This is a genomic window from Streptomyces sp. NPDC045022 (genome assembly GCF_056432605.1).
In genome coordinates this window covers 1-56519 of the sequence record NZ_JBWKIR010000012.1, presented here as the reverse complement: position 1 = coordinate 56519, position 56519 = coordinate 1, and the positions used below count along the sequence as shown (strand labels likewise).

Genomic DNA, 56519 nt, shown 5'->3' with positions numbered 1-56519 from the left:
CGCCGGACGTCTGGGCGTCGGCCAGGAGCAGCCGCGTGTCCTCGTCAGCGGTGCCGAAGTCGGTGAACGGTGCCACCCACTCCAGGTTGCGCCGAGTGCCGCCGCTGACGTACCCGTCCCGTACGGCCTCCCGGGCGCCGTCCAGGTACGGCACGGCGGCGGTGTCGAGGACGGCGCTCACACCGGAGGCCCGGGCGAGCTTGTGCAGGTGGCCGAGGAGGCCGAATCCGGTGACGTCGGTGGCGCAGGTGGCCCCGGCGGCCAGGGCGGCGGCGGACGCGTCCCGGTTCAGGGCCACCATCGTGGCGACAGCCTGCTCGAACCACTCCCCCGTGGCCTTGTGGCGGTTGTTGAGCACACCGAGGCCGAGCGGCTTCGTCAGCGACAGGGGCAACCCGGGGCGGCCGGCGTCGTTGCGCAACAGCCGCTCGGGATCGGCGAGCCCGGTGACGGCCATGCCGTACTTGGGTTCCGGGTCGTCGACGCTGTGTCCGCCGCCGACGTGGCAGCCCGCCTCCGTGGCGACCACCAGTCCCCCGCGCAGCACCTCGCGTGCCAGGTCGAACGGGAGCCGGTCGCGCGGCCAGGCCAGGAGGTTGACCGCGAGCACCGGCCGGCCGCCCATGGCGTACACGTCGGACAGGGCGTTGGCGGCGGCGACGCGCCCCCAGTCGTAGGGGTCGTCCACGACCGGGGTGAAGAAGTCGGCCGTGCAGACGAGCGCCGTTCCCCGGTGCGTGACCACGGCCGCGTCGTCACCGGTGGCGAGCCCGACGAGCAGCGGGGTGTCGCCCCCGGCGAGTGGTGGCACGGTCAGCCCGGCGACCACCTCCTCCAGCTCCCCCGGCGGGATCTTGCAGGCGCAGCCGCCACCGTGGGCGTACTGCGTGAGCCGTACGGACGCTTGGCGGGTCGGTGTCATGCCGGTCTCCTGGGGCAGTAGCCTGACGAGCGGTGGAGGCGTGTGGGTGCCTGGTGGCCCTCCCGGTCTTCAAAACCGAGGTGCCCGAGGATCTCGGGCAGGCAGGTTCGATTCCTGTCCGCCTCCGTTCACCGTGTGCGGACGGCAGCGTCGGCGCTGTTCGTCGACGCGCACGGTGTAACCCTGGGCGTCCAGGAACTCCAGCAGCGGTACGGCCACCCGGCGGGTGGTGTCGAGCGCGCGCCGCGCCTCGCTGAGCGTGAACGGTTGCGGCAGGGCGCGCAGCACCGCGGCGGCCTCGGCGTCCGCGCCGGGCAGCAGCACGACCCCGTCGGCGATGCGCAGCAGGGCGCCGGTGGTCACCGCTGCGGCCAGTGCCTTGCGGTCGAGGCCCAGTTCACCGAGCCGGCCGGCCTCGGGTGCGCGGAACGGTGCCCGTGCGAGGTCCTGGCGCACGGCGTCCACGGCCGCGCGGACGCTCGGGGGCAGGGCGGGCCGGAGGCTGTCGGCGAGGTGCACCCGGCCCTGCCGGGCGTGGAGTCGAGGCGTCGCCCGGACCAGCGCGTCGACCAGGGCGCGGTCGGGCAGGCCGAGCAGATGACGGGCCGCCTCGGCAGGCAGCCCGGGCTCGAGCGGATGTGCGCGGGCGTGCCGTTCGACCGCGGCGGCCAGCCGTTCCCTGAGGGTGTTCCAGTACTCCGCGTCGGCCAGCCAGTCCCCGGCCACGGGTCCGGCGGGCGCCGCCACGCCCATCGCCCGCAGGTCGGCGCTCCGGATCAGCTTGCGGCGGCGCAGCTCCGCGGCACCCTCGGGGCGGCCGGTCAGGCCGGTGAGTTCGGCCGCGCGGGCCCGGCCGGCGCCGCGCCGGGTCAGCCGGGGCGGCCGTACGTCGAGGACGGTGACCCCGCGGGGCATGCGGCTCCCGCCCGGTTCCCGCAGCACCGCGCGGTCGCCGGCCCGCAGGGGAAGTCCCCGGCGCAGGGTGAGCCGGGCGGTGTCCTCGCCGAGTGGACGGACGGCCACCGGTACGGCGGCGGTGCCGATGTGCAGGGTGACGGAGCGGGGCAGGCCGGCCACCGGTTCGCCGGTGACCCGGACGTCGATCAGCTCGGTGGACAGCCAGCGGTCCGGGGTCAGCAGCACCTGGCCGCGGCGCAGGCTGTCGTGCCCGTGACCGTGCACGTTGACGGCCACCCGGGCCACCCCGCTGACGGCGGTCCGCTCCTCGTGCAGGCTCTGCAGCCCGCGCACCCGCAGCACGGCCCCGCCGTCCCCGGTGACCAGCCGGTCGCCGACCCGGAGGGTGCCCGCGCCGAGGGTGCCGGTCACCACGGTGCCGTGTCCACGGACGGTGAAGGCCCGGTCGAGCCACAGGCGGACATCGGCATCGGCGTCGGGCACGGGCAACTCGTCCGCCAGCCGGGCCAGTTCACGGCGCAGCTGGTCCAGGCCCGCGCCGGTGACCGCGCTGACCGCGACCGACGGCACCTTGCCGAGGGAGGTCCCGGCCAGGCGCTCGACGGCGTCGGCGCGTACGGGCTCGGGGTCCGCGAGGTCGGTGCGGGTCACCGCGAGTACGGCGTGCCGGACGCCGAGCGCGTCGAGGATCGCCAGGTGCTCCTGCGACTGGGGCTGCCAGCCCTGGTCGGCGGCGACCACGAACAGCACGGCGGGCACGGGTCCGACACCGGCCAGCATGGTCGCGACGAACCGCTCGTGTCCGGGTACGTCCACGAAGGCGAGGTGTTCTCCGTCCGGTCCCAGCCTGGTCCACACGAAGCCCAGATCCAGGGTGAGGCCCCGGCGGCGCTCCTCCTCGTAACGGTCGGGCTCCATGCCGGTGAGGGCGCGGACCAGAGCCGACTTGCCGTGGTCGACGTGTCCGGCGGTGGCCAGGACCCGCATGGCGCCTACCTCTCCGCGCCGGCCGGGGCCGGCCGCTCGCCGTCTGCCGGCCCCGCTGTGCGCACGGCCTGCGCGAGCCGTTCGTCGTCCTCCTCCGGCACCGCCCGCAGGTCCAGCAGGCAGCGGCCCGCCTCCAGGCGTCCGACGACCGGGATGCGGCCGGTGCGCAGCGCGGCGGCGTACGGCTCGGGCAGCGAGAGTGCCGCGCTGGGCAGGGTGACCCCGGGGGCGCCTCCGCCGCCGACCGTGGCGGCGCACTCCACGGCCCGCACGTCGATGCCGTCGGCGGCGAGGCCGGCGGCGAGCCGGCCGGCGCGGGTCATCAGGCGGGCCGGGTCGGTGGTGAGGGCGAGGGCGGTCGGGGTGGGCGGGCCGGTGAGCGTGGCCTCGAGTGCGGCCAGGGTCAGTTTGTCGACACGCAGGGCGCGGGCCAGCGGGTGCCGGGCGAGGGTGCTGACCAGGTCCTGGTCGCCGAGCAGGAGTCCGCACTGGGGTCCGCCGAGCAGTTTGTCGCCGCTCGCGGTGACGAGCGCGGCGCCCGCGCGGAGCTGGGTGTCGGCGTCGGGTTCGTCGGGCAGGGCGGGGTGCGGCGCGAGCAGTCCGGAGCCGATGTCGACGACGACCGGGACGCCGAGGCCGGTGAGTTCGGAGATTTCGGCCGCCCGAGTGAAACCGGTGATGCGGAAGTTGGACGGGTGGACCTTGAGTACGAACCCGGTGTCCTGGCCGATCACGTCGGCGTAGTCGGTGGCGGTGGTGCGGTTCGTCGTGCCGACCTCGCGGAGCCGCGCGCCGGTGGAGACGAGCAGGTCGGGCAGCCGGAAACCGTCGCCGATCTCCACCATCTCGCCGCGGCTGACGACGATCTCCTTGCCTGCCGCGAGTGCGGTGGCGGCGAGCACCAGCGCGGCGGCGCCGTTGTTGACGACGTGCACGGCACCGGCCGAGGGCACCCGCTCGTGCAGGGCGGCCAGGGCGGAGCGTCCCCGGCGGGCCCGTACGCCGCTGTCCAGGTCGAGTTCGACGTCCGTGGGTCCGGCGGCCTCCTGGACGGCCTGCCGGGCGGCGGCCGACAGCGGGGCCCGGCCGAGGTTGGTGTGCAGCAGCACCCCGGTGGCGTTGATCACCGGACGTAGGACGCCGGCGGTGCCGGGCAGCAGGGCGAGGGCCGTCTCGGGCACCCGTTCGGGTGCGATGCCGCCCTCCCGGGCCTGCTGCTGCGCCCGCCGGACGGCGGCCTTCACCACACGCGCGCCCAGCCGCTCGACGGCCGCGGACAGGCGGGGGTCGCGCAGGAGCAGATCGGTGCGCGGGATGCGGCGGCGCACGTCGGTGTCGTCGTGCGGGGGCCGTAGGGTCCCGTCGCCCGGGCCGCTCCCCGGGTCACCGGGGCCGGGGCCGGCCGCCCCGGTCCTGTCGTCCGCCGCGCCCGCCGTCCGCGGTGCCACCCGCTGCTCCATGCCGCCGCTGTCCCTCCGGTCCAGCCCTTGCCCGTACGGGCTGCCCCATCGTCTCCCAGTGCCCCGGGCCGGCCGTTCGACACGCCGGGACGGACGTTGGCCCCGGCCGCCGCCCGGGTACTCGGCGCCGCATGGACGACCGCAACCGAAACGACCATGGTCACGAGAGCGCCACGGACGCCGAGCGGGCCGCGCGACGGCGGCTCGCGGCCGAGCGCGAGCGTGCCGTCGCCGAGCCGTTCGAGTACCCGTACCCGGAGCGCCGGGCGGGGGTCCGCGCCCGGCGCCGCATCGGCGAGGCGGCGGCTGCCGCGGACACACCACCGGGCATCCCCGGGGGCTACGGCACGACCGGCGGCGGTCGGCCCGGCGCCACCGGCTCCGCCCACCCGCCCGTCCGCTGGGACCAGGACACCACGGCGGATACGGGGGCTGCCGAGCCGGGCAGTGACGACGAGGGACCGGTGAACCGGTCCGGCCGGTGACAGGGGACCAAGGGGCGAATCGGCCGATGATGCGGTGATCCGGCAGAGCGGATACCGCGGGGGCCGGGGCCTCCGGGGCCTCCGGGGTGTCCGGGGTCCGGGGTGTCCGGGGTCCGGGGTGTCCGGGGTGTCCGGGGTGTCCGGGCAGCCAGGATGCCGGATCGGTGGGCCGGTGCGGCGGATCTCGGTCGCTCCCCGGCCCTGAAGTCCCGCCGGGTCCCGCGCCGGCGATCTCACCAGCGGGACTGGATCAGCCGCCGCAGGCCGGGCGGACTGGCCGGCCGCACGCTGACCGTTGGACCACTGCGCGGGTTGGTCGGCCGCCTGATCGCAGGGCCGCCGGGCCGCTGAGCGGACTGGTCGGCCCCCTGGCCACAGGACCGCCGAGCCGCTGAGCGGACTGGTCGGCCCCCTGGCCACAGGACCGCCGAGCCGCTGAGCGGACTGGTCGGCCCCCTGGCCACAGGACCGCTGGGCGGATTCGTCGGCCCCCTGGCCGCACGCTCACACGGCGGGATCCCTGCCGCCGCCTTACGGCGTTTCGCCGGGCCACGGCTGGTCGTCGTCGGTCGTCGCCTGCGGCCGGGGCGGCGGGGCGTCGCCCGTGGTGAGGTGTTCCAGCACCTCGACCAGCTCCTGGCAGGCCTTCGCCACCGAGCGCCGGGTATTGCGCTGCTCGGTGATCACGGCGGACAGCAGCAGCGCGGTCAGGGCCATCGCGCCGTTGAACGCCTGAAGTTTCACCATGACCTCGATCCGGCCCAGCCCGGCGAAGGCCCCGACGTCGTCGGTCGCGGCGACGGTGGCCACGACGGACGTCAGCAGCGCGCACAGGACACTGCCCACGAGCTGGAAGCGCAGAGCGGCCCAGATGATCAGCGGATAGACGAGGAAGAGCAGGCTGAGCGAGCTGTAGACGGCCAGCGGTACGAGAAGGCAGGCGACGACGGCCAGCGCGGTCGCCTCCTTCCAGCGGCCCAGCAGTGGTGGCCGGCGGGCCCCGTGGAGCAACAGCAGCAGCGGGGTGACGATCAGGACGCCCATCGCGTCCCCGACCCACCAGGCCAGCCAGACGGGCCAGAAGCCGTGTGCGGCCAGCCTGCCCGTGACGAACAGCAGGCCGGCGCCGACCGTGGCACTGATCAGCATGGTGGTCAGGGCGCCCAGGAACACCAGCGCGAGGCCGTCCCGCAATCGGCTGAGGTCATTGCGAAAGCCGGCCCGGCGCAGCAACACCGCCGAGCACACCGGTGCGGCGGTGTTGCCGGCGAGGATACCGAGCACGTCGAGGCGGGGGCTGGTGAGCGACAGCACGGCGAAGAAGGCGCCGAGCGTGATGCCGGGCCAGCAGCGCAGACCGAAGATGAGCAGGGCGGCGACGGCGACGCCGGTCGGCGGCCAGATGGGCGTGACGACGGCGCCCTCGATGGACAGTTGCCGCAGCAGGCCCAGTCGGCTCGCCGCGTAGTAGCAGGCCGCGACGGCCAGCACCTGGACGATGTAGCCGCCCGGCCGGCGCAGATCCTCGTAACCCACCACAGCAGCCATCTCACACCGAGGACCCCTGGTCGGCGAGGCGGGGACGCCGCCGTCCGGCCCTATGGCTGACCACGGGTCACGGCCGGACGCCCAGGCCGTCGAGACCCACGACGAGGACGGCGGCGTCGTCCTCGTGCCCGACGCTCTCGGCGCCCCTGATCACGGCGGCGGCCAGGGCGTGGGCCTCCAGGCCGGCGACCGCGGCGACGCCCGCCAGGCGCACCACCTGGTCGAGCCCGTCCTCGATGTTCAGCGACGGCCCCTCCACCACGCCGTCGGTGAGCAGCACGAAGACTCCGCCGGTGGTCAGCCGGTGCCGGGTCACCGGGTAGTCCATGCCCTTGTCGATGCCGAGCGGCGGGCCTCCCTCGTCGTCGGCGACGCCGGACTTCCCGTCCGCCGTGGCCCACACGAAGGGGATGTGGCCGGCCCGTGCGCTCTCCAGTATTCCGGTGGCCGGGTCGAGCCGCATGAAGGTGCAGGTGGCGAACAGGTCACTGCCGAGGGAGAGCAGCAGGTCGTTGGTGCGGGCGAGGAGTTCGCCGGGCTCGCTGGTGACGGAGGCGAGGGCGCGCAGCCCGGCCCGGACCTGCCCCATGAAGGCGGCGGCCTCGATGTTGTGCCCCTGGACGTCGCCGACGGTCAGCCCGATCCGGCCGTCGGGCATGGCGAAGGCGTCGTACCAGTCGCCGCCCACGTTGAGACCGAGGTTGGCCGGCGTGTAGCGCACCGCCAGGTGCAGACCGGGCGCGGCGGGCAGGTCCCGGGGCAGCATGCCCCGCTGCAGGGCGACGGCCAGTTCGACCTGGGTGCGCTGCAGCTCCGCGCGCCGGCGCGCCTGGGCGATGAGCGAACCGAGTCTGGCCAGCAGCTCGTCGCCTTCGTCCGGGGAGCGCTTGCGGGGCATCGATCACTTCCGGCGGCGGTGGCCCGTGGTGGGCCGGATGCCTGGACTTTCGGCAAACGCCTAGATTTTACCTATATAGGGTGATCTCGCCCCACCGAGAGGCCGCAGCACGGTTCTCCCGGTCACCGGACCTCGGAGTCGATACCGGTGATCACGGCGGGCCCCAGAGGTGCGTTGCCCTCATCGAGTCCGGCGTCCCGCAGAGCGGAGTCCGCGAGGCGGCGGGCCTCCTCCTCGGCGTGCGGGCCGGTGTCCGCCTCGACGGTCAGACGGAGGGTGAACGTGTTGTCCTCGTTGACGCTGAGCACGTCCAGATCCTCGGCGCTGCCCATCCGCGTGCCGTGGGGATCGGCGGGCCGGAGCGCGCGGGCCAGACGTGTTCGGGTGTCCGCCTCGATCCCCGCGGTGAAGGTGCCGGGGACGCTGATCACATAGGTCGTCATGACGATCCTTTCCTCAGGCCCCCTCACCTACCCGGATTCGCGGCCTTCGCACAGGGGCTCGCGCATCCGGGCCCCTCCTCACAGCGGGGAGTGGGCCACCGCCAGCACATACGCGCCGAACAGCAGGGAGACCACGGTGAGGGCGCCGTAGACGAGCAGCGCCTGGGCCGGTCGTGCGCGCCAGGTGCGGGCGAGTGCGCACGCCATCGGGATGAGCAGGGGGAAGGCCGGCAGGAGGAAACGCGGTTTGGAGGAGAAGGAACCCGATCCGCCGACCACGAGCAGGATCAGGACCCCCGTGAAGACCACCAGGGCCAGCGGGGCCCGGTCCAGGCACAGCAGCGCGAACAGCAGGACGCCCACCGCGATGATCACCAGGGCCGCCGGGTAGACGAAGCCGCCGCCGTGCAGGAGCAGCGCCCGCAGGAAGCGCAGCGAGCCCGCGCCGAAGTCGAAGCGGGAGTCCCAGGCGCTCTGCACCTTGAGGTAGCCGCCGAGCAGGTCGCCCGTCCGGCTGCCCACCCACAGCACATAGCCGAGCCAGCCGAGCGGTGCCAGGACCGCCCCGGCCCACAGGCTCGCCGGTACCCGGCCGCGCCGGCGCAGCGCCTCGTGTGCGGCCGCGAGGGCGACGGCGACGGCCACCGCGAATCCGCTGGGCCGGGCCAGGCCCGCCGCCGCGGCCAGCGGACCCGCCCACAGCCAGCGGCCCTTGAGCACGCAGTACAGGGACCAGGCGGCGAGCGCGGCGAACAGTGACTCGGTGTACGCGATGGTGAGTTCGACGGCATGGGGCAGGACGGCCCACAGGGCGACCAGCGCGGTGGCGCCGCCCCTTCCGTGCAGATGGTGGCCGATGGCGTAGATGCCGTACGCCGCCGCGCCCGCCGCGGCCCAGGCGATGAGCATCGCGGCCTGGCCGGGGGTGGCCGGCAGGGCGGCGGTCAGCGCCCTGATGAGCGCCGGGTACAGCGGAAAGAACGCCCAGTCGGTCTGGATCCCGCCGTTCGGGGTGATCCAGATCAGGTGACCGTAGCCGTGGGTGGCGATGTGCAGGTACCAGCGGGAGTCCCAGGAGTGCGCCAGGTTCCTGACGAGCGGGCGCCCCCGGAGGTCGTTCGCGAGGATCACCGTGAGGAGCCCGGTGAGCCGGACGGCAGCGAACAGGGCGAGGGCCGGCAACGCACCCCCGGGGGCCCCGGGCCGGGCGAGCCGTGGCAGGGCCGGGCGGCGGAGGAGACCGGACGGGGCGGCCGGCTCGGGCCGGGGGACGGAAGAGGTGCTCACGCCCCTGACCTTGGGCAGGCCCGTTCGGACATGCAATCCGCGACCCGGGTTTCTCCCGCACTTCCACCCTGATTCAGGAACGGGCCCGGGAATCGGGGCGAACCCCCGCTCACGGCACCCCCCTGACGGACCACTCGGATGATCACAGTAGGGTGTGACTAGCATATGAGCGCTGCCTAGCTCGAAAGATAGATCTGTGACTGTCAACGACGACTCGTTCACCAACTGGAAGATCCGCGAGGAGATCGCGGAGTCGATGATCCCGCTCATCGGGAAGCTGCACCGCGAGCAGGACGTGACCGTCCTGCTGCACAGCCGCTCCTTGGTGAACAAGTCGGTGGTCAGCATCCTGAAGACGCACCGCTTCGCCCGGCAGATCGCCGGTGCGGAGCTGTCGGTCACCGAGACCATGCCGTACCTGAAGGCCCTGACCACCCTCGACCTCGGGCCCTCCCAGATCGACCTCGGCATGCTGGCCACCCTGCACAAGGCCGATGACCGCGGCCTGAGCGTGGAGGAGTTCACCGCCGAGGCCGTCGCCGGTGCCACGGGTGCCAACAAGATCGAACGCCGCGAGCCGCGCGACGTCGTCCTGTACGGCTTCGGCCGCATCGGCCGGCTGGTCGCCCGCCTGCTGATCGAGAAGGCCGGCTCCGGCAACGGCCTCAGGCTCCGCGCCATCGTCGTCCGCGGCGGCGGCGGCCGGGCCGCCGGGGACCTCGTCAAGCGCGCCTCGCTGCTGCGCCGCGACTCCATCCACGGCCAGTTCCAGGGCACGATCACCGTGGACGAGGACAGCAGCACGATCGTCGCCAACGGCAACGAGATCAGGGTGATCTACGCCGACGACCCGTCGCACGTCGACTACACCGAGTACGGCATCCGGGACGCCATCCTCATCGACAACACCGGCAAGTGGCGCGACCGCGAGGGGCTGTCGAACCACCTGCGTCCCGGCATCGCGAAGGTCGTGCTGACCGCGCCGGGCAAGGGCGACGTCCCGAACATCGTGCACGGCGTCAACCACGACACCATCAAGCCGGACGAGCAGATCCTGTCCTGCGCCTCCTGCACCACCAACGCCATCGTCCCGCCGCTGAAGGCGATGGACGACGAGTACGGCGTGCTGCGCGGCCACGTGGAGACCGTCCACTCGTTCACCAACGACCAGAACCTGCTGGACAACTACCACAAGTCCGAGCGCCGTGGCCGCTCCGCGCCGCTCAACATGGTGATCACCGAGACCGGTGCCGCCTCCGCCGTCGCGAAGGCGCTGCCCGACCTCAAGGCGAAGATCAGCGGCAGCTCGATCCGTGTCCCGGTGCCGGACGTCTCGATCGCGATCCTCAACCTCCAGCTGGCCCGCGAGGCCACCCGCGAGGAGGTGCACGACTACCTGCGCGAGGTGTCGCTGACCTCGCCGCTCAAGCGCCAGATCGACTTCATCACGGCGCCCGACGCGGTCTCCAGCGACTTCATCGGCTCGCGCCACGCCTCGATCGTGGACGCCGGCGCGCTCAAGGTCGACGGGGACAACGCGATCCTCTACCTCTGGTACGACAACGAGTTCGGCTACTCCTGCCAGGTCGTCCGGGTCGTCCAGCACGTCTCGGGCGTCGAGTACCCGACGTTCCCGGCGACGGCGGTCTGACACCTTTCGCCGACGCGCGTACGGCCGCCGACCGGGGTTCCGGCCGGCGGCCGTTCCGCTGGGGCGCGTGCGGTCAGGCCGAGGCCGGCCTGGCACACGCGCCCGCGGCGCACGCCGTGAGCCACTGGTCGAAATCGGCGTCATAGCGGGTGCCGATGCCGTCGTGGTAGACGGCGTATCCGCCGGCGTAGTCACCGACGCGGAAGCGTGCCAGCATGCGCTGGACGTCGTCGGGGTGCTTCTCGGTCATGTAGCGCACGGCGAGGTAGCCCCACGGGTAGGTGCGGGTCACGTCGCTGTTGTCGTAGGTGTTCTCGAACAAGGTGCTCAGCTTGTACGTGTGCCTCCCGGCCTCCTGGACCGCCTGGTCGTCGGCGAGGCCCCGGTAGCTGTAGGAGACGTACTCGGCGAGGCCCTCGATCCACCACACGTCCGGCACGGAGATCTGCTGGGGGAAGTCGCCCTTCATGTCGTCACGGGCGTCCAGGAAGTGCGTGTACTCGTGGTTGAGGTTCCAGATCCGGGCCACGAACCCGTCGTCGTAGTCCTTCTGGTACATGATCGAGGTGGCCTGGTTGGCCGGGTCCGACGGGTCGCCCTCGAGGGTCATGCCGCCGTTGTCGGTGCTGATGCCGTAGATGGCGCCGGCGTAGGTCTGGTAGTCGGCGCGGCCGGCGAAGACCACGAGCTGGATGGCCGAGACGTACTGGCCGGGTATCGGGCCGTCGGCCTTCACCAGCGAGCGGAAGGAGGCGTCCTGGCGAAGGACGCTCGCGCAGGCCGCGTCGAGGTCGGCGGCGGTCAGGGACTGGGCGCGGATGGTGACGTTCGCATCGCAGCGGTGGGTGGTGGGCAGGACGGCCCGGGTGAGCTTGTCCGGCAGGTCACAGACGTCGTAGTACGAGCAGTTGGCGCTGTCGTAGTAGTTCGCCTGGGTCGCCACGGCCACCCAGAGCCCGGCCGTCGGGCCGTCGATCTCCGTCCGGTCCAGCAGGTCCCGGGCCAACGGCCGTACGGTGTCGCGCAGTTCCGGGTGTTCGACGTAACGGGCCACGTTCATCCCGGCGTTGGAGTCGAGAAAGGCCAGGCTCGTGCCGAGCTGGTCCGTGTTGGCCAGCGCGAAGTCGTACAGGGTGTCGATGACGCGCGGGTCGGCCTCGACCGCCTTCACGTACTCCGGGTTCCAGTTCCCGCGCCACAGAGGCGTGTAGACGTCGTTGACGGCCCTGATCATGCTGTCGACAGAGTCGTAGGAGCTGTCGTAGTCGTTGAGCAGCCGCCGGTAGACGTACAGGTAGCGGCCCTGCCGGTCGGCGCTGTCGGTGAGGATGACCGTCTCGCCGAGGATGTCGCCGTTGGCGGCGCTGACGTCACGCGAGTGGGAGCGGCCGAAGAAGGTGTCGAGGCCGGCGGTGACGGCGGTGGTGAGCCGGGAGGTGTACGCGCCCACGTCACCGGAGTGGTTGAACTGCACGTAGTAGCCGGCGCGCAGGAACAGGACCAGCTGTTCGAGGCTGCCGGAGTTGTCGCCGCGGTACTGGCCGGCCGTGCTCCGGAACGCGTTCGCCACGGTCAGCATCTGGGTCTCGCGGAAGACATCGCGCGCGTTGCTGCCGGTGACCGGGAAGAGGCTGTTGACGCAGTCGGTGGAGGAGGCCTTCACGAAGGAGACGAGGGCTGTTCCGGTGCGGCTGCCGAAGTCCGCCGGGGTGCAGGAGGCCGCCTTGGCGTCCCGCTCGACTCTGTGCGTGCGGGTCGGTGTCGGCGCCTGGGGCGGAAGTTGGGCAGGGCTGAGGCGCCGGGGCCGGGTCGCGGGGCGCTCCGTGGCCGTGGTGGTCGCGCCGGTGGGCGACGGCGGGGGAACGGCCCTTCGGGCCGCGGCGGTGGCGATGCCGGTGTGCGGGCGGCTCGCCGCCATGGCCGTGCCGGGGTGGGGCCGGGGTACTGCCAGTGCCGGTGTGGACAGCAGGCCGGCCATGGTGACGCAGACGGCGGCGGCGCCCGCCGTGCGTCTGACGGTCCGACCGGACCCGCGCCCGGGCAGCGCGAAGCGATAGCGCATCTGGGATCCTCCACGAAGGGATGCGCCTCTGTGGGGTGTTGAGGCGTCGAGGCACTGTCTCAGCGGGCCACCGGCCCCAACAATGGTGTGTGACATAGCACATGACACACACCGCTCATAACATCGCGGTGCGCCTTCGCCGTGGCTCTACGCCCCGGCGACGCTCCAGGTCCGTGAGGCCCATGTCCGCAGGTGCGGAGCCTGGGCGACGAGATCGCGGTAGGCGGCCGTGGCGGACTGGAACACCGTCTCCACCACGTCGTCGGTGGCGCTCCCGGGCCGCCAGGCCAGCACATAACGGCACCACAGCGGAGATCCGACCAGGGGCTTCACGACGACGTGCGGGATGGGGCGCAGCGTCGGCTGCACGAGCGACACGCCGAGACCGTCGGCGATCATGCTCTGCAGCTGGGTCTGGTCGCCGAGGAACTCGTGCACGGTGACGGGGGCGAACCCGGCCGTCGCGCAGGCGTCGTAGAACACCCCGGGCCAGCCCGCGCCGTCGTCCGGGGTCACGAACCACTCGTCCTCGGCCAGATCGGCGAGCTGGACCTGGGCGCACTGCCGGAGCCGGTGCCGGGAGGGCAGGGCGACGAACGTCGGTTCGGTGACGATGCCCCGGTGCCGCACGGCGCTCGAGTGGCGCAGCTCCATGCCCGGGTAGTCGGCGGCGATGGCGATGTCCGCCGCGCCCTCCTCCAGCAGTTCCACGATCCGCGAGGAGGCGTAGACGCTGTTGACGGCGAGGGACAGTTCCGGCAGCCGGGTGCGGACGCGGGAAACCGTGCCGGAGAGCATGGGCGAGTTGGTCGCGGCCACGCGCAGCGTACGGCGGGGTCGCTCAGCCACCGGGCGGTGACCGATGGCGTCGGCCCGGGCCAGGACGTCGCGGGCCTGGGCGACCACCTCTGCGCCGTAGCGGGTCGGGCGAACCCCGCTCGCGCCGCGTTCGAAGAGCGGCTCGCCCAGGTGGCGCTCGATGCGCCGCAGTTGCGTACTGACGGCCGGCTGCGAGTACCCCAGCTGCGTGGCGGCGCGGCCCACACTGCCGGCGTCGGCGATCGCGCACAGTACCCGCAGGTGCCGAAGCTCCAGCTCCATCCGCCCACTCCCCGTCTCGTCCCACGGCCGGTCGGCCGAGAGCGCGCACCACTCGCGGAACCGGTGCTCACCGCCGCCGCCGGCCGTGGCCGCGACCGGCGGACCGAAGCGTTCCATTGTCCCCTCGCCCACACAAGTCACGGTCCAAGGTCCGCACCTGTCCGGTTTCCGTCCGCGTGTGGGTGGGCGGGCGCCTGTGGGCGGGTGCAGGGGGGATGTCTGGGTGCGGGGATGTGTGGGTGCGCGGAGGTGTGGCTTGCGGGGAGGCGTGAGTTGCCGGGTGCTGGGTGGACCGGTGGGGAGTGCGGGGTGGACCGGTGGGGGGCGCGGCTGCGCGGTCTGTCGGGCCCGGGTGCGCGGATACGGGGTGCGCCGGTGCGGAGAGTGCGGATGCGCAGTCCGTCGGCGGGGGGGCACGCGGATACGGGGTCCGCCGGTGCGGAGAGCACGGCCACGCGGTCCGCCGCCGGCGGTGCGCGGATACGGGGAGCCCCTCCGCCGGGGGCGCATGCGCAGTCCGTCGGCGGCGGGGGTGGGCAGCTGCGCGGTGCGCCGGCGGGTGCGCGGATGCGCAGTCCGTCGGCGGGGTGCGCGGGCTGCCGGGGGTGCATTGGTGGGCCGGTACACGGAGGTACACGGATGCGCCGGTGCGTGGGTACGCCGGGTGGCCGGAGGTGAGCGCGGGCGCCGGCTCGCCGCCAACCGACGTGGTACACCTCGGCGATGCCCCGGCAAGCCCACCCGCCTCTTCAGCAGCGGCCCCCGGCCGCCCTCCCTCAGGGTGGCCGGTGAGCCGGCTGGTGCCGTCAGTGGCGGGTCAGGATCTCCGCGACGCGGATGAAGCCGTCCGTGCCGTGGCCGAGGCCGATCACCCGGCGGGCCATGCCCTCCACCGCCCGCATCACGCCCGCGTCGATGCCGTGGGCCTCGGAGACGGCGACGACATGGGCCATGGTCGAGGCGGCCGAGGTGATGGGGTTGATCTCCCCGGAGTAGCTGCCGCTGTCGGCGTCCTCGGCGAACTTCGCGAAGAGCGGCGGCAGGATCGCGCCGATGCCCTGGGCGAACGGTGCCAGTTCCCGGGCGGTGACACCCTCGGCCCGGGCGATCGCCACGGCGTGCGCGTAGCCCGCCATCGCGGTCCAGAAGATGTCGAGCAGGGCGATGTCGAACGTGGCGGCACGCCCGATCTCCTCACCCAGGTGGGTGTGTGTTCCGCCCAGTGCCTCCAGTACGGACCGGTACTCCTCGTACAGGGCCCTGGGTCCGCTGTGCAGGAAGACGGCCTCCGGTGTGCCGATGCCGGGGGCCGGTGTCATGATCGCGCCGTCCAGGTAGCCGATGCCGTGCGCGGTCGCCCACTCCCCCGTGCCGCGGGCGCGGTCGGGGGTGTCGGCGGTCAGGTTGACGACCGTACGGCCCTTCAGCGCTCGGGCGACGGGGACGTGCCGCAGGACGGCGTCGGCGGCGTCGTAGTTCACCACGCAGAGGACGATCACGTCACCGGCGGCGACGGCTTCCTCGGCCGACCCGGCGCCGGCCGCCCCCTGCCCGATCAGCTCACTGTCCTTGCCGGGGGTGCGGTTCCAGACGGTGGTCCGCAGCCCCGCCCTCAGGAACGCGCCGGCGAGGGAGCGGCCCATCGGACCGAGACCGAGCACGGTGACGGCAGGAAGATTCGCCGGTGTGGACATGTTTCGACTCCCGTAGGTGTGAAGGAAGAGCGGCCGAACGGCCGGTGGAGAAACGAAGAGGTCGCCGATGACACGCAGCCGTGCCCAGGACCCCGAAGTCTGCGGAGTGACCGCCGCGATCGCCGTGATCGACGGCAAGTGGAAGACATCCCTGCTGTGGGTGCTGGAGTCCGGCGCGCACCGGCCCGGCGCACTGCGCCGCCGGCTGCCGGGGCTGAGCGAGAAGGTGCTGACTCAGGCGCTGCGGGAGATGGAGGAGGACGGCCTGGTGCACCGGGAGGTGCACGATGTGCTGCCGCCGAAGACCGTGTACTCACTGACCGACTTCGGCCGCGACCTCGCCGCTGCCCTGGGCCCCGTGTCCGACTGGGGCCACCGCCGCCTGGAACAGCTCCGCGAGCGCGAGGCGGCATCCTGAGCCACGCTCACTCCCACCTCCCGTCCCGTCTCGCCGCCGACAACCCCTGACCTCGTGGAACAGCCTCCCCCGGCCGACCGGTCACTGCCAAGTACCCACAAAAAAGTGGGTGTTCGACAGAATCCGGCCGCCCGGAGGGTGGGGCGAGGACCCGGTCGTGCACTGTCCCCATCAGTCCCTCCGCTCCAGCCTCCTCTTCTACAGCACACCCTCATTTGCCTAAATGCTTTAGGAAACTCCATAATCAGTTATGGCAGAGGGGAGGACACTTATGGTTCGCGCAGGCCTGACCACCGAGCGCCTGGTCCGTGCGGGTGCCGAGCTGGCGGACGAGGTCGGGTTCGACCAGGCCACGGTGTCGGCGCTGGCCCGGCGCTTCGACGTCAAGGCCGCGAGTCTGTACTCGCATCTGAGGAACTCCCAGGACCTCAAGGCGCGGATCGCGCTGCTCGCCCTGGAGGAACTGGCCGACCGCGCCGCCGACGCGCTCGCCGGGCGGGCCGGCAAGGACGCCCTCACCGCCTTCGCGAACGTCTACCGCGACTACGCCCGCGAGTACCCCGGCCGCTGGGCGGCGGCCCGCCACCCGCTGGACCCCGCGACGGCGGCAGCCAGCGCGGGCGGGCGGCACGCGCAGATGACCCGGGCGATCCTGCGCGGCTACGACCTGTCCGAGCCGGACGAGACCCACGCGGTCCGCCTCCTCGGCAGCGTCTTCCACGGTTACGTGAGCCTGGAGACGGCCGGCGGGTTCAGCCACAGCGCCCCCGACTCGCAGGAGTCGTGGACGCGGATCCTGGACGCCCTCGACGCTCTGCTGCGCAGCTGGCCCCGCTCCTGACGCCACCGACTCCCCTGACCCTGGGAACACAGGCCCACACCATGCACACCACTGCTCTCACCCCTGAGCTGATCCGCGGCGCCCTCGACCTGGAACGCACCGCCCACGGGCTGCTGCCGCACCGGCTGCCCGCCCGGGCCCGCGCCCAGTGCGCCGACCCGCAGCTGGCCCTCGCCGAATCCCAGCCCTCCGGCGTACGACTGGCCTTCCGCACCCGTGCGACAGCCGTGGAACTGGACACCCTGCCGACCAAGCGGGTCTTCGTGGGCGCACCGCCCCGCCCGGACGGCGTCTACGACCTGCTCGTGGACGGACGCCGGGCCGGCAGCGCCACCGTCACCGGCGGCAACACCCTCACGATCGACATGAGCACCGGTGCCGCCGAACACCGGCCCGGCCCGGTCGGCACCGTGCGCTTCACCGGTCTGTCCGACGCCGTCAAGGACGTGGAGATCTGGCTGCCGCACAACGAGACGACCGAGCTGGTCGCGCTGCGCACCGACGCACCCGTGGAGCCCGTACCGGACCGGGGCCTCAAGGTGTGGCTGCACCACGGCAGTTCGATCAGCCACGGCTCCGACGCGGCGAGCCCCACCACCACCTGGCCGGCGCGCGCCGCGTCCCTCGGCGGGGTGGAGCTGATCAACCTGGGGCTGGGCGGCAGCGCCCTGCTCGACCCGTTCACCGCTCGCGCGCTGCGCGACACCCCCGCCGACCTGATCAGCGTCAAGCTCGGCATCAACCTGGTCAACACCGATCTGATGCGGCTGCGCGCCTTCGGCCCCGCCGTGCACGGCTTCCTCGACACGGTCCGCGAGGGGCATCCCGGCATCCCGCTGCTCGTCGTCTCACCGATCCTGTGCCCCATCCACGAGGAGACTCCCGGCCCCAGCCTCCCGGACTTCGCCGCCCTGAGCGAGGGACGGCTCCGGTTTCGGGCCGCCGGGGACCCGGCGGACAAGGCGGCCGGGAAACTCACCCTGGGTGTCATCCGGGAAGAGCTGTCCCGGATCGTGCGCGACCGGGCGGCCGACGACCCGCGTCTCCACTACCTCGACGGCCGTGAGCTGTACGGCGAGGCCGACTTCGGCGAACTGCCGCTGCCCGACGACCTCCACCCGGACGCCGCCACGCACCTGCGGATCGGCGAACGGTTCGCGGCGCTGGCCTTCGCCGCGGGCGGCCCCTTCGCGGACCGCGCCGCCTGAGCCGTACCGGACGGCTCAGACCAGGTGGGCGAAGACCACCAGGTTCTCGGTGTAGTCCCGCACCGAGTGGTCGTAGTCGCCGGCGCAGGTGATCAGCCGGACCTCGGGGCGGGCCGCGTCGGCGTACACCCGTTTGCTGGGGAAGTCGTCCTTCGCGAAGGACTCGGCGCTGTCGACCACGAACTCCGCCGTGCGTCCGTCGGCGCGCTCCACGGAGAACCGGTCGCCGCGCTCGAGTGCGTCGAGGTCGGCGAAGACGGCGGCGGAGGTCGTCGTGTCGACATGCCCGGCGATGATCGAGGTGCCCTGCTCACCGGGCGAGGCACCCTTGGCGTACCAGCCGACGAGGTTGGTGTCGCCCGCCGGCGGCGGCTGGAGCTGGCCTGAGGGTCCGATCGACAGGGACGTGAACGGTGCGTCCACCGAGATCTTGGGGATGAGCAGGCGGGTCGGTGCGGAGCGGGGCAGCGCCGCCCCGCCGAGCTGGGGCGGGTCGGCGGCCTGTGCGGCGGCCTGTGCGGCGGCGCTCGCGCCCGAGGCACGGGACGCACCCGACGCGTCACCGGTCCCCTGGTGCCCGCCGAGCATGCTGACGGCGAGCACGGCGATCGCCACGCCCCACAGCGCCAGCCGCCCATCGCCGCCGGAGTTCGGCTCGTCCGGTGCCGGTTGGGCGGGGGTGGGGGAGGACGGGTCCGCTGCCATCGGACATCACCTCACTCGGGCACGGCAGCACGGGGATCAGGTCAGGGAGGGAGGGTGCCGGAACCGGCGTACCGGGCGGCTCGCAGGGGGCGCGGGCCGCCGGCCCCGGCGCACGCGCCGACGGCGCCCGCAGCCCCTGGAACGTGCCGCCCCGTCAGGACGCCGGCGCGGTGGCCTTCCTGCGGCGCAGCGCGTACATGCCCGTGGCGCCTACGGCGAGCACCGCCAGTCCGCCCGCGGTGACACCGGGACCGGCGAGCGCGCCGCCACCGGTGTGCATGCCGCCGTGCGGCTTCTCCTTCTCCTGGTCGTCGCCGCCCCACTCGTCCTTGCCGCTGCCGCTGCCGCCGCCGCTGTCGTGCCCCTTGTCCTTGCCGCTGCCGCCGCCGCTGTCGTGCCCCTTGTCCTTGTAGCTGTCGGGGTCGAACCGGCTGTCGTCACGACCCGAGTCGGACCCGGAGCCCCAGTCGTCGCCCCGCACGACCGTGGCGAGCGCTCCGCCACCCGTGTGCATTCCGCCGCGCGGCTCGTCGCGTCCGCCTTCGTCGTCGTGCTCCTTGCCGTAATCCTTGTCCTGGTCCCGGCCGGAGCCCTTGTCGTGGTCACCGCCGGAGTCTTGGTCCCGGCTGTAAGAGGAGTCGTCACGGCCTCCGTCGTCGCCGCCGTGGGAGGCGAACGCGACGCCCGGCGTGGCGATGGCGAGCGCAGCACTGGCGGCCGCCGTGGCCAGAAGCATGCGGGCAGAACGCATAGTGATGTCCTTCCGACGTGACCGGACAGCGGATACCTCATCAGCTGGATAGCCCGGCCCCGACATGAACCACCGTCAACGACGGCCCCGCCTCCCACCATTCGAGCCGCCCAGCCGGGGCACCGCACCACCCGTCTGCCCCAGTGAGCCCGCCCCGCGACCCCTCGTACGGGCGCATCGGCGTGTGCACCCCCTTGTTATGACTGCCGTCATAACGCAGGCTGGTGCCGACGGCGCGGCAGGCCGACGCGGTGGGAGGAAGCGGTGGCGGACCGGATGGCGCGGGCCCTGTGGGAGCGGTACGAGCCGGTGCACGATCTCGTGTACTTCGCACCGGAGGCCCACAGGGCGGCGGACACGCTCGGCATGCGGGGTTTCTGGATGGGGTACTTCGCGTTGCGGGCCGCGCCGCTCGGCGCTGTCCCCCCGTCCGTGGTGACCGCTTCTTTCTACGTCTTCCACCCCGCCCGGGTGGCCCGGGCGCTGCCGGACGCCTGGGGGTACGCGGCTCCGCCGCAGGTGCTGGCGGCCCGCCAGGACGCCATGGACGCGGCGATGACCCGCCTGTTCGGGCCGGACGTCGTCGGCTCCGCCGAGTTCGCCGAGGCCGCGGACCTCGCCTGGCGGGCCGCGGCGGCCGCGGACACCACGGGCCGGGTGCTGGCCGCCGCCAACCAGGCGGTGGAGCGCCCCGAGCGGCCCACCGCGCGCCTGTGGCAGGGCCTTACGACCCTGCGCGAGCACCGGGGGGACGGGCATGTCGCGGTGCTGGTGAGCCAAGGGCTCGGGCCGGTCGACGCCATGGTGCTCAAGGCGGCGGCCGGCGAGTCCGACGGGCCGTTTCTGCGGCAGACGCGGAAGTGGGAGCAGGCGGACTGGACGGCGGCCGAATCACGGCTGCGCGAGCGCGGCCGACTCGCGGCGGACGGGTCGCTCACCCCGGCCGGGGCGGCCCTGCGCGCGGAGGTGGAGGCGCTGACCGACGCGGCGGCCGAAGGCCCGTGGCACGCGCTCGGCGCCGACCGCACCGCACGCCTGGCCGAGCTGCTGGAGTCACTGGCCCGCGTCGTCGAGGGCGCGCAACTGCTGCCTCCGGGCAACCCCGTGGGACTGACCCGGGAACCCTCTCCCACCGTCCACTGAGGTCACCCCCCGCCACCCGGCACCCGGCACCCGGCACCCGGCACCCGACCGAGCCCAGCCGGAGGCCGCACCCCGCCGACCACCGAGGGCACCGCGTCCCGCCCGCCAACCGGCCGGGCCGCCCCGAGGACAGCTGCCACCGGCCGCTGAGGGCGCCACCCGGCAACCCGACCGAGCCCAGCCGGAGGCCGTTACCCGTCAGCTACTCAGGGCACCACGTCCCGCCCGGGCTGCCACGGGGGCTGTACGTCGGCCGCTGAGGACGTCACGTGGGGGCCGGGTCCCGTCGGCCGTCGGCGGCGTGGTGTCCGTCGGCGGCCCCGCCCGCGGTGGTGGGCCGGGGACGCCGCACGGAGAGGGGGCGCTGCGGGCTACCAGGTCACCGGCAGCCGCTCCGGGATGCGTTTCATGAAGCCCGTGCGCCAGACCAGTTGGCCGGGGGGCACGGCGAGTGTGAGCTCCGGCATCCGGTGGAGCAGGACCTCCAGGGCGATGCGGGCGTGGGTGCGGCCGAGTCCGGTCGCGGGGCAGTAGTGCGCGCCGCCCCCGAAGGAGAGGTGGTCGGCCGTGTTGTCTCGGTGCAGGTCGAAGCGGTGTGGGTCGGGGAACTTCGCCGGGTCGAGGTTGGCGCCCTCGACCAGCACCAGGACGAGTTCGCCCCGTCGCACCTCGGTGTCCCCGAGCCGGACGTCCTCCAGGGCGAGGCGGGGCAGGGCGTCCCCGATGGAGAGGTTGACCCGCAGCAGCTCCTCCACGCCCGGGCCGATCAGGTCGGGGCGGTCCCTGAGGAGGTCACGGGCGATGGGGTGGGTGAGCAGGTGGACCAGGGCCATGGTGAGGAAGCCCGAGGTGGAGATCACGCCGGCGCCGAACAGGGTGACGCCGACGGTGGCCAGCATCTCGTCGGTCAGGTGCGCGTAGTCGGGATCGTCGCGCAGGTCGGCGAGTTCACCCATCAGACCGTGCGTGGCAGGGTCGTCGAGCAGGGCCGTCATCCGCGTGAGGTCCCGGTCCCAGTTGATCCGGGCGCCGGTGATCGGGCAGGGCGCGTTCATGAAGGCGATGTCGAGGCCGCGCAGGAAGGCCGGGGCCTCGCTCTGCGGGATGCCGAGGATGCGGCAGTGCATGCCCGCCGAGTACGGCTCGCAGAACGCCCCGCGCAGGTCGGCCGTCGGACCGTCGGCGACCATCAGGTCCACCAGACGGTGGGCTTCCTCGCGCATCCACTCCATCAGGCCGGGCGCCTTGGGGGTGAGCGCCTTCATCACCGCGCGGCGCAGCCCGGCCCCGGTGATGTTGCCCATGTTGTTCACGACCTCGGGCGGGATCGTGAGCGCGTACTGCCGGGGCACCCCGGGGGCGGAGGTGTCCTTGAGGGAGAACCGGTCGTCCTTGAGCACCTGCTGGCACAGCTCGTACGACGACACCAGCCACGCCTCGTCGCCGGCTATGGTCCGGACGCGCCGCACGGGGGTGGCGGCGCGCAGTGCCTCGACCTCGGCGGGCACCCGGGTGCCGTCCCAGGAGAACGGGAAGTCGAGCAGGGGCGGGTGGTCGGCGCGGATGCCGGGGGCTGTGGTCATGCCATGGTTCCTTCCAGTGCGGCGGGGGTGACGACGGCGTGACCCTGGTTGCGGGAGGCACGCAGGCCGGCGCCACGCGAGTACAACAGCTCGGCCATCGGCAGAAGTTGGTGGTAGCAGTTGAGCGAGGAGGGCACCTTGAGGATCGCGGGGGTGTCCAGGAACAGCGGTGCCTCGGCACACACGTATTCCAGGCACACGGCCTGCTGCCGCTCGGTCGGCGTCTCGCCACGCGCCGAGAGGAAACGATTCACCAGGGCGTCGCAGACGGCCCGGAAGGCACCGTCGGACGCCAGTCGCGCCTTCAGCTGCCGGTGGATCTCCTGGTAGGCGGGGTTGGTGCGGAATTCCGACATCGGATGCCAGTCCAGCCGCAGGCCGTCCGGGTCGGCCGTCGACACCGCGTCACGGACCTTGGCGCGTACTCCGCGCAGGTTCTTCACGGCCTTGCGGCGGGCCTCGTCGGACGGATAGCCGGATGCCTCGTACATCTCGGCCACGTACAGGTCGGTGTAGATGAAGTCGACTCTCTCGAAGTGGTCCAGTCCCCAGCGGGCGAGGTCGTGCAGGCGTTGGGCGGAGAAGTAGCTGTTGCCCGGGGACACACCGATCACGGCGTGCGTGCCCTCGCCGAGGATGACCTCGCAGTGGGGGGTGTACGGCTGGACTTCGAAGACATCGGCCATCAGCACGGATGCTGTGGTCACGGGGGAAGATCCTCCGCCGCGCGCAAGTCCCTGCGGAGCCCTGTGCCCCCGGTGTAGCTACGCGGCGCCCTCACGCTAGTCGTACCGAATCAGCACGGGTAGTAACTACCGTTGTTTGGCTGGAACCAGTCGTAGCAACGGTCGAAGCACTCTGCGGTGGGCCTGCTTTGCGGTCGTACCCTGGGGCCGTGGTCAACCGAGACGAGGATCCAGGGCAGGTGGCGTCCCGGCTCACCGGACGCCCGGTCAGCGATGCCCGGACGGCGTCCGGGTCGCCCGCCGAAGTGACGCTGGGCGGCGGGACGCAGGTGATGGTCAAGCATGGCGACGCTCCCGGGGCCGTGCGCGCCGAGGTGGCCGGGCTGCGCTGGCTGGCCGCGGCGGAGGCGGTCCGGGTGCCTGCGGTGCTCGGCCATGACGAGCGCTGGATGGTGACCGAGCGGGTGACGACCGGACATCCCGGCCCCGAAGCGGCGTTGCGTTTCGGCCAGGCGCTGGCCGCGCTGCACGCGGCCGGGGCGCCTCACTTCGGGGCGCCACCGCCCGGCGGCCCCGAGGAGGCGTACATCGGCCTGGCCCCGATGCGCAATGCGCCGGGGGCCGAATGGCCCGGCTGGTACGCCGAGCACCGCGTACTGCCGTATGTGCGCGGTGCGGTCGACCGCGGCACGCTCCGCCCGGCCGAGACGGCCGTGTTCGAGCGGGTCTGCGAACGGCTGCCGGAGCTGGCGGGGCCCGCCGAGCGGCCCGCCCGGCTGCACGGGGACCTGTGGAACGGCAACGTGCTGTGGGGCGCCGACGGCGAGGTCCGGCTCATCGACCCGGCCGCGCACGGCGGGCACCGGGAGACCGACCTGGCCATGCTCCGGTTGTTCGGCTGCCCGCACCTGGACCGGGTGCTCGCCGGGTACGAGGAGGCGGCGTGCCTGGCCGACGGCTGGCGGGACCGGGTCGGGGTGCACCAGCTGTTCCCGCTGCTGGTGCACGCGGTGTTGTTCGGGCGGGGGTACGCGGAACAAGCCCTGGCGGCGGCGCGGGACGCCCTCGCGAGGTGACCCGGCGCCGGCCGCTCACCCACTCCCCCGCGGACCGAGGACTGTGATGTACGGCACTCCGTCACCGTCCGGGCGGCGGCGGTCTTCGCCCCCGGCAGCGCGCCGAGGAGCGCCGCATCCTGGGCGTCCTGGAACGCCGGGGACCCCTGAGCCGTCCTTTTGCGGGGCACCCCTTCCGGGTCACGGTCACGCAGTGTAAGGAAACCAATCACCCGTTCGATTCGTATAAGGACGTGAAAGCCGAATCAGGGAGAGACCATGCAACCGTTCACGCTCAACTACGCGCGGCCCGCAGTGCAGTTGGACGTCACCACTCCGTACGCGTACGACTCCGGACTGCAGTTGAACGTCCTCCCGGACGGACGGATCGCCGCCACCGACCACGCGACCTTGCGAGCACTGGGAACGACGACGTCGACCGCCGGTTCCAAGACGCACTTCGACGACTGAACAGCGGGCCCTGGAAGATGACCGTGCTCATCCTGACCAGTGAAGAGGACGTGACGGCGGACATGGTGGTCCTCCGGCTGGGCGAGGCCGGCGTGCCGGTCGTCCGGCTCGATCCCGCCGATCTCACCAACGGGGTGGCGCTGTCGGGTGAGTACGTGCGGGGCGCCTGCCGAGGGCATTTGTCCGTCGGCGGGCGCCTCGTGAGCATGGACGGCCTGCGCTCCATCTGGGTGCGCAGGCCCGGGAACGCGGCCGCCCGCGCGGCCCAGCCGTCCGCCTGGCTGACGGAGGAGTCGTCACAGGCGCTGTACGGCATGCTGCGCGCCACCGACGCGCACTGGATGAACCATCCGGACGCCGCCCGCCGCGCCCGCCACAAACCCTGGCAGCTGCACCTCGCCCAGCGCAGCGGCCTGCCGGTGCCCGCCACGCTGATCACGACGTTCCCGCAGGCGGCGCGGGAGTTCGCGGAGCGCTTCCCGGACCTGGTGGTCAAGCCGGTGTCCGGCGCGCACCCGCAGGAGCCGCCACGTGCGGTCCCGACCAGCCGGGTCGCACCGGACACCGATTTCGCGGCGGTGGCCTTCGGTCCGACGCTGCTGCAGCGGCGGGTCGCCAAGCGGGCCGACATCCGGCTCACCGTCGTCGGCGGCACGCTGCTGGCCGCGCGCAAGCCCGCCGCCCCGGACGCCCATCCGGACGACGTGGACGTCCGCTTCGCTCCTTCGGTCTCCCCCTGGCTGCCGGCGGACGTGCCCCCGCGGATCGCCGAGGGCGCGCTGCGCTACATGGGTGACGCCGAACTGGCCTACGGAGCCTTCGACTTCGTGGAGGACGCCGACGGGATCTGGTGGTTCCTGGAGTGCAACCAGTCCGGCCAGTTCGGGTTCGTCGAGATGGACACCGGGCAGCCGATCGCCGCCACCATCGCCAAGTGGCTGGCCGGGCACGGGGACATGGGCCGCACATGTGCGGAGGGCGGTCGGAGCGCAGCCTCATGAGGGTGCGGGGAACGGCTCGGAGAAAGGAACGCGACATGCGCATCGGACTGCTGGGAACGGGCCCGTGGGCCCGGACGGCGTACGCTCCCGCCCTCGCCGGGCACACCGGCGTGGAGTTCGCCGGAGTGTGGGGGCGCCGGCCGGAGGCGGCCACCGAACTGGCGGAGCGGTACGACGTCGCCGCCTATGCCGACGTGGACGCGCTGCTGGCCGACGTGGACGCCGTGGCGGTGGCCCTGCCGCCTTCCGCGCAGGCCGAGTTGGCGGTGCGCGCGGCGCGGGCGGGCCGCCATCTGCTGCTGGACAAGCCGTTGGCGGTGTCGGTCGCCGAGGGGCGGGCCGTCATGGAGGCGCTGGAGCGTGCCGGGGTGGCTTCGGTGGTCTTCTTCACCGCCCGCTTCCAGAAGGAGCCGGAGGCCTGGATCGAGGAGCAGGCCGCGGTGTCGGGCTGGTTCACGGCGCGGGCGCAGTGGCTGGGGGCGGTGTTCACGACCGACAGCCCGTTCGCGGCCTCCCCGTGGCGGCGCGAGAAGGGCGCGCTGTGGGACGTCGGCCCGCACGCCCTGTCCGTGCTGCTGCCGGTGCTCGGAGACGTACGGCAGGTCGTGGCGGCAGCGCACGGTCCGGCCGACACCGTCCATCTGGTCCTCGACCACGCCACCGGCGCGTCGAGCACCCTCACCCTGAGCCTGACGGCCCCGCCCGCTGCGGCCGGGGCCGATGTGGAACTCCGGGGCGAGGCCGGAGTGTCGTTCCTGCCGGGCAGCTCCGAGGGGGCGGTCCCCGCGCTCACCCGTGCCACCGACGCCCTGGTGACGGCCGCCCGCACAGGCCGCCCGCACGCCTGCGACGCCGCGTTCGGCCTGCGTGTCACCGAGATCCTGGCGACTGCGGAGGCGCGGTTGGCGGGCGGCACCGACGAGAGGCCCTAGGGGGCTCACCCGGCGGCGGCTTTCCGCTGGGACAAGCGCCGGGGCCCGTGCCCCGGCGCTCGATCCGCCGTCCGGTCGGCTCCGGAAGCCGGGGACGCAGAAGCGGGCGTGCACACACCGGCGATCAGCGCACCGGCAGCGTGTCACCCGGCGTCGGCAGCGCGGACGGCCCAGTAGTTGACGCGTTCCCGCACGACCGGGTAGCCCGCCTTGGTGAAGTGCGCGGCCATCGGGACGTTGCCCTGGTCCGTGGCGGCGGCGATGAACTCGGCGTCGTGTTCGGCCAGGAAGTGGGTGCACTCGGTGAGCAGGTCGTAGGCGTACCCGTGGCCGCGCTGCTCGGGCACGACGCCGATGAAGCCGATGCACGGTCCGGCGGGATTGCGGGCGGGGATGTGGATGCCGACCGGCTCGCCCCCGGGTGTGCGGGCGATCCGCCACCAGGTGCGCGGTGACGGCATCCAGTGGAAGACGTCGAGTTCCTCCTGTGCGGCCTGGTCCACTCCGCCCTGCGCGATGGCCCGGCGGGCGTGCGCGTCCAGGGTGACGGAGTGGATGCGGCGCAGCAGGTCGAAGAAGACGGCGTCGTCCGGTTCGGCGTGGAACACGAGGCGTCCGGGCCGCTCGGGCAGGCCGCGATCCGGGGTCCAGCGGTAGAGGAAGCGCTCCACCAGCGGTTCGTAGCCGGCTTTGCGCGCGGCGGCCGCGCCGGTGTGCGCGGCCGCCCGCAGCCGGGGGTCGTCGCGCCAGCCGGGCGGCAGGTCGAACTCCAGCTCGTCGGGGTGCCAGGGCGCGGTCCGCAGGAGTTCGGCTCCGGCTTCCTCCTCGCCCTCGGCGACGTCGAACCAGTTGATCACGAGTGGCTCGGTGTCCTCGGGCCTGCCCCACCAGGCGGCGCGGGCCACGGTACGGCCGTCGCGCAGGGCAATGCGCTGCCAGTCGGGGCGGAAGCGGGTCCGCCGGTGCTTCTCGCGGAAGCCCAGCGGGTCGGGCATGGTGTCGAAAAGGTGCGCACTGCTCTCGTCGAGCGTGCGGATGACCAGGGCGGTCACGGATCCTCCGGATGCGGTTCGCGTGTGCGCTCCCGGTCAGGCGTGGCACACCCGGGCGACGGGGAGGGGGGAGCGCGGGATGACAGTGGCCATGACACTCGCCTCCTTCCGTCGGTCTCGGGCGTGCGGGTCGGACGCTACCCGGGGCGCGGCTCGGGCGTCCACCGCTTTTTCCCGGCCCTTGCGTCCTGCCCGGCCGGGAGGAGGCCCGGTCCTGGTCGGCGGCGTAGCGTGGTGCTGTGGGATCGGTGCGCGGCTCGGCGTCAGGCGGGCGCCCGGAGGATCGCGGCTGGTTGCGGGGCGCGCCGCCGCCGTGGTGGATCCGGGTGCTGCCCGTGCTGCTGCTCGCGGCGGTGACCACGGCGTCGCTGGTCACTCCGCACGCGAGCGATCTCGGTTTCCTGCTGGGGGCGATTCCGCCGCTGGCGGTCCTGTCCTACGGCCCTTTGGCGACCGCGGCCCTCGGTGCGGGCGTCGTCGTGGTGCTGCATCTTCCCGCCACCCATCTGAACCGCCCTGGCAACACCGATCTGCTCACCATCGTGTTCGTGGCCGCGCTGAGTGTGGTCGTGTCCTATGTGCGCAGCCACCGGGACGCCCAGCTGACCACGGAGCGGGCGATCGGCGAGGCCGTGCAACGGGCCGTCATGCCGCCGCTGCCGGAGCGGGTGGGGAGCGTGGGGTGCGCGGGCTTCTACCGGGCCGCGCAGGACGGGACGCTGGTGGGCGGTGACTTCTTCGACGTGCGGCAGGGGCCGTACGGTGTGCGGGCGGTGATGGGCGACGTGCAGGGGCACGGGCTGTCGGCGGTCGCCACGGTGGTGTCGTTGCTGGGGGCCTTCCGGGAGGCGGCGCTGGATCACCCCGATCTGGAGTCGGTGGCGGCGCGGATGGACCGCAGGCTGGCCGTCGACTCGGCGGGCGTGCGGCACGCGGAGCTGTTCGCCACCGGGGTGCTGCTGGAGTTCCCCCCGGACACGGGTGCGGTGCGGGTGCTGGCCTGCGGGCACCCGGCGCCCGTGCTGCTGCGCGAGGGTGACGCCGTGGAGGTGACCGTCGCGCCCGGTCCGCCGCTTGGGCTGGGGCTGGTGGGCGTCGATCCGCCGAAGGAGGTCACCGTGGCGCTCGGTCCGGGCGACCGGCTGTTCCTGGCGTCCGACGGCGTGTGGGAGGCCAGGGACGCCACCGACGCGTTCTATCCGCTGACGGAGCGGCTGGCCGTCCTGACCGGCACGGGCTCCGCCGAGCTGCCCGGTGTGGTGTGGGCGGACCTGCTACGGCTGCGCTACGAGGTCCGGGACGACGCCACCATGCTGGTGCTGGCGCCCGAGCCACCGGCCACCTGACCTGGCGGAACTCACCGGGGCTCACGCTCTCACGGGGTCGGCCCGGGTCGGCCCGCCTCCCGGTCGGCCCGCGTCGGCCCGCGTCAGCCCACGTCCCACAGGAAGCGGTGGGTGTGGATGCCGAAGTACGGGAAGGACCGGATCTCGCGGACGCCCTCGAGGGGGCGCACCGCGTCGTTGACGAAGTCCAGCAGGGCCTTCGGGCCGGCGGCCACCACCTCGGCGAACAGGTCGAACCCGCCCGAGGTCAGCACCGAGTAGACGACCTCGGGGCGTTCGGCGAGGGCGTCGGCGACGACCCGGGGATCGCCGTCCACGCCGATGCCGAGCAGGGCCATGGCCTGCCCGCTCATGGCCATCGGGTCGGTGACGCCGACCACCTGGACCGCCTTGGAGTCCAGCAGGCGTTGCAGTCGGTGCCGGGCCGCCGAGGCGGACAGGCCGACCTTCGGGCCGAGGTCGGCGTAGGCGATGCGGCCGTCGGCCTGCAGTTCGCGCAGGATGGCTCGGTCGATCTCGTCCACGGTTCTCCTTTCTGGTGTCTTCTGCCGGCTGCGCGCCTCAGCCGGTCAGTTCGGCGAGAGCGGCGGCGAAGACCTCGGTGTGGGTGTCGACGTCCTGCTCGGTGGTGTCGGGGCACATGAGCGCCATGTTGTGGAACGGGGTCAGCAGGATCCCCCGGTTGGCGAGGTAGAGGTGGAGGAAGTCCTCCAGCTCCTCGTCGGAGGCCGCCGCGGACTCGGTGCCGGTGCGCGGCGCCGGGGAGGTGAAGCGGTACTCGGTACGGGCGCCGAGCCTGCTGACGGACCAGGGCAGCCCATGCGCCTCGATACCGGCCCGGACCCCCGCCTCGAAGCGCTCGGACAGCTTGGTCATCCTGGCGAACGCGTCGTCGGTGAGGACGTGCTCCAGCGTGGCCCGGGTCGCGGCGACCGACAGGGCGTTGCCGGCCAGGGTGCCGCCGACGCCGCCCATGTCGACCAGGTCGAGGTCGGTACGGGCCAGCAGCTGCTCGGCCAGCTCGGCGGAGAGCCCGTAGGCGCCGGCCGGGATGCCGCCGCCGATCGCCTTGCCGATGGTCAGCAGGTCGGGTTCGAGGTCCCACCCGGCCGTGCAGCCGCCGGGCCCGGCGGAGAAGGTGTGGGTCTCGTCGTTGATGAGCAGGGTGCCGTACCGCCTGGTCAGCTCACGGACGCCGGCGAGGTAACCGGGCTCCGGCAGCACGATGCCGATGTTGGTGAGGGCGGGCTCCATGAGGACGGCGGCGACGTCACCGTGGGCCAGCTCGCGCTCCAGTCCGGCGAGGTCGTTGAACTCGGCGACCCGGCTGGTCAGCGTCACGTCACAGGGTGCGCCGACATTGCCGGGGCGTGCGGCGCCCGCGCCCCCCGGACCGACGACGATCAGCGACTCGTCCACGCTGCCGTGGTAGCAGTAACTGTTCACCAGGATCTTCGGGCGGCCGGTGACGGCCCGGGCCAGCCGGATCGCCCAGCGGTTGGCGTCGGTCGCGGTGAGCGAGAAGCTCCAGCGGGCCAGGCCGAAACGGCGGGTCAGCTCGGCGCCGACCCATTCGGCGTCTTCCGTGGGCAGCATGGCGGTGGCCCCGCCGAGTTCGGCGTAGCGCCACCGCACCGCCTCGGTGACGGGGCCCGGCGAGTGACCTGCCATCGCACCCGTGTCGCCGAGGCAGAAGTCGATGTACTCGTGGCCGTCCACGTCCGTGACCCGGGCACCGCGGGCACCGGCCAGATAGCGGGGGAAGGCACCGGCCGTCTTGTTCATCCAGGTCATCGGGACCCGGCCGAAGAGGTGGTCGGCCCGCGCGTAGGCCGCCCTGGAGCGTGGGTTGCGGTGTTCGGCCTCGGCACCCTCGCGGGCCAGGAGGGCGTGCAGACGGGTGCGGTCCATGGAGTACCTCGCTGCCGACGGTGACGAATACCGTGACGCTACGACCGAAACAGCTACTCATTCAAGACGGAGCGCGGGAATCGATTGCCTGGACGATGGAATCAATCGCTGGAACGGTGTGCGGCGACCGGACGGGTGACGCACCCCTCTCCCGCAACTGACGAACCAGCAAGCGGAGTTCGAACGCCCTGCCTCAAACGCCAGGCCGCGCCACCCCTTCCGCCAGGTAGAAGTATCTACCAGCATGCATATGCCGGGTTGGGGTGCAGTCGCACGAAGTGCCCGGTGTAGCCGACACCCGGAGCAGTGCATGACGAACACGATGTGGATGCGGGGCGTGGAATGGCTGGCCGCGGCGGCGGCCGACCCGCGCGCCTGCAAACGGGAGTGGGACCACGGGGAGGGCATCGCGCTGCTGGAGGCGGGCCGCTTCTGGGACATGCTCAGCGTTCCCGACCGGCTGGGACTGCTCGCCCTGGACCTGCTGTGGCGGCCCTCGCTGCCGGTACCGGGCCCGACCCTGGTGGACACCGCGGCGGGCCGGGTGGGTTTCTTCCTGCCACCGGATCCGTCCGGTGGCTGGGTGGGTGCCGGGCTGCGGTACGCCGGCAGGGGGTCGTGGGTCGCCGCACCGCCGCCGTACCGGCCCGCCCGCTCCCTGGAGTGGCTCGTGCCGCCCGACGGCACCGGCGCGCTGCACTCGCCCGGCACCCTCGAGGAAGCGCTGCGGCAGGCCAACGGCGCCCTGGCCGTCCTGGCGCCGCTGTGCGGGCGGTAGCCGGTCAGATGTGCTCGGGCTCGGCTCGGGCACACAGGCCGAGCCCGGGGAAGGGGGCCCACCGCAGGTCCGGTCGGCGGGGACGGTCCGTCCCCGCGCCCGCCGCTCCGCGACGAGCCGGGCGTGGGCCGGCTCCCGGCTCCGCTCCCCCGACGCGGCTGATCCCCCCGACGCGGCTGATCCCCCCGACGACCCCGATCCACCCGACGAGCCTGATCCAGGCGGTCGGTCCGGTCCGAGCGGTTCGTGCCGGGGCAACGCTCGTGACTCATCGCCGGCACGCACCGGCACCCCGGCTCACCGGGTCGAGTGAGGCGATCGCCCGGACGGCGCGTTCCGCCCGTCGGACACGCATCCCGCCGGCCCGTTCCGCCCGTCGGACACGCATCCCGCCGGCCCGTTCCGGCCGCCGGTTCCACCTGCCGGTCCAGCCCCTCGGCCCGGCGGGCGCGCCAAGTCGGGCGCTCCTATGCTGGGGAGGTCCGGCTCCGGCGTCCCGCTCATCGCACGGCCTCGTCTCACGTGCTTGGAGTCAGCCCATGTCGCATCCATCCGCACGCCTGCGCAGGGGGGCCCTGGTCGCCGTGACGGCGGGAACGCTGCTCGTGCCGCTCGCCGCAGGGGCCGTCCCGGCCTCCGTCCCCGCCGCGTTCGCCGTCGAGTCACCCAGCCCTTCTCCCTCGGAGCCGGACGGCCGCGCCCTCACCCCAGACGTGGCACGCCAACTCGACGCATCGGTACAGCGCGTGATGCGCGAGGCGAACGTGCCCGGGGTGACCGTCGGCATCTGGACGCCGGGGCAGCGGAGTTACGTCCGCTCGTTCGGCGTCGCCGACAAGGCGAGCGGCCGGAAGATGGCACCGGACCTGCACATGCGCATCGGCAGCGAGACCAAGACGTTCACCGTGACCGCGCTGCTGCAGCTGGTGGACCGGGGAAAGGTCGGCCTGGACGATCCGATCGGCAAGTACATCGACGGCGTGCCGAACGGCGACCGGATCACGCTGCGCGAGCTGGCCGGCATGCGCAGCGGGCTGTTCAACTACTCCGAGGACCCGGACTTCTTCAAGGCCCTGACATCCGATCCCCAACGCCCCTTCACGCCACAGCACTTGCTCGACTACGCCTTCAAGCATCCGGTGCTCTTCGAGCCGGGGCAGAAGTTCTTCTACTCCAACACGAACCTGATCCTGCTCGGCCTGCTGGTGGAGAAGGAGAGCGGTCAGCACCTCGGGGACTACATCCAGCAGCACGTCCTCGATCCGGCCGGCATGAAGGACACGTTCTTCCCGACGGGCGGCCAGTTCCCCACGCCGCACGCTCAGGGCTACACCGACCAGACGGCGAACGGGAAGATCGCCGAGACGGCCGGGTGGAACCCGTCCTGGGGCTGGGCGGCCGGAGCGATGAACTCCACACTGGACGACCTGCACACCTGGGCACGCACCGTGGCCACCGGTGAATTCCCCGACGGGAAGCGGATGGTGAGCGCCGCGGCACAGAAGCAGCGGCTCATCACCCCGGCGACGCCGATCCCGGGCGCCGGGTACGGGCTGGGCATCTTCGACGTACAGGAGTGGATCGGCCACAACGGCTCCCTGCCGGGCTACGAGACCCTGACCGTCTACCTCCCGGTGACGCGGACCACCCTCGTGGTGCTCCTCAACACCGACATCGACCACGACGACGCGGAACCCAGCACTCTGTTCGGCCAAGCGATCACGCAGATCGTCACCCCGCGCCACGTCTTCAACCTGCCGGCCGAACCGGCGGCCAGGTGAGGTGACATCACGGCCGGTCCACCACCGACCGGCCCTCAGCGGAGCCGGATCGGAGCGCGGGGCCGCGACCGGTCCCCCGTGCCGGTCGTGCCCCGCGGACTGCCGAAGGTACGCGCCGTGCCGGGCCCGGGGTAGCGCAGCGGTGCCCGGGGCGGCCCGCGCGGCACTCACCGGTGCACAGTTGAGTCCGGTTGGTCCGGGTTGCGCGGACCGAGTCGGGGTGCGGCCAGCTCGCCGGTGATCAGCTGGGCGAGGGCGACCTCGTACAGGTCGGTGCCACCGGTCAGCAGCCGGCGTTCCAGGACGGGTTCGGCGGCCCTGACGTGTTCTCGTACGGTCTGGGCGTGCACGCCGCGTGCCTGCGCGGCCCGTTCGGCGTTCGCGTCGGCGGCGAGCCAGGCGCGCAGGGTGCCGCGCAGGTCCCGGCCGTCCCCGTCGAGGCGGCCGAGGAGGCCCTCGGCCCAGGAGCGGAGCGCGCGCGTGTCCAGCAGGTCCGCGAGCCGGGCCGGGGCCGGCGGGTGGGGTTCGGTGCCGTCGGGGGTCAGGCCGTGCGCCGCCTCCGTGTTGAGCGCGAACTGGACGACGGCACGGACGGCCAGCGCGGAGAGGTCGGCGTCGATGAGGGACGCGAGCCGGTCCATGCGGGCGCGGACGGTGTTGCGGCTGACGCCGAGCACCTTGGCCGCGTTCACGGCGGTGAACTCCAGGCCCAGCCGGGTGGTGGCGAGCAGTTCGGCGCGCACGTGGTGCGGCAGCCGGTCGAGCGGGCGCAGCACCGCGGCGGACCAGGTCCGCAGGGCGGCCGGGTCCATGAGCCGCTCCGGACGGGTGCGTTCGGCGTAGACGGCGGACCGGTCCGGCCGGAAGCGGGCCACGGCGAGGGCGGTGACGGCCTGTGCGTAGGCGGTGGCGGTCAGGGCGAGGCGCTGCCTGGAGCTGCCGCCGAGGAAGGTGCCCGGCCGGCCGGCGACGAGGGACCGCAGCCGCTCCCCCACCTCGGCCGAGGGGCCGACGACGATGACGTGCTGGTCCATCGCGGGACAGCGCACGACGAGCGCCAGGTTGTCGGTGGCGTCCGCGCACGCGTCGGCGAGCCGGTCACGGTCGGCGGTGTGGCACTCGACGACGTACACACGGGCGGTGTCCTCCTCCAGCAGCCCGGGCCACAGTCCGGCGGCGACCCGGCGGGCGGAGACGGTGTCCTCCACCATGAGCAGCTGCAGGATCGCCACCCGCAGGTCGGCCGTGACCCGCCGCAGCCGGTGCCCGGTGGCGGCCAGCTCCCTTTCCCTGAGGAGCAGTTCCAGCACTCCGGCGGTGTGGCCGAGGAGGTCGGCGGTGGGCCGGTCGAAGGGGGCGGTACGGGCCACGGCCAGGACGGCTCCCGCGGCCGGGCCCGGCTGGGGATGCCGTATCCCGACCAGGCGCACATGTCGTGCGCCGTCCTCCAGGGCCGCGGCGGAGACCCGGCCGGCGGCGACGTCGGCGACCACGGCGGTGTCGAGCGGTATCCGCTCCCCGGCGAGCAGACTGCCGCTCGCGTCCTGGAGACACACCGACGCTGAGGCGGTCCGGGCGAGCCAGGCGACGAGCCGGCCGAGGTCGCGTCCGGCGGGCCGCAGCTGGCCGAGCAACTCCTGCGCCCAGTCGGCGTCGCCGCCGTGGCGTTGCTGGGACGCCGGGCGTCCGTCCGTTCGGCCGGGCACGTGCCTTTCTCCTCGTCTCCGCGTCGACCTGGGGCACTCCCCGGAACGCTACCCGACTCAGCGCGCCCCGACGCCCTGGCCGGCCGGGCATGGCTCCGCCGGCGGCCCGGGGGGATGGGCCGCCGGCGGAGACGCCGCGCCCGGAGCGGGGGGGGATGGCCCCGGGCGGCTCAGAGAGCTGATGCCCGGGAATCGAGGCGGTACACACCGGAACAACACACGAGCCGAGGGACGGCGAGGACGGATGGATCAGGCGCGTACGGCCCGTCGCCGGGCCTGCGCGCACCATGCCCGGCGACGGCATAAGCTCGGCGGATGGCGAAGTACTTCGACGTGCACCCCGAGAACCCGCAGCCGCGCAGCATCGCCCAGGTCGCCGACGCGGTGCGCTCGGGGGCACTCATCGCGTACCCGACCGACTCCTGTTACGCCCTGGGCTGCCGCCTGGGCAGCCGGGACGGCATGGACCGGATCCGTTCGATCCGCCGTCTCGACGACCGGCACCACTTCACGCTGATGTGCCGGGACTTCGCGCAGCTCGGCCAGTTCGTGCGGGTGGACAACGACGTGTTCCGGGCGGTGAAGGCCTCCACGCCCGGCAGCTACACCTTCATCCTCCCGGCCACCCGCGAGGTGCCGCGCAAGCTGCTGCACCCGAAGAAGAAGACCGTGGGTGTGCGGATCCCCGACCACGTGGTGACCCAGTCGCTGCTGGCGGAGCTGGGCGAGCCGCTGTTGTCCAGCACGCTGCTGCTGCCGGACGAGGAGGAGCCGCTGACCCAGGGCTGGGAGATCAAGGACCGGCTCGACCACGTGGTGGACGCGGTCGTCGACTCCGGCGAGTGCGGTACCGAGCCGACGACGGTGGTGGACTTCTCCGGCGGCGAGCCGGAGATCGTCCGGCGGGGTGCGGGAGACATCAGCCGCTTCGAGTGAGGACACGGCACGGGACGACGCGGCACACCGGGCGCGGCGATCGGGATCTTGCGTGACAGCATGAGCCGTAGCCGCGGCGTCGGGCATTTCCCGACCCATTCCCCGAGGGAGGGCCTTCCACCATGTCGGATGTACAGGGATCAGTCATCGACATCCCCACCGAGGACGGCGTCGCCGATGCGTATCTCGCCCACCCCGCCGACGGGCGTCCTCGTCCGGCCGTGCTGTTCTACCAGGATGCCTACGGCCTGCGCCCGCAGCTGAGGTCGATGGCCGACCGGCTGGCCGGCGCCGGATACACGGTGCTGGTGCCGAACGTGTTCTACCGCCTCGGCCGGTCCCCGGTCGTGGACCTGCCCGAGTTCATCGACCCGGCCGCGGACCCGGGCATCTGGGCACGGCTCGGCCCGATCGTGTCCTCGCTGACGCCGGACCTGGTCGAGCGGGACGCGGGCGCCTGGCTGGGCCGGCTGGCCGACAGCCCGTTCGTGGCCGCGGGCCCGGTGGCGCTGACCGGCTACTGCATGGGCGCCCGGCTCGTCCTGTGGACGGCGGCCGCCCACCCGGACCGGGTCGCGGCGGCGGCCGGGTTCCACGGCGGGCGTCTCGCCACCGACGATCCGGGCAGCCCGCACCTGGGAGCCCCGGACATCACCGCGGAGCTGTACTTCGGGCACGCCGACGACGATCCGTCGCTGCCCCCGGAGCAGATCGCGCGGTTCGAGGAGGCCCTGTCCGCCGCCGGGGTACGGCACACCTGCGAGGTCTACCCGGGCGCCTCCCACGGCTATACGCAGGCGGACACGCCCGCCTACCACCGCGAAGCCGACGAGCGGCACTGGTCGGCGCTGCTCGACCTGCTCGAGCGGACCTTCTGACACCGACTCGAACGGACCCTCCCCGACACCGGCTCGGCACACGGCCGGACACCGGCTCCCGGCGCCCGCCGCAGGGTGGGCGCCGGACCGATCCCGTCCCAGTTATTGACATGGCCGCATCCCCACACGAGCCTGAGAGCGCTCTCAAAACAGGTACGGACCAATTCCGTACGACCCCGACCCCACACGGAGGTGGAGAGTGCCTCACAGGTTCACACGTCCCGCGCTGCCCCTGGCGGCCGCGGCGGCCCTGGTCGGCGGACTGCTCGCGCTCGGCGCGACGGACCGCGCCGATGCCGCCGTGCCGGACACCATCCCGCTGAAGATCACCAACAACTCCGGCCGTTCCGACCCCGTCTACGTCTACGACCTCGGCACCCAGCTGTCCTCGGGCCGGCAGGGCTGGGCCGACGCGAACGGCGCCTTCCACGCCTGGCCGGCGGGCGGCAATCCCCCGACTCCCGCCCCGGACGCGGCGATTTCGGGACCGGCCGCCGGACAGTCGAAGACGATCCGCATACCGAAGTTCTCCGGCCGGATCTACTTCTCCTACGGCCGCAAACTCGACTTCAGGCTGACCACCGGCGGGCTGGTCCAGCCGGCCGTGCAGAATCCCTCGGACCCCAACCGGGACATCCTGTTCAACTGGTCGGAGTACACGCTCAACGACTCCGGGCTGTGGCTCAACAGCACCCAGGTGGACATGTTCTCGGCGCCGTACGCGGTCGGGGTACAGCGGGCCGACGGCACCGTCGGCACCACCGGGCACCTCAAGTCCGGTGGCTACACCGGCTTCTTCAACGCCCTGCGCGGACAGCCGGGCGGCTGGGCCAACCTGATCCAGACGCGTTCCGACGGCACCGTGCTGCGCGCCCTGTCCCCGCTGTACGGCGTGGAGACCGGGGCCCTTCCGGCGAACGTGATGGACGACTACGTCAACCGGGTCTGGCAGAAGTACTCGACGTCGACGCTGACCGTCACGCCGTTCACCGACCAGCCGAACACCAAGTACTACGGCCGGGTCTCGGGCGGCGTCATGAACTTCACCAACTCCTCCGGCGCGGTCGTCACCAGCTTCCAGAAGCCGGACGCCTCCAGCATCTTCGGCTGTCACAAGCTGCTGGACGCGCCGAACGACAACGTGCGCGGCCCCATCTCCCGTACGCTGTGCGCCGGTTTCAACCGCTCGACGCTGCTGTCCAACGCCAACCAGCCGGACACCTCGTCGGCGGGCTTCTACCAGGACACGGTGACCAACCACTACGCCCGTAAGGTGCACGCGCAGATGGCCGACGGGAAGGCCTACGCGTTCGCCTTCGACGACGTCGGCAACCAGGAGTCGCTGGTCCACGACGGCAGCCCGCAGCAGGCCTATTTGACGCTGGATCCGCTGAGTTGACATGGCAACGGTCCCGCACCCGGACAGCAGGGTGCGGGACCGCGGCCGTACGGATCAGCCAGTCGTCAGGGCGGTGTCGTCCACGACGAAGCTGGTCTGCAGCGAGGAGTCCTCCACGCCGTTGAACTTCAGCGTGACCGTCGAGCCCGCCAGCGAGGACAGGTCGAAGGACTTCTGGCTGTAGCCGGAGGCCGCGTTGACGTTCGAGTAGGTCGCCAGGGTCTTCGAACCGGCGGTCACCGTCAGCTTGTCGTACTGGGTGCTGCCGGTCTCCGCGGTGTCGATGTGCAGGTAGAAGGTCAGGGTCGCCTTGCAGCCCGCGGGGATCGTCACCGACTGGGACAGCGAGTCGGTGTGCGAGGAGCCGTACCCGTTCAGCCAGGCCTTGTAGGAGCCGCCGTGGGCCGCCTCACCGCTGTCGGTGGTGATGACGCCGCTGGTCGCGGTCCAGCCGGTGCTGCCGGACTCGAAGCCGGGGTTGCTCAGCAACTGGGCCGAGGTGCACCCGCCGCCTCCGCCGGTGCTGACCGTCCAGGTGAAGGTCGCGGTGCCGGTCGCGCCGGTGGAGTCGGTCACCGTGACGGTGGTGCTGTAGGTGCCCGCCGCGGTGGGCGTGCCGGTGATCAGGCCGGTCGAGCCGCTGATCGACAGGCCCGACGGCAGACCGGAGGCGCTGTACGTGAGCGCACCGCTGTTGGTGCTGCTCGCCTTGATCTGCAGGCTCACGGCCGTGCCGACGGTCGAGGACTGGTTGCCCGGGCTGGTGACCGTCACCCCGCTGCTCGGCGGGTTGATGTGGCTGCCCACGTTGATGCCGGCGAAGGCGTTGCCCACCCCGGCGTACTGCGTGGAGTTGGTGCCGTAGAGGGCGGTGGCCGCGTTGAGGGCGGCGGTGCGGGCGCCCGCGTAGTCCGTGCTGGACGTCATGTACGTCGTCAGCGCCTTGTACCAGATCTGCAGGGCCGCGGCCCGGCCGATGCCGGTGACGGCGACGCCGTCGGAGGTCGGGCTGTTGTAGGTCACGCCGTTGATGACCTTGCTGCCGCTGCCCTCGGACAGCAGGTAGAACATGTGGTTCGCCGGGCCCGAGGAGTAGTGCACGTCGAGGTTGCCGACCCCGGAGTACCAGCTGTCGGCGGAGCCGCCGTCCTTGCTGGGCTTGTCCATGTAACGCAGCGGCGAGCCGTCGCCGTTGATGTCGATCTTCTCGCCGATGAGGTAGTCGCCGACGTCCTTGGAGTTGTTGGCGTAGAACTCCACACCCGTGCCGAAGATGTCGGAGGTGGCCTCGTTCAGACCGCCCGACTCGCCGCTGTAGTCGAGGCCGGCGGTGTTGGAGGTGACGCCGTGGCTCATCTCGTGGCCGGCCACGTCCAGCGAGGTCAGGGCGTGGGTGTTCGACGTGCCGTCGCCGTAGGTCATGCAGAAGCAGCTGTCGTCCCAGAAGGCGTTGACGTACGCACTGCTGTAGTGGACGCGGCTGTAGGCGGCGACGCCGTCGTTGCGGATGCCGCTGCGCCCGAAGGTGTTCTTGTAGAAGTCCCAGGTCTCCTGCGCGCCGTAGGCGGCGTCGGCGCCGGCGGTCTGGGTGTTGGTGCCGGTGCCGTCACCCCAGACGTCGTCGGCGTCGGTCAGCAGGGTGCCGGTGCCGGACGTGCCCTTGTTGAGGTTGTAGGTCTTGTGACCGCCGCGCGTGGTGTCGTAGAGCTGGTACGTCGACCCCGACAGCGTGGTGTTCAGGGTGACGGCACCGCTGTACTGGGTGTTGCCGGTGCCGGTCTGGACGGCCTGGTACCGGTGCAGTTCCTTGCCGGTGGTGGCGTCGGTGATGACGTGCAGGCGGCTGGGCGTGCCGTCGTCCTGGAAGCCGCCGATCACCGTCTCCCAGGCGAGCCTCGGGGTGCCGGTGCCGGCCCAGATCACCTTGCGGGCGCTGTCGGCGGCGGGCTTCTTGGCGTCGAGGGCCTTGGCGGCCTTGAGGGCCTTGGTCTCGGCGGCCGACTTGGTGAAGGCCGCGGTGGTGGAGGCGACCTTGATCCGGTGCTTGTTGTTGTACGTGGTGCTCACGGTTCCCGCGGCCAGCGAGGCGGGCGGGGTGTGCACGACGAGGTCGCCGCCGAGGACGGGGAGGCCGGCGTATGTGCGCTCGTACCGCGTGTGCACGGTGCCGTCGTTGTCCTTGACGACATCCTTGACGACCAGCTTCTCCTTCGCGCCGAGCCCGAGGGTGCGGGCGGTCGCGGCGGTCTTCTGCCGGGCGCTCTTGATCAGCGCCTGGTGCTGGGCCGGGCTGAGCTTGGCCTCCAGGCCGCCGGTGCGCACCGGGCCGGGGTGGGGCGCGGCCGGCGTGGCGGTCGCGGGGACCGCCTGCATGCCGACGGCGAGGAAGGCCGCGGTGGAGACCAGGGCGGCTCCGACCGTGGCCCGCTTGTGACCTCTGTGGGGAAGGGGTCTGTGGGGAGAGCGTCTCACTCGTACTCCTCATGCTGCGGCCGCTGGGTGGCGGCCGGTTTCCGACCGGGCAGACGGGTCTGCTGCCCGGGCGAGCTGAGCTGTGCGGGGCCGTGATCCGTGCGCACACCAGTGAGGTGCGATGTGCGGGGGAAGAATTCCAGCTTTGACTCGGCCATGTCAGTCCCGACGAGGTCATTCGAGGGTTTTCCCTATGCCGGTGGGTGCGGGCGGGCCGGCCCGGACGCCGCTGTTCCGCGCCTGCGTGGTGTGCGAGCGGCCGGAGACCGGGAGTTCGGACAGCGGGCCGTCACGGCCGTCCGGACCCGGGTGCGGAATGGCGAGTAACCGCCCACCCGGTTCCGGGATCGCGAGCAACCGCCCACCCTTCGCGGTCCGCGCCGGAGAGCGGACCCCGCGGAACAGGACGGCGTGGCCGTCGTCTGGACGGCCGGGGGCCTCGCAGCGCGACGGACCTCGCCACTCGATCACCGGGCCGGCGAAGGCGAGTTCCGCAGATCCGCTCCGTTTGCGGAAGGGCCGCTCCCTTCGGAGGGCCAGGGCGCGGTCAGCTCGACCGCGGGAAGGTCCGTGACAGGCTGGGGTGTTGGGGTGCGCGGGCCCCGCATCCCGTTCCTGAACGGCACGTTGTTACGGTGCACCGCGTGTCTGACTCCTCACGCGATACCGCACAGGGCGCCGGCTGGGGCGCCGCCGAACGCGGTGCCTACCAGCAGCTGATGCCGGACCACGTCGAGAAGCTGTCGTGGCTGAATCCGAGGATCTTGTGGGCAGCCCGCAACGGCGTGCTGGCGTCCTGGTTCGGTGATCCCACCGGCCGTACCCGCAGCCGTTGGGTCGCGCGGCGGGAGGCGGCCGGGGCACCCGCCGACAAGGTGGTCCGGCGAGAGGTTCCGGACCGGTTCTCCTTCATGGTCATCGGGGACACCGGAGAGGGTGACGCCTCCCAGTACGCCGCCGTGCCGGGGTTTTTGAAGACCGGTCAGGACACCGAGTTCGCGGTCATCGCGAGCGACGTCGTCTATCCGGTGGGCGCCGCCGACGACTACGGCGACAAGTTCTTCCGGCCGTACCAGGACTATCCGGCGCCGATATACGCGATACCGGGCAACCACGACTGGTACGAGGACCTCGGCGCCTTCATGCGCGTCTTCTGCGCCGGCACCCCGCCGCTCGAGCCCGAGCCCCGCCCCCGCGCGCTCACCCCCGCCTGGTGGCGCGCCCTGCTGTGGCACCGGCCGGGCCCCGTTGACGAGCAACGCCTCGCGGCGGCACGGAAGTTGCGGTCGGCCCCGGCTCAACAGGCCGAACAGCCCGGTCCGTACTGGGCGATCGACGCGGGGCCGCTGCGGATCGTCGGCATCGACACCGGCCTGCTGGGCACGATCGACGCCGAACAGGGCGCCTGGCTGCGCGAGGTGTCCCGGGGACCGAAGCCGAAGATCCTGGTCACCGGGTCACCGCTGTACGTCGACGGCGAGCACCACCCCTGCCCCATCGAGGGCGGCGGCACCGTGGACGACATCGTCCGGGCCCCGGAGCACCACTACGTGGCCGCGATCGGCGGCGACGTCCACAACTACCAGCGATATCCGGTCGCGGTGGACGGCCGCACGATCCAGTACGTGGTAGCGGGCGGTGGTGGCGCGTTCATGCACGCCACGCACACCATCCCGCGGGTCTCGGTGGCAGGCGTCACCGAGCGTGAGTTCCGCTGCTATCCGCTGCGCGGTGACTCACTGGCCTTCTACAGCCGCCTCTACGGCCGCCGGCTGCGGCTGCGCCGCTTCTTCGCCCTGACCGAGGCCGAGGCGACCGCGGTCGTCACCGAACGCCTCGGCATCGAGCCGGTGCGCGCGCCGGGCCCGGGCGCCCGGGTCACCCGGCGCACCCGGCTGGTCGCGGGCCTCCTCGGCACCGGAAGCCGCCCCGAGCGTGCCTCCCGCGTCCGGCTGCCGGTGCGGAAGATCTACACCCAGCTGTTCTCGCCGTCCTCCACCACCTACAGTCCGCCCTTCTTCAAGTGCTTCCTGCGTCTGGACGTCACGGCGGAGGAGGTCCGGCTGCGCTGCTTCGCCGCGACCGGCAACCGCGCGCAGGAACTGGACCCGCCGGTCGAGGACGAGGTCACCATCGCGCTGCGCTGATCACACGGTTGTCACACTGCACTGTCAGAATCGGGGCAGAGCCGAGGTGCGAACACTGGAGGAGCCCGTGCCGTCCAACCCTCGCCCGCTGCGCAGGCTGGGCTTCCTCACGATCGGTCTGTTCGACGCCGCCGACCCGGCCCGGGGCCACGAGTCCACGCTGGAGATCATCGAGCTGGGCGAGCGGCTGGGGTTCGACAGCGCCTGGCTCCGCCACCGGCATCTGCAGCACGGCATCTCGTCCCCGGTCGCCGTACTCGCCGCCGCCTCGCAGCGCACCCACCGGATCGAGCTGGGCACCGCGGTGATACCGCTGGGCTGGGAGAACCCGCTGCGCCTGGCCGAGGACCTGGCGACCGTCGACATCCTGTCCGGCGGCCGGCTGAACCCGGGCGTCAGCGTGGGCCCGCCGACGCACTACGAGCAGGTCAAGGAAGCCCTGTACCCGGACACCGCGGACGCCGAGGACTTCGGCTACGAGCGCGTACGGCGGCTGCTGGACTTCGTGCGCGGCAAGCCCGCCACCGACTTCAGCGGAAGGGAGGGGTTCGAGGTGTTCAGCGATGTCGTCCAGCCGCACTCCCCCGGCCTCGGCCGGCGGCTCTGGTACGGCGGCGGCAGCCTCGGTTCGGCGCGCTGGGCGGGCGAGCACGGCATGAACTTCCTTACCAGCAGTGTCGTCAAGGCCGGAGACGACGAGACGTCGCCGGACTTCGCCGAGATCCAGCTGTCCCAGATCCGGGAGTTCCGGGCCCACCATCCCGACGGCGCGGCGGCACGTGTCTCCCAGGGCCTGGTGGTGATCCCCACGGACTCGGCGACGCCGGAGCAGCGGGCCAAGTACGCGGACTACGCCGCGAAGCGCCTGCCCCGTACGGCCTCCCCGCAGGGCCCCGCGCGGCTGCTGTTCGCGCCGGACCTGGTCGGCACCTCGCAGGAACTCGCCGAACGGCTGCACGCACACGCCGCCTTCCGCGAGATCGAGGAGGTGGCGTTCGCCCTGCCGTTCACCTTCGAGCCCGAGGACTACGTCCAGATCCTGACGGACATGGCGACGAAGCTGGGCCCGGCGCTGGGGTGGCGGCCGGCGAGCTGACCTCCGTCCCCGACGGCCGCCCGCCGCCGTTCACCAGCGGCCCACCTCTGTCCCGGTGAGCGGTTCGGACGGTTTTCCGTTCACCCCCAGGGGCACGTCTCCCACGAGCATCACGCGGTGCATGATCCGGGGGAAGCCGAGGTGGGCGCTGTCGCCGGGGGCGAGGTGGATGGTGGCCCGGTTGTCCCAGAAGGCGACGCTGCCCGGCTCCCAGCGGAAGCGGACCGTGTACTCGGGGCGGACCGCCTGCTCGAGCAGCATCTCCAGCAGTGCCGCGCTCTCCGGGCGGGAGACGTCCACGATCTGCTCGAGGTAGTAGCCGTTGACGAACAGCACCCGCTCGCCCGTCTCCGGATGCACCCGCACCAGCGGATGCACGGACGCGACCTGGTGGTCCAGGAGGTGGCGGAGGTACGCGTCGTCGCCGGGCCGCGGCTGATAGCCGACGCCGAGCCGGTGCTCCGCGCGCAGCCCGTCCACGAAGGCGCGGACCGGGGCCGACAGCCCCGCGTAGGCGGCGGCCAGGTTGGCCCAGGTGGTGTCGCCGCCGTAGGGCGGGACGGTCTCCGCGCGCAGGATGGTCGCGGCCGGCGGGTCGATGCGGGCACCGTGGTCGCAGTGCCAGCCGCGCAGCAGGGTGTGCCGGCGGCGCTGCAACCACTCCTCGTGCTCCATGCCGAACCTGCCGCCCAGCTCCAGCCGGTCCGCGGTGGTCTCCACCTCGGGGAAGTCGCCCGGTGAGGCACTGCCCCGCCGGCCGAGGACGACCGGTTCCCCGAACCGGCGGGCGAAGGCGACATGTCCGGTGTGGTCCAGCTCCTGCCCGCGGAAGAACACCACCTTCCAGCGCAGCACGGCCTGCCGGATCAGGGCCACCACGGCGTCGTCGAGCGGCCCGGCGAGGTCGACGCCGGTGATCTCGGCCCCGATGTGCCCGGCGACCGGCTTCACCTCCACACCCGCGACCTGCTCCGTGTGATCCGCGGTGGCCCTGTGCGTCGTCATGCGCGCTCCGATGCTCGTCCGAACCGGCTCCAGAGTGATCGTTGCACTCTCGGCCCCCGGACGGCGAACTGCCCTGTGCCCGTGCCGTCCGCTCCGACGGGCCGCTGGGTCTGCTGTACTCCCGCGCCCACGGCTACGGCCCCCACCCGCGGCGGAGCCCAGGCGGGAGGATTACGCGGCACCCGTCGCGCTGGCCTGGCCGCTGCGCCGTTCGAACATCGCGCTCGTCCCGGGCACCTCGTGGCCGGAGCACCTGCGGGAGAACATCGCCGCCGCGAGCCTGGTGCTGCCGGACGTCGCGGTCGCCCAGCTGGACGGCATGGCGGGCTGAGCGTCCCCGCGCGGGGTACTCGGGCGCCCCTGAGGCGGACGCACGGAAGGAGCCGTACGTGGCAGCGGAGGACCGGCTGCGGACGTACCGCGGCAAACGCGACTTCGAGCGGACCCGCGAGCCTTCGGGCCGGGCCGGCCGCGGCGGGGGTGACGAGCCCCGGTTCGTGGTGCAGATCCACGACGCGCGCCGGATGCACTTCGACTTCCGGCTCCAGGTCGGCGACGTGCTGAAGTCCTGGTCGATCCCCAAGGGACCGTCCACCGACCCCGGGGACAAGCGGCTGGCCGTGCCGACCGAGGACCATCCGCTGGACTACGAGGACTTCGAGGGCGTGATCCCCAAGGGCGAGTACGGCGGTGGCACCGTGATCGTGTGGGACCGCGGCACCTATGAGCCGCTGAGCCACGACCGCCGGGGGCGCGCCGTGGAGTTCGGGGAGTCACTGGAGCGCGGGCACGCCACCTTCCGCCTGCACGGCACGAAGCTGCACGGCGAGTACGCCCTCACCCGCTTCCGCGGCGGCGAGGACGAGGAGGAGGCCTGGCTGCTGGTACGCAAGGGCCCGGCGCGGTCGGACCGGTCCGGCACTCCGGATCCCCGGCGGGCCCGTTCGGTGCGCACCGGGCGCACGCTGGCCCAGGTCGCGGCGGCCGACGGCGGGAAGTGACCGAAGGTGCCCGGGCTCCTGGACGCCCTGCCCGCACCACCGGCTGCCGAACCGGCCGCGTCACCGACGCCCGGCCACGCTCGGCGACCGGCGGGAGCCCGGCCGACCAGATCGCTCCGGTCAGGCGCGGAGCGGACCGCATCAACCCCGGTGGGCACGCAGGGCGGCGAGGGCCCGGTCGGCGTGGGTGTTCATGCGCAGTTCGCTGCGGACGATCTCCAGCACCGTGCGGTCCTCGGCGATGACGAAGGTGACGCGCTTGGTGGGGGCGAGGGAGAAGCCCCGCTTGACGCCGAACCGCTCACGCACCGCGCCGTCGGCGTCGGAGAGCAGCGGCATGCCGAGGGTGTGCCGTCCGGCGAACTCCTGCTGCTTCTCGACGCTGTCCCCGCTGATCCCCACGGGGCGGGCGCCCACTTCGGCGAACTCCGTGGCGAGGTCGCGGAAGTGGCAGGCCTCGGCGGTGCAGCCGGGGGTGAGGGCGGCCGGATAGAAGAAGAGCACCACCGGTCCCCCGGCCAGCAGGTCGGAGAGACGGCGGCTGGTGCCGGTTTCGTCGGGCAGGGCGAAGTCCTCGATCTTGTCCCCCACCTCGATGCGTTCCGTCACGGCCGTCCCTCCCCGTTCCGGGCGACCCCGCGGGCCCACAGCACCAACGGCACCTGCAGCGGCAGCCGCGCCAGGGCGGCCGTCCTCAGCGGCGCGGGCCGGTGCCGCCAGTCCACGGCCATCTGGACGTTGGCCGGGAACACCCCGACGAAGAAGGCCGCCGCCGCCTTCGCGGCCACCGCCCGCGTCCGGGGCGCGGCGATCCCGGCCGCCAGCGCGAGTTCGATGGCACCGCTGCCGTACGTCCATGCCCTCGGGGAGCCGGGGAGCAGACGGGGAATGGTGGCGTCGAACTGCCGTGGGGCGGCGAAGTGGGCGACCCCGGCGGCGGCCAGGAGGCCGGCGAGCAGCAGGGGTGAGCGTTCGGACCGGGGCACGGTTCCTCCTATGGCGACCTGCCGCCGGATATTACTGGACGGTAGCAGCCGGCGTGGCTCACTTCCCCGGATACAGCGCGCCGGGGCGGGGACGCGGGTCGGTGAGGCCCGTTCAGGGGAACCGTCGCCCCAAGGCGCGTGAGGGCGCCGGGACCGGTCGAGACCTTCAGCCGTGACCGCCGTGACCCTGCCGCTCATTCCGCCGATGCTCGCCACCCCCGGCAGGCTGCCGCCCGCCGCCCAGGACGAGCGGTGGGCGTACGAGACCAAGCAGGACGGCCAGCGGGTGATGGTCTACCTGCCGGGCGACGGCAGCGTGCTGTTGCGCGCCCGCTCGGGCGAGGACATCACCGGGGCCTACCCCGAACTCCGGCCGCTCGGCGGCGCCCTGGGCACCACGCCCGCCGTGCTGGACGGCGAGGTGCTGGCCCTGGACGAGCGGGGCCGGGCCGACTTCCAGCTGCTGCAGAGCCGGATGGGCCTCGCGCACGCGCCCGCACGGGCGGCGCGCCGGGCCGCCCAGGTACCGGTGCACCTGGTGCTGTTCGACGTGCCGCTCCTGGGCGATTCCCTGATGCGGCTGCCGTACGCGCGGCGGCGGGCGCGCCTGGAGGAGCTGGGCCTGGCCGGACCGCACTGGTCGACACCGGGGGCCGTGACCGGGCGCGGTGCCGAGGCGCTCGCGGCGACCAGGGAGCACGGGCTGGAGGGCCTGGTGTGCAAGCGGCTGGACTCGGTGTACGAGCCCGGGGTGCGCTCCCGCGCCTGGATCAAGATCCGGAACATGCGGGCCGAGGACGTGATCGTCGGCGGCTGGCTGCCCGGCAAGGGGCGGCTGACCGGGCTGCCGGGAGCGGTACTGGTCGGTCAGCGGGCGGAGGGCCGGCTGCGCTACGTCGGCGGGGTCGGCACCGGCTGGAGCGAGGCGGAACGGACGGAGCTGGCGGAGCTGCTGCGGGCCGCCGTGAGCAGCCGGTGCCCCTTCGATCCGGTGCCACGGATCCCGGACGCGCGCTGGGTGCTGCCCCGGCTGGTGGGCGAGGTCAGCTACAGCACCCGTACCCGGGCCGGGCTGCTGCGCCAGCCGTCCTGGCTGCGGCTGCGCCCGGACCTCACACCGGAGGAGTCGGCGGCGGACCTGCCGGAGGGCTCGGGTTAGCGCCGCCCTTTCATCGTGGGCGGGGAGCGCATGGCTATCGGGCGGGCGTCCGGCGGAAGTTGAGCGCCTACGACTCCGGCAGCGCCCACTTCGGCCTGAAGGACGGGAGCCAGGCCAAGCAGGTCGGGCCGGTCCCGCTGTGACCGGCGCGGGGCATCCGTTCCCAGGGTCTATCGTGTCCCCCATGTCTGTGCCGGAACTGATCCGTATCGTCTCCCGCGACTCGCCGATGGCCCTGGCCCAGGTCGAGCGGGTCCGCGCCGAGTTGGCCGCACTGCACCCGGGTGTGCGCACCGAGGTCGTCCCGGTGAAGACCACCGGCGACAAGTGGATGGGCGACCTGTCCAAGGTCGAGGGCAAGGGGGCGTTCACCAAGGAGGTGGACGCCGCTCTGCTGGCCGGGGAGGCGGATCTCGCGGTGCACTGCGTCAAGGACGTGCCCGCCGACCGGCCACTGCCCGCCGGTACGGTGTTCGCCGCGTTCCTGAAGCGCGACGACATCCGCGACGCGCTGGTACACCCGGGCGGGCTCACCCTGGACGAGCTGCCGGCCGGCACCCGGATCGGCACCTCCTCGGTGCGCCGGGTCGCCCAACTGGCCGCGACGCACCCGCGGCTGGAGTGCGTGCCCTTCCGCGGCAACGCCAACCGCCGGCTGGAGAAGCTGGCCGCCGGGGAGGCCGACGCGCTGCTGCTGGCGGTGTCCGGTCTGGAACGCATCGGCCGCACGGACGTGATCAGCGAGGTGCTGTCCCCGGAGACGATGATGCCGCCGATCGGCGCGGGCATCCTCGCCCTGCAGTGCCGGGAGGACGACACCGATGTGATCGACGCGGTCAGCGGGCTCGGCGACCCGGACACCCACCGCGAGGCCGCGGCCGAGCGGATGTTCCTGCACGTGCTGCAGGGCCACTGCAACAGCCCGATCGCCGGCTACGCGCGCGTGGACCGCGGCGGGGAACTCTCCCTGCGGGCCTGCGTGTTCACCCCGGACGGCAAGACCCGGCTGAACGCCCACGAGTGGGCGGGCCGGCTGGACCCGGCCACGCTCGGCACCTCGGTCGCGGTGGCGCTGCTGCGGCAGGGCGCGCGCGAGATCATCGACGGCATCGCGCACTGACGGCCGACCCGCACCGGCCGGACGGCGCCACCGCCGTTCACGTCAGGCGGTACCGGGCTCCGTCTGGTCCTTCAGGAAGACGCTGACCTGGTGGGCCAGGCCGCCCTGGCCGGTGCCCGCCGAGGCGGCCGGGGCGGTGGCCTCCAGGACGCCGATGCCGCCCGCCCACAGCCGGCGGTCGGTCCACTCCTCCTCCACCCGCAGCTGCACCTGGACATCCACGTGGCTGAGGGCGGCCTCGGGCGCGGCGGCATAGAGCACCGCGGTGGCCCGGCGCAGCGGGTAGACGTCGAAGCCCTCGATGAACTGGGAGTTGCGCCAGTCGATGAAGGCGCCCTCGCCGTCGGGGCCGACCCGGACGTCGATCTGGCCGTCCTCCAGATGGATGCCGTAGTGCCGCGCGCCGCGGTTCTCGACCGTCACCCGGACACTGAAGTACGTCAGCCCGACCGCGGCGTCGTCGCGTCCGCGCGGTGGCTCGGCCGCCTCCAGCCGGTGGACGCGGACCCGCAGACCGGCATGCTCGTCGTACTCGTGCCAGTCCCCGACCACGTTCGGCTCGTACACAGTGCCCCTCTCGACCTTCGAGAGCTGCTGTCTATCTGTGCGCTGAGCGCACTGTCAAATGAGCAGAATGCGCTGTGGCCAGGGGATTCACCCGCTTTGATCGGTGATCAAGCGCTGCCCAGGAAGAATCCGTTCACGGCGGCTTCGCCCGGGACGCGGACGCGTGCCGCACATCACGTCCGCGGTGCCCCCAGGAGCCAGGCAAGAGCAAAGCGACTATCGTCCCTTATGTACATATTTGTTTTGAGATGCCCCTGAACGGGAAAACAGACCTCAGTGCTTCGGACAGGAGGCACGTCCGCGGGAGCCGGTATCGCCGGGCGCCCCGGTGTCCTCTCCATGGTCCGAGCGCACCTCCCACGGTGTCTGTCCATCCAGCACCTGCTCAGAGAGGTGCGCACGATGCGTGTCACCGGCAGCACTAAGCCCCATCCCCACGATGACGCCCCCGACACGGTGGAGTCCTTCGAGCGGCTCACGAAGCTGCCCGACGGCCCGGAGCGCCAGGTGCTCCGGGACGAGCTGGTCCAGCTCTGGCTGCCCATGGCCGAGCGGATCGCCGTCCGGTTCCGCGGCCGCGGGGAGGCCCTGGAGGACCTGTACCAAGTGGCCGCACTGGGCCTGGTCAAGGCCGTGGACCACTACGATCCGGAGCGCGGTCGCGCTTTCGAGGCGTACGCCGTGCCCACGATCACCGGCGAGATCAAGCGCCACTTCCGTGACCACATGTGGACACTGCACGTGCCCCGCCGGGTGCAGGACCTGCGCAACCGGGTGCGCACCGCCACGAAGGAGCTGGCGCAGACCACGTCGGGCCGGGCCCCCACCGTCGCCGAGATAGCCGCGTACACCCGGCTCAGCGAGGAGGAGGTGCGCACCGGCATGGAGGCACTGGAGTGCTTCTCCGCGCTGTCGCTGGACGCCGAGGTCGCCGGTACGGACGGCTACGCCCTCGGCGACTCGCTCGGCGTGTCCGACCCGGGATTCGATCTGGTGGTCGACCGGGCCGCGGTCAAGCCGTGTCTGGAGGCGCTGCCCGAGCGTGAGCGCGTCATCCTCTACCTGCGGTTCTTCCGCGGCATGACGCAGAGCCGGATCGCCGAGCAGCTCGGTATCTCGCAGATGCACGTCTCCCGGCTGCTCAGCGGCTGCTTCGACCGGCTGCGCGAGGAACTGCTCGCAGAGGTCCGCTGAGCATCGCTTCCCCACCCCTCGCCCTCGGAGGCATCCCCGAGGTGCGCCCCCGAGGGGGCCTCACTCCTCCGCGCTGCCGGGTACCTGAGTGGGACCGTACCGGTCGAGGGCGTCCTCCAGTTCGGCGCGGATCTCGGGCGGGATGTCGCCCCGGCGCCCCCAGATGAGGATCAGCTCCGCGATGTTGCGCAGCTTGATGTTGGTGTGCTGGGAGACCTCCTTCAGCACCTCCCACCCCTGGTCGGGCGTCACCCGGCCGAGGGCCACCACCATCCCGATCGCCTGGTCGACGACCGCATGGGAGGCGATGGCCTCCTTCAGCTGGTCGACCTGTGTCTGCAACTCGGCGATCCGGTCCGGTTCGCTCTCTGCCATTCCTCCATCCTGGCGAGCGGCCTGGACCCCTGCCACCCGGGGTACTCGACAGGCACCCGACCCCCTTTCCGTTGGACACTGGTGCAAGACCGGTGGCCGCCGGGCCCCGAGAGCAGGACGCGACTGTCATGAACCAAGACACACCTGTCAGCGGTGGACCGAACGCCGACGGACCGAGGCGGAGAGAGGTCGTCTCCACGCATTCCGTCTTCGGTGCGCCGTGCTGGGTGAGCCTGACCAGCCGCGACCTGGAGGCCACGCAGGACTTCTACGCCGCCGTCCTCGGCTGGCGCTGGCGCGGTGCCAAACTCGGCGAGCACTTCCGCATCGCCCTGGCCGACGGGGTGCCGGTGGCCGGGATCGCCGCCGTCGCCGCGATGTGGCAGATGGCGGTCGCCTGGACGCCGTACTTCGCCGTTCCGGACGCCGACGTGGCCGTGTCCCGGGCTCGGGAACGCGGCGGCACGGCAGCCGTCGGCCCGCTGTCCTTCCCGCCCGGCCGGGCCGCGCTGCTCGCCGACCGGGACGGGGCGACCTTCGGTATCTGGCAGGGCGAGCTGGTCTCCAACTGGGAGGCGTGGCGGCGGGCCGCGCCGACGTTCATCCGGCTGCACACCCGCAACGCCTTCGACTCGGCGATGTTCTACGGGGAGATCCTCGACTGGGCCTCCGGGCAGCCGGGCTGCTGCGAGGTCGAGTACCTGGGCGGCGAGGTGGTACTGCGCAGCCAGGGCGACATCGTGGCGCGGATCGACTCGGGGGCGGTGGAGGCCGCCCCGGATCCCTCCGTTCGCCCGCACTGGCAGATCCACTTCGCCGTGGCCGACGTGCCGGGCTGTGCCCGGGCGGCGGAGAAGCACGGCGGCAGCGTGCTGAGCGAGGACGAGCACGAGGCGGTGCTGCGCGACGCCGACGGGGCGCAGTTCACGGTGACGTCACGCGACGCTCGCTGAGGGGACCGGCGCGCGCACTGTACGCGCCCACGGGTCCGTCCTGGCCGGACACGCGGATCGAGCTGTTACTCCCGGACCGGCGTTGAGTCAGCGGTGCAGGGAGCGGTCGAGCTCCACGGCCTCATACAGGTGGCGATGAGCTGGTCGCGGCGATCCTGCGACTCCAGGAAAACGGAGGCTGCCTCCGTACAGGGATCGAGCTTGAAACGGAGGCAGCATCCGATCAATCCGGCACCGCCCCCGACGCCTCCGCCCGGCGGGCCTGATGCGCGGCGCGCGACGGTCGCGACAGCAGGACCATGCTGCGTGACTCCACGCTGAGCTTGGTGCCGGCCTTGCGTTCGCGTTCGTCGGGCATGCCGTCCGGCTCCGCCGTGTCGATCAGGGTGATCCAGCGCTCGCCGAAGGAGTCGTCGGGCAGCCGGAAGCCGACCGGCTCCCAGTAGCCGTTGACGAGCAGCAGAAAGGAGTCGTCGGCCATGCGGCGCCCGTAGGAGTCGCGTTCGGCGATGGCGTCGCCGTTGAGGAAGACACCGACCGAGTGGGCGTCACCGCGCTGCCAGTCCCGGTCGGTCATCTCACGGGCGTCCGGCCGCAGCCACATCAGGTCGGGCAGCGGCTGGTCGGCGTTGGTCACGGTCTCGCCGCGGAAGAAGCGCCGCCGGCGCAGCACCGGATGCACGGCGCGCAGGGCGATCACATGCCGGGTGAAGTCGGCGAGGCTCCGCTGCTCGTCGGTCAGCTCCCAGTCGATCCAGGAGATCTCGTTGTCCTGGCAGTAGGCGTTGTTGTTGCCGCGCTGGGTACGCCCGAGTTCGTCGCCGTGGCAGAGCATCGGGATGCCCTGCGAGAGCAGCAGCGTGGCCAGCAGGTTGCGCTGCTGGCGGGCCCGCAGTTCGAGGACGGCGGGGTCTTTGGTGTCGCCCTCCGCACCGCAGTTCCAGGACCGGTTGTGGCTCTCGCCGTCCCGGTTGTCCTCGCCGTTGGCCTCGTTGTGCTTGTCGTTGTACGACACGAGGTCGCGCAGCGTGAAACCGTCGTGCGCGGTGACGAAGTTGACGCTCGCCCGCGGCCGGCGCCGGCTGTGCTGGTAGATGTCGGAGGAGCCGGTCAGCCGGGAGGCGAACTCGCCGAGCGAGCCGGGTTCGGCCCGCCAGAAGTCCCGTACCGCGTCCCGGTACTTGCCGTTCCACTCCGACCACAGCGGCGGGAAGTTGCCCACCTGGTAGCCGCCCTCCCCCACGTCCCAGGGCTCGGCGATCAGCTTGACGCGGCTGATCACCGGATCCTGCTGGATCAGGTCGAAGAACGCCGAGAGCCGGTCCACCTCGTGGAACTGCCGGGCCAGCGTGGCCGCGAGGTCGAAGCGGAAGCCGTCGACGTGCATCTCGGTGACCCAGTACCGCAGCGAGTCCATGATCAGCTGGAGCACGTAAGGGTGCCGCATCAGCAGGCTGTTGCCGGTGCCGGTGGTGTCGTAGTAATGCCCCCAGTCGCCGTCGACCAGACGGTAGTAGGAGGCGTTGTCGATACCGCGGAAGGACAGGGTGGGGCCCCTCTCGTTGCCCTCGGCGGTGTGGTTGTAGACCACGTCGAGGATCACTTCCAGGCCGGCCGCGTGCAGCGCCTTCACCATGGCCTTGAACTCGTTGACCTGCTGGCCCCGGCTGCCGAAGGCGGCGTAGTCGTTGTGCGGGGCGAAGAAGCCGATGGTGTTGTAGCCCCAGTAGTTGGTCAGGCCGCGGTCCTGGAGCACACCGTCATGGACGAACTGGTGGACCGGCATCAGCTCCACCGCGGTGACGCCGAGCGAGGTCAGGTGCTCGGTCACCGAGGGGTGCGCCAGGCCGGCGTACGTGCCGCGCAGCTTCTCGGGGACGTCCGGGTGGGTGCGGGTCAGGCCGCGCACATGGGCCTCGTAGATCACCGAGTCCGCGTACGGCGTCCGCGGCGGGCGGTCGTCGCCCCAGTCGAAGTACGGGTCGGTGACCACGCCCAGCATGGAATGGCCGGAGCTGTCGGCCGGGGCCGGGCCGTCCGGGGCGCGCTCGTACAGGGAGGCGTGGTTGTCGATCTGGCCGTCCACGGCCCGGACGTACGGGTCGAGCAGCAGCTTCGCCGCGTTGCACCGGTGGCCGAGCGAGGGTTGCCAGGGGCCGTGCACCCGGTAGCCGTAGCGCTGGCCGGGGCCGATGCCGGGCAGGTAGCCGTGCCAGACGAATCCGTCGACCTCGTGCAGCCGAACGGGGGTCTCGGTGCCCGCCTCGTCGACCAGGATCAGCTCGACACGCTCGGCGACCTCGCTGAACAGGGCGAAGTTGGTGCCCTGCCCGTCGAACGCGGCACCCAACGGGTAGGGGTGCCCGCTCCACACGGGCACCCCTTTGCGGTTCTTGCGGGCGGTCACTGGCTGCCCTCCAGGGCGTCGTCACGGTCGGGCGCCGGCCCGGCCAGTACGGCCACGCGCTCCTCGCGCGGCACTGTGAGACCCGTGCGCAGGGTGGGGGCGGGGGCGAGGGGGACCAGCGGGACGCGCTGGCCGGCGCGGGCGCGCTGCGAGAACCAGATGATCACGCTGCCGGTGTCCGATGCGCAGCAGCCCCAGCCGTCGCTCATCGCGGCGATGTCGGCCAGGCAGGCCCGCAGGTCCTGGTCGGGGCGCAGATCGGGATCGTTGCCGCCGAAGGCGGTGATGAGGTGCTGGCGGTTCCACCACATCTCGATCGAGGTGCGCTTGTCGCTCGCGTGTTCGTCGATCGCCCGCAGCAGCAGTTCCGCGCCGCGGCAGACGGGATCCACCAGGTTCTCGAGGTACCAGTAGCGGAGGTGGGCGGCCAGGATGCGGCTGACCTGTCCCACCCGTTCCGGGCTGACTTCCACATCGATGTGGTAGTAGCAGGGCACTGCGGTCTTCATCGTCGCTTGCTCCTCACCGGCGAAGCTCTCGCTCCCCTCGCCCCGTCCGGGAGGGATCCCGGACACATAGCGTGAGCGCTGATCGCTTCTGAGTCACCTCTACGGTGCGGCCGCTACGCCATTCGTGCAACACGAGCACCCGACACCACTAACGGTTGAAGCTCCAACAAGACGCTGCGTCGTCGCGCGTGCACCATGAGTGAAAGCCTCGATCGCCGTAACGGTGCCGTGCCTCCCCGTGCGCGGACACCACCCGACCGTCGGGAACGCGCCCAGTCGAGAGCGTGGAGGGTGAAGAGGGCGATGCTGCTACCCGCCAAGGCCGAAGTGGCCCGGCAGTTGCGGCGTTACCGGGCTTGGGAGCGCGCGATGCTCGCCTCGCCCCACGACCGCACGGTCCGGGCCACCTTCGAGGACTCGGGGTACACGCTGTGCGTTCTGATGGGCAAACGCTGTGCCCGCGAGGCCGCGGACGCCGCCGAGCGCTATCTGCGTACCAATCCGGTCACCTACCTGCGTGAGCAGGACGGACGGCCGCAGCCACGCCGGGCGGTCAGAAGAACGCCGCCACCGGAGCGGCGTTCCACGGCGCCAAGCCCCTGACCTGGCACCGTACAAGGCGTTCCCCACGGTCCGACGCGGTCGGCCCGTCTCGGATCGCGAAGCCGGGCCCGGTGCCCGGCTTCGCGCACGGCGGAGGTGAGATACATGGGCAGGACCCCGGCCATCGGCCGTGTACCGGTGCGTGACGTCCGGCCGGCCGTGGAGTGCGGCAGGCGCCCGGCGAAAGCGGTGGTCGGGGAGACCTTCGAGGTCACTGCCACCGTGTTCCGCGAAGGGCACGATGCCGTGGGCGCCAATGTGGTCCTGCGTGATCCCAAGGGCCGTCGCGGCCACTGGACGCCGATGCGGGAGCTGTCTCCCGGCAGCGACCGCTGGGGCGCGGAGATCACCCCGGACGTGACGGGCCGCTGGACGTTCCGCGTGGAGGCGTGGAGCCATCCGCTGGCGACCTGGCGGCACACCGCGTCCGTCAAGGTGCCGGCCGGGATCGACACCGGTCTGGTCCTGGAGGAGGGCGCGGAGCTGTACGCGCGTGCGGCCGCCGGAGTGCCCAAGGGCCCCGAGCGGAACCTGGTGTTGGCCGCCGCACACGCCCTCGGCGACGACTCCCTGTCGGTGCACGACCGTCTGAAGGCGGCCCTGGCCCCGGAGGTGGAGGCGCTGCTGGCCCGTCACCCCCTGCGGGAGCTGGTGACGGCCTCCGACCCGATGCCGGTGCTCGTCGAGCGTGAACGCGCGCTGTACGGCTCCTGGTACGAGTTCTTCCCGCGCTCCGAGGGCACCGCCGCACAGCCGCACGGCACCTTCCGTACGGCCGCCCGCAGGCTGAAGTCGATCGCGGAGATGGGCTTCGACGTCGTCTATCTGCCCCCGATCCATCCGATCGGTACGACCTTCCGCAAGGGCCCCAACAACACCCTCACCGCC

51 protein-coding genes, 1 tRNA gene and 1 pseudogene (1 of these 53 running past the window's edge) are annotated in these 56519 nt (G+C 72.5%); 26 read left to right on the top strand and 27 right to left on the bottom strand.

What is annotated here, in order from left to right:
* On the bottom strand, positions 1-922 hold the 5' portion of the coding sequence (gene selD, locus AC07C1_RS22220; protein WP_478941413.1) for a selenide, water dikinase SelD. 86 nt of this gene lie to the left of the window's left edge; only the first 922 of its 1008 coding nucleotides appear in the window; the start codon lies at positions 920-922; the stop codon falls past the left edge of the window.
* Between the two features lie 34 nt (positions 923-956).
* Here selD and AC07C1_RS22215 point away from each other — a divergent pair.
* Positions 957-1049: transfer RNA gene (locus tag AC07C1_RS22215), tRNA-Sec, on the top strand.
* A 35-nt stretch (positions 1050-1084) separates the two neighbouring features.
* Here the strand turns inward: AC07C1_RS22215 and selB are convergent.
* Together selB and selA are read right to left on the bottom strand one after the other, a co-directional pair.
* Positions 1085-2827: pseudogene (gene selB, locus AC07C1_RS22210) on the bottom strand (selenocysteine-specific translation elongation factor); the annotation flags it as partial.
* A gap of 5 nt (positions 2828-2832) precedes the next feature.
* Positions 2833-4287, bottom strand: a complete 1455-nt coding sequence (gene selA / locus AC07C1_RS22205; RefSeq protein WP_478941411.1) for an L-seryl-tRNA(Sec) selenium transferase — start codon at positions 4285-4287, stop codon at positions 2833-2835.
* A gap of 131 nt (positions 4288-4418) precedes the next feature.
* Here selA and AC07C1_RS22200 point away from each other — a divergent pair, with 131 nt between their 5' ends.
* Positions 4419-4772: a hypothetical protein gene (locus AC07C1_RS22200; protein ID WP_478941409.1), complete on the top strand. Its 354-nt coding sequence runs from the start codon at positions 4419-4421 to the stop codon at positions 4770-4772.
* Between the two features lie 531 nt (positions 4773-5303).
* Here the strand turns inward: AC07C1_RS22200 and AC07C1_RS22195 are convergent.
* The 4 genes from AC07C1_RS22195 to AC07C1_RS22180 form a co-directional block, all read right to left on the bottom strand.
* Positions 5304-6311 (bottom strand): MASE1 domain-containing protein, encoded by a 1008-nt coding sequence (locus AC07C1_RS22195; protein ID WP_478941722.1) that lies wholly within the window; start codon positions 6309-6311, stop codon positions 5304-5306.
* Positions 6312-6387: 76 nt separating this feature from the next.
* The gene (locus AC07C1_RS22190; RefSeq protein WP_478941407.1) at positions 6388-7218 is read right to left on the bottom strand and encodes a PP2C family protein-serine/threonine phosphatase; all 831 of its coding nucleotides are present in this window, start codon (positions 7216-7218) and stop codon (positions 6388-6390) included.
* A gap of 122 nt (positions 7219-7340) precedes the next feature.
* Positions 7341-7661 carry a hypothetical protein gene (locus tag AC07C1_RS22185; protein ID WP_478941405.1) on the bottom strand — a complete coding sequence of 107 codons (321 nt, stop codon included), beginning with the start codon at positions 7659-7661 and terminating at the stop codon, positions 7341-7343.
* Between the two features lie 78 nt (positions 7662-7739).
* A complete protein-coding gene (locus AC07C1_RS22180) occupies positions 7740-8948 on the bottom strand; it encodes a hypothetical protein (RefSeq protein WP_478941403.1) in 1209 nt (402 codons plus the stop codon).
* Between the two features lie 196 nt (positions 8949-9144).
* On the opposite strand from AC07C1_RS22180, the gene AC07C1_RS22175 reads away from it, so the two are divergent.
* Complete coding sequence (locus AC07C1_RS22175) at positions 9145-10599, top strand: glyceraldehyde-3-phosphate dehydrogenase (RefSeq protein WP_478941401.1); 1455 nt, start codon at positions 9145-9147, stop codon at positions 10597-10599.
* 73 nt (positions 10600-10672) lie between these two features.
* On the opposite strand, the gene AC07C1_RS22170 is transcribed toward AC07C1_RS22175, so the two are convergent.
* From AC07C1_RS22170 to AC07C1_RS22160, 3 genes are all read right to left on the bottom strand, one after another.
* On the bottom strand, positions 10673-12661 hold the full coding sequence (locus AC07C1_RS22170) for a collagenase (RefSeq protein ID WP_478941399.1): 1989 nt from the start codon (positions 12659-12661) through the stop codon (positions 10673-10675).
* A 147-nt stretch (positions 12662-12808) separates the two neighbouring features.
* Positions 12809-13762, bottom strand: coding sequence for a LysR family transcriptional regulator (locus tag AC07C1_RS22165; RefSeq protein WP_478941721.1), 954 nt, complete (start codon positions 13760-13762; stop codon positions 12809-12811).
* 806 nt (positions 13763-14568) lie between these two features.
* Entirely contained in the window at positions 14569-15456 is an 888-nt protein-coding gene (locus tag AC07C1_RS22160; protein WP_478941397.1) for an NAD(P)-dependent oxidoreductase, read from the bottom strand.
* A 67-nt stretch (positions 15457-15523) separates the two neighbouring features.
* On the opposite strand from AC07C1_RS22160, the gene AC07C1_RS22155 reads away from it, so the two are divergent.
* The 3 genes from AC07C1_RS22155 to AC07C1_RS22145 all read left to right on the top strand — a co-directional run bounded on the left by AC07C1_RS22155 (position 15524) and on the right by AC07C1_RS22145 (position 17923).
* Positions 15524-15874 carry a winged helix-turn-helix transcriptional regulator gene (locus AC07C1_RS22155; RefSeq protein ID WP_478941395.1) on the top strand — a complete coding sequence of 117 codons (351 nt, stop codon included), beginning with the start codon at positions 15524-15526 and terminating at the stop codon, positions 15872-15874.
* 271 nt (positions 15875-16145) lie between these two features.
* The gene (locus AC07C1_RS22150) at positions 16146-16715 is read left to right on the top strand and encodes a TetR/AcrR family transcriptional regulator (RefSeq protein ID WP_478941393.1); all 570 of its coding nucleotides are present in this window, start codon (positions 16146-16148) and stop codon (positions 16713-16715) included.
* Positions 16716-16756: 41 nt separating this feature from the next.
* Positions 16757-17923 (top strand): GDSL-type esterase/lipase family protein, encoded by a 1167-nt coding sequence (locus AC07C1_RS22145; RefSeq protein ID WP_478941391.1) that lies wholly within the window; start codon positions 16757-16759, stop codon positions 17921-17923.
* Positions 17924-17938: 15 nt separating this feature from the next.
* Here the strand turns inward: AC07C1_RS22145 and AC07C1_RS22140 are convergent, their stop codons facing one another.
* Complete coding sequence (locus tag AC07C1_RS22140) at positions 17939-18628, bottom strand: class F sortase (protein WP_478941389.1); 690 nt, start codon at positions 18626-18628, stop codon at positions 17939-17941.
* Positions 18629-18782: 154 nt separating this feature from the next.
* Positions 18783-19379, bottom strand: a complete 597-nt coding sequence (locus tag AC07C1_RS22135) for a hypothetical protein (protein ID WP_478941387.1) — start codon at positions 19377-19379, stop codon at positions 18783-18785.
* A gap of 264 nt (positions 19380-19643) precedes the next feature.
* Between AC07C1_RS22135 and AC07C1_RS22130 the strand changes: the two genes are divergently transcribed.
* The gene (locus tag AC07C1_RS22130; RefSeq protein ID WP_478941385.1) at positions 19644-20522 is read left to right on the top strand and encodes an SCO6745 family protein; all 879 of its coding nucleotides are present in this window, start codon (positions 19644-19646) and stop codon (positions 20520-20522) included.
* A gap of 371 nt (positions 20523-20893) precedes the next feature.
* Here the strand turns inward: AC07C1_RS22130 and AC07C1_RS22125 are convergent, their stop codons facing one another.
* A complete protein-coding gene (locus AC07C1_RS22125) occupies positions 20894-22105 on the bottom strand; it encodes a cytochrome P450 (RefSeq protein WP_478941383.1) in 1212 nt (403 codons plus the stop codon).
* Positions 22102-22812, bottom strand: coding sequence for a cyclodityrosine synthase (locus AC07C1_RS22120; protein ID WP_478941381.1), 711 nt, complete (start codon positions 22810-22812; stop codon positions 22102-22104). Before AC07C1_RS22120 ends, AC07C1_RS22125 begins: the two co-directional genes overlap by 4 nt.
* 218 nt (positions 22813-23030) lie before the next feature.
* Between AC07C1_RS22120 and AC07C1_RS22115 the strand changes: the two genes are divergently transcribed.
* The 4 genes from AC07C1_RS22115 (at position 23031) to AC07C1_RS22100 (ending at position 26250) form a co-directional block, all read left to right on the top strand.
* On the top strand, positions 23031-23867 hold the full coding sequence (locus AC07C1_RS22115) for a fructosamine kinase family protein (protein WP_478941719.1): 837 nt from the start codon (positions 23031-23033) through the stop codon (positions 23865-23867).
* Between the two features lie 258 nt (positions 23868-24125).
* The gene (gene tgmA / locus AC07C1_RS22110; protein WP_020938095.1) at positions 24126-24317 is read left to right on the top strand and encodes a putative ATP-grasp-modified RiPP; all 192 of its coding nucleotides are present in this window, start codon (positions 24126-24128) and stop codon (positions 24315-24317) included.
* A gap of 17 nt (positions 24318-24334) precedes the next feature.
* A complete protein-coding gene (gene tgmB, locus AC07C1_RS22105) occupies positions 24335-25318 on the top strand; it encodes an ATP-grasp ribosomal peptide maturase (RefSeq protein ID WP_478941379.1) in 984 nt (327 codons plus the stop codon).
* Positions 25319-25353: 35 nt separating this feature from the next.
* Positions 25354-26250 (top strand): Gfo/Idh/MocA family protein, encoded by an 897-nt coding sequence (locus tag AC07C1_RS22100; RefSeq protein WP_478941377.1) that lies wholly within the window; start codon positions 25354-25356, stop codon positions 26248-26250.
* Positions 26251-26393: 143 nt separating this feature from the next.
* Here AC07C1_RS22100 and AC07C1_RS22095 read toward each other — a convergent pair whose 3' ends face one another.
* The gene (locus AC07C1_RS22095; protein ID WP_478941375.1) at positions 26394-27302 is read right to left on the bottom strand and encodes a GNAT family N-acetyltransferase; all 909 of its coding nucleotides are present in this window, start codon (positions 27300-27302) and stop codon (positions 26394-26396) included.
* Positions 27303-27541: 239 nt separating this feature from the next.
* Between AC07C1_RS22095 and AC07C1_RS22090 the strand changes: the two genes are divergently transcribed.
* Positions 27542-28648 (top strand): PP2C family protein-serine/threonine phosphatase, encoded by a 1107-nt coding sequence (locus AC07C1_RS22090; RefSeq protein ID WP_478941374.1) that lies wholly within the window; start codon positions 27542-27544, stop codon positions 28646-28648.
* Positions 28649-28731: 83 nt separating this feature from the next.
* Here the strand turns inward: AC07C1_RS22090 and AC07C1_RS22085 are convergent, their stop codons facing one another.
* Positions 28732-29172: an Lrp/AsnC family transcriptional regulator gene (locus tag AC07C1_RS22085; protein WP_478941372.1), complete on the bottom strand. Its 441-nt coding sequence runs from the start codon at positions 29170-29172 to the stop codon at positions 28732-28734.
* Positions 29173-29209: 37 nt separating this feature from the next.
* Positions 29210-30559: a transaminase gene (locus AC07C1_RS22080; RefSeq protein ID WP_478941371.1), complete on the bottom strand. Its 1350-nt coding sequence runs from the start codon at positions 30557-30559 to the stop codon at positions 29210-29212.
* Between the two features lie 310 nt (positions 30560-30869).
* Between AC07C1_RS22080 and AC07C1_RS22075 the strand changes: the two genes are divergently transcribed.
* On the top strand, positions 30870-31337 hold the full coding sequence (locus tag AC07C1_RS22075; RefSeq protein ID WP_478941369.1) for a hypothetical protein: 468 nt from the start codon (positions 30870-30872) through the stop codon (positions 31335-31337).
* A 539-nt stretch (positions 31338-31876) separates the two neighbouring features.
* The gene (locus AC07C1_RS22070) at positions 31877-33118 is read left to right on the top strand and encodes a serine hydrolase domain-containing protein (protein WP_478941367.1); all 1242 of its coding nucleotides are present in this window, start codon (positions 31877-31879) and stop codon (positions 33116-33118) included.
* Between the two features lie 167 nt (positions 33119-33285).
* Here AC07C1_RS22070 and AC07C1_RS22065 read toward each other — a convergent pair whose 3' ends face one another.
* Positions 33286-34824: a helix-turn-helix domain-containing protein gene (locus AC07C1_RS22065; protein ID WP_478941365.1), complete on the bottom strand. Its 1539-nt coding sequence runs from the start codon at positions 34822-34824 to the stop codon at positions 33286-33288.
* Positions 34825-35139: 315 nt separating this feature from the next.
* Here AC07C1_RS22065 and AC07C1_RS22060 point away from each other — a divergent pair, with 315 nt between their 5' ends.
* From AC07C1_RS22060 to AC07C1_RS22050, 3 genes are all read left to right on the top strand, one after another.
* Positions 35140-35760: an L-threonylcarbamoyladenylate synthase gene (locus AC07C1_RS22060; RefSeq protein ID WP_478941363.1), complete on the top strand. Its 621-nt coding sequence runs from the start codon at positions 35140-35142 to the stop codon at positions 35758-35760.
* 122 nt (positions 35761-35882) lie between these two features.
* Entirely contained in the window at positions 35883-36638 is a 756-nt protein-coding gene (locus AC07C1_RS22055) for a dienelactone hydrolase family protein (protein ID WP_478941361.1), read from the top strand.
* A gap of 199 nt (positions 36639-36837) precedes the next feature.
* The gene (locus AC07C1_RS22050) at positions 36838-38037 is read left to right on the top strand and encodes a glycoside hydrolase family 64 protein (protein ID WP_478941359.1); all 1200 of its coding nucleotides are present in this window, start codon (positions 36838-36840) and stop codon (positions 38035-38037) included.
* 54 nt (positions 38038-38091) lie between these two features.
* On the opposite strand, the gene AC07C1_RS22045 is transcribed toward AC07C1_RS22050, so the two are convergent.
* Complete coding sequence (locus AC07C1_RS22045; RefSeq protein ID WP_478941717.1) at positions 38092-40410, bottom strand: M4 family metallopeptidase; 2319 nt, start codon at positions 40408-40410, stop codon at positions 38092-38094.
* A 743-nt stretch (positions 40411-41153) separates the two neighbouring features.
* Between AC07C1_RS22045 and AC07C1_RS22040 the strand changes: the two genes are divergently transcribed.
* Both AC07C1_RS22040 and AC07C1_RS22035 read left to right on the top strand, forming a co-directional pair.
* A complete protein-coding gene (locus tag AC07C1_RS22040) occupies positions 41154-42656 on the top strand; it encodes a metallophosphoesterase family protein (RefSeq protein ID WP_478941357.1) in 1503 nt (500 codons plus the stop codon).
* A gap of 67 nt (positions 42657-42723) precedes the next feature.
* Positions 42724-43752, top strand: coding sequence for an LLM class flavin-dependent oxidoreductase (locus AC07C1_RS22035; protein ID WP_478941355.1), 1029 nt, complete (start codon positions 42724-42726; stop codon positions 43750-43752).
* Positions 43753-43782: 30 nt separating this feature from the next.
* On the opposite strand, the gene AC07C1_RS22030 is transcribed toward AC07C1_RS22035, so the two are convergent.
* A complete protein-coding gene (locus AC07C1_RS22030; RefSeq protein WP_478941353.1) occupies positions 43783-44757 on the bottom strand; it encodes a TauD/TfdA dioxygenase family protein in 975 nt (324 codons plus the stop codon).
* Between the two features lie 171 nt (positions 44758-44928).
* On the bottom strand, positions 44929-45078 hold the full coding sequence (locus tag AC07C1_RS22025) for a hypothetical protein (protein ID WP_478941351.1): 150 nt from the start codon (positions 45076-45078) through the stop codon (positions 44929-44931).
* Positions 45079-45146: 68 nt separating this feature from the next.
* On the opposite strand from AC07C1_RS22025, the gene AC07C1_RS22020 reads away from it, so the two are divergent.
* Positions 45147-45758, top strand: a complete 612-nt coding sequence (locus tag AC07C1_RS22020; protein ID WP_478941349.1) for a DNA polymerase ligase N-terminal domain-containing protein — start codon at positions 45147-45149, stop codon at positions 45756-45758.
* Positions 45759-45899: 141 nt separating this feature from the next.
* Here the strand turns inward: AC07C1_RS22020 and AC07C1_RS22015 are convergent, their stop codons facing one another.
* Both AC07C1_RS22015 and AC07C1_RS22010 read right to left on the bottom strand, forming a co-directional pair.
* On the bottom strand, positions 45900-46367 hold the full coding sequence (locus AC07C1_RS22015; RefSeq protein ID WP_478941347.1) for a peroxiredoxin: 468 nt from the start codon (positions 46365-46367) through the stop codon (positions 45900-45902).
* Positions 46364-46744, bottom strand: coding sequence for a DoxX family protein (locus AC07C1_RS22010; protein WP_478941345.1), 381 nt, complete (start codon positions 46742-46744; stop codon positions 46364-46366). The genes AC07C1_RS22015 and AC07C1_RS22010 overlap by 4 nt, the downstream gene beginning before the upstream one ends.
* A 181-nt stretch (positions 46745-46925) precedes the next feature.
* Between AC07C1_RS22010 and AC07C1_RS22005 the strand changes: the two genes are divergently transcribed.
* A complete protein-coding gene (locus tag AC07C1_RS22005) occupies positions 46926-47903 on the top strand; it encodes an ATP-dependent DNA ligase (protein WP_478941715.1) in 978 nt (325 codons plus the stop codon).
* Positions 47904-48087: 184 nt separating this feature from the next.
* Complete coding sequence (gene hemC / locus AC07C1_RS22000; RefSeq protein ID WP_478941343.1) at positions 48088-49023, top strand: hydroxymethylbilane synthase; 936 nt, start codon at positions 48088-48090, stop codon at positions 49021-49023.
* Positions 49024-49065: 42 nt separating this feature from the next.
* On the opposite strand, the gene AC07C1_RS21995 is transcribed toward hemC, so the two are convergent.
* Positions 49066-49590, bottom strand: coding sequence for a hypothetical protein (locus AC07C1_RS21995; protein ID WP_478941342.1), 525 nt, complete (start codon positions 49588-49590; stop codon positions 49066-49068).
* A 402-nt stretch (positions 49591-49992) separates the two neighbouring features.
* On the opposite strand from AC07C1_RS21995, the gene AC07C1_RS21990 reads away from it, so the two are divergent.
* Positions 49993-50784, top strand: a complete 792-nt coding sequence (locus AC07C1_RS21990) for an RNA polymerase sigma factor SigF (protein WP_478941340.1) — start codon at positions 49993-49995, stop codon at positions 50782-50784.
* 60 nt (positions 50785-50844) lie between these two features.
* On the opposite strand, the gene AC07C1_RS21985 is transcribed toward AC07C1_RS21990, so the two are convergent.
* On the bottom strand, positions 50845-51159 hold the full coding sequence (locus AC07C1_RS21985; protein ID WP_478941338.1) for an ANTAR domain-containing protein: 315 nt from the start codon (positions 51157-51159) through the stop codon (positions 50845-50847).
* A gap of 128 nt (positions 51160-51287) precedes the next feature.
* Here AC07C1_RS21985 and AC07C1_RS21980 point away from each other — a divergent pair, with 128 nt between their 5' ends.
* Positions 51288-52112, top strand: a complete 825-nt coding sequence (locus AC07C1_RS21980) for a VOC family protein (protein ID WP_478941336.1) — start codon at positions 51288-51290, stop codon at positions 52110-52112.
* Positions 52113-52335: 223 nt separating this feature from the next.
* Here the strand turns inward: AC07C1_RS21980 and glgX are convergent, their stop codons facing one another.
* Positions 52336-54519: a glycogen debranching protein GlgX gene (gene glgX, locus AC07C1_RS21975; RefSeq protein ID WP_478941334.1), complete on the bottom strand. Its 2184-nt coding sequence runs from the start codon at positions 54517-54519 to the stop codon at positions 52336-52338.
* The gene (locus AC07C1_RS21970; protein ID WP_478941332.1) at positions 54516-55028 is read right to left on the bottom strand and encodes a pep a2; all 513 of its coding nucleotides are present in this window, start codon (positions 55026-55028) and stop codon (positions 54516-54518) included. The genes glgX and AC07C1_RS21970 overlap by 4 nt, the downstream gene beginning before the upstream one ends.
* Positions 55029-55331: 303 nt before the next feature.
* On the opposite strand from AC07C1_RS21970, the gene AC07C1_RS21965 reads away from it, so the two are divergent.
* Together AC07C1_RS21965 and AC07C1_RS21960 are read left to right on the top strand one after the other, a co-directional pair.
* Complete coding sequence (locus AC07C1_RS21965; protein WP_478941330.1) at positions 55332-55631, top strand: DUF5133 domain-containing protein; 300 nt, start codon at positions 55332-55334, stop codon at positions 55629-55631.
* A gap of 105 nt (positions 55632-55736) precedes the next feature.
* Positions 55737-56519 (top strand): maltotransferase domain-containing protein (locus tag AC07C1_RS21960; protein ID WP_478941328.1); only part of this gene is annotated, 783 nt, incomplete at its 3' end.

Bases quoted from the DNA above. Each gene is read 5' to 3' on its own strand.
- AC07C1_RS22185 (WP_478941405.1), bottom strand. From the start codon at position 7,661: ATGACGACCTATGTGATCAGCGTCCCCGGCACCTTCACCGCGGGGATC.
- selA (WP_478941411.1), bottom strand. From the start codon at position 4,287: ATGGAGCAGCGGGTGGCACCGCGGACGGCGGGCGCGGCGGACGACAGG.
- AC07C1_RS22125 (WP_478941383.1), bottom strand. From the start codon at position 22,105: ATGACCACAGCCCCCGGCATCCGCGCCGACCACCCGCCCCTGCTCGAC.
- AC07C1_RS22190 (WP_478941407.1), bottom strand. From the start codon at position 7,218: ATGCCCCGCAAGCGCTCCCCGGACGAAGGCGACGAGCTGCTGGCCAGA.
- AC07C1_RS22150 (WP_478941393.1), top strand. From the start codon at position 16,146: ATGGTTCGCGCAGGCCTGACCACCGAGCGCCTGGTCCGTGCGGGTGCC.
- AC07C1_RS22055 (WP_478941361.1), top strand. From the start codon at position 35,883: ATGTCGGATGTACAGGGATCAGTCATCGACATCCCCACCGAGGACGGC.
- AC07C1_RS22140 (WP_478941389.1), bottom strand. From the start codon at position 18,628: ATGGCAGCGGACCCGTCCTCCCCCACCCCCGCCCAACCGGCACCGGAC.
- AC07C1_RS22080 (WP_478941371.1), bottom strand. From the start codon at position 30,559: ATGGACCGCACCCGTCTGCACGCCCTCCTGGCCCGCGAGGGTGCCGAG.
- AC07C1_RS22075 (WP_478941369.1), top strand. From the start codon at position 30,870: ATGACGAACACGATGTGGATGCGGGGCGTGGAATGGCTGGCCGCGGCG.
- AC07C1_RS22200 (WP_478941409.1), top strand. From the start codon at position 4,419: ATGGACGACCGCAACCGAAACGACCATGGTCACGAGAGCGCCACGGAC.
- AC07C1_RS22165 (WP_478941721.1), bottom strand. From the start codon at position 13,762: ATGGAGCTGGAGCTTCGGCACCTGCGGGTACTGTGCGCGATCGCCGAC.
- AC07C1_RS21980 (WP_478941336.1), top strand. From the start codon at position 51,288: ATGAACCAAGACACACCTGTCAGCGGTGGACCGAACGCCGACGGACCG.
- tgmB (WP_478941379.1), top strand. From the start codon at position 24,335: ATGACCGTGCTCATCCTGACCAGTGAAGAGGACGTGACGGCGGACATG.
- tgmA (WP_020938095.1), top strand. From the start codon at position 24,126: ATGCAACCGTTCACGCTCAACTACGCGCGGCCCGCAGTGCAGTTGGAC.
- AC07C1_RS22025 (WP_478941351.1), bottom strand. From the start codon at position 45,078: ATGCCGTCCAGCTGGGCGACCGCGACGTCCGGCAGCACCAGGCTCGCG.
- AC07C1_RS22155 (WP_478941395.1), top strand. From the start codon at position 15,524: ATGACACGCAGCCGTGCCCAGGACCCCGAAGTCTGCGGAGTGACCGCC.
- AC07C1_RS22135 (WP_478941387.1), bottom strand. From the start codon at position 19,379: ATGCGTTCTGCCCGCATGCTTCTGGCCACGGCGGCCGCCAGTGCTGCG.
- AC07C1_RS22145 (WP_478941391.1), top strand. From the start codon at position 16,757: ATGCACACCACTGCTCTCACCCCTGAGCTGATCCGCGGCGCCCTCGAC.
- AC07C1_RS22060 (WP_478941363.1), top strand. From the start codon at position 35,140: ATGGCGAAGTACTTCGACGTGCACCCCGAGAACCCGCAGCCGCGCAGC.
- AC07C1_RS21970 (WP_478941332.1), bottom strand. From the start codon at position 55,028: ATGAAGACCGCAGTGCCCTGCTACTACCACATCGATGTGGAAGTCAGC.
- AC07C1_RS22160 (WP_478941397.1), bottom strand. From the start codon at position 15,456: ATGTCCACACCGGCGAATCTTCCTGCCGTCACCGTGCTCGGTCTCGGT.
- AC07C1_RS22045 (WP_478941717.1), bottom strand. From the start codon at position 40,410: ATGCAGGCGGTCCCCGCGACCGCCACGCCGGCCGCGCCCCACCCCGGC.
- AC07C1_RS22170 (WP_478941399.1), bottom strand. From the start codon at position 12,661: ATGCGCTATCGCTTCGCGCTGCCCGGGCGCGGGTCCGGTCGGACCGTC.
- hemC (WP_478941343.1), top strand. From the start codon at position 48,088: ATGTCTGTGCCGGAACTGATCCGTATCGTCTCCCGCGACTCGCCGATG.
- AC07C1_RS22100 (WP_478941377.1), top strand. From the start codon at position 25,354: ATGCGCATCGGACTGCTGGGAACGGGCCCGTGGGCCCGGACGGCGTAC.
- AC07C1_RS22030 (WP_478941353.1), bottom strand. From the start codon at position 44,757: ATGACGACGCACAGGGCCACCGCGGATCACACGGAGCAGGTCGCGGGT.
- AC07C1_RS21985 (WP_478941338.1), bottom strand. From the start codon at position 51,159: ATGGCAGAGAGCGAACCGGACCGGATCGCCGAGTTGCAGACACAGGTC.
- AC07C1_RS21990 (WP_478941340.1), top strand. From the start codon at position 49,993: ATGCGTGTCACCGGCAGCACTAAGCCCCATCCCCACGATGACGCCCCC.
- AC07C1_RS21965 (WP_478941330.1), top strand. From the start codon at position 55,332: ATGCTGCTACCCGCCAAGGCCGAAGTGGCCCGGCAGTTGCGGCGTTAC.
- AC07C1_RS22070 (WP_478941367.1), top strand. From the start codon at position 31,877: ATGTCGCATCCATCCGCACGCCTGCGCAGGGGGGCCCTGGTCGCCGTG.